Origin of the sequence: Modicisalibacter xianhensis (assembly GCF_900113605.1) — a bacterium.
In the GTDB taxonomy this organism is placed as follows: domain Bacteria; phylum Pseudomonadota; class Gammaproteobacteria; order Pseudomonadales; family Halomonadaceae; genus Modicisalibacter; species Modicisalibacter xianhensis.
This window is the reverse complement of record NZ_FOPY01000005.1, coordinates 228,693-283,134: the sequence shown is the minus strand read 5'-3', so window position 1 is coordinate 283,134 and position 54,442 is coordinate 228,693. Positions and strand designations below refer to the sequence as shown.

63 protein-coding genes, 6 tRNA genes and 1 pseudogene (2 of these 70 only partly in view) are annotated in these 54,442 nt (G+C 60.6%); 60 read left to right on the top strand and 10 right to left on the bottom strand.

The genetic code is table 11. The features are described 5' to 3' along the window. Positions 1-525, top strand: partial view of an SDR family NAD(P)-dependent oxidoreductase gene (locus tag BM194_RS07910; RefSeq protein WP_092845461.1) — the 3' portion only. 258 nt of this gene lie to the left of the window's left edge; 525 of the gene's 783 nt are visible here — the last part of the coding sequence; its start codon lies off the left edge, out of view; its stop codon occupies positions 523-525. 159 nt (positions 526-684) lie between these two features. Here BM194_RS07910 and BM194_RS21110 read toward each other — a convergent pair. Then, a pseudogene (locus tag BM194_RS21110) lies at positions 685-852 on the bottom strand (hypothetical protein); the annotation flags it as partial. A 392-nt stretch (positions 853-1,244) separates the two neighbouring features. Between BM194_RS21110 and BM194_RS07900 the strand changes: the two are divergent. The 4 genes from BM194_RS07900 to BM194_RS07885 all read left to right on the top strand — a co-directional run bounded on the left by BM194_RS07900 (position 1,245) and on the right by BM194_RS07885 (position 5,887). Continuing rightward, positions 1,245-1,706: a (2Fe-2S)-binding protein gene (locus BM194_RS07900; protein WP_092845457.1), complete on the top strand. Its 462-nt coding sequence runs from the start codon at positions 1,245-1,247 to the stop codon at positions 1,704-1,706. Positions 1,707-1,709: 3 nt separating this feature from the next. Beyond that, entirely contained in the window at positions 1,710-3,974 is a 2,265-nt protein-coding gene (locus BM194_RS07895; RefSeq protein ID WP_092845455.1) for a xanthine dehydrogenase family protein molybdopterin-binding subunit, read from the top strand. A gap of 11 nt (positions 3,975-3,985) precedes the next feature. Next, positions 3,986-4,621, top strand: a complete 636-nt coding sequence (locus BM194_RS07890; RefSeq protein WP_177223367.1) for an Isoquinoline 1-oxidoreductase subunit — start codon at positions 3,986-3,988, stop codon at positions 4,619-4,621. A 279-nt stretch (positions 4,622-4,900) separates the two neighbouring features. Next, complete coding sequence (locus BM194_RS07885; RefSeq protein WP_092845453.1) at positions 4,901-5,887, top strand: aldo/keto reductase; 987 nt, start codon at positions 4,901-4,903, stop codon at positions 5,885-5,887. Here the strand turns inward: BM194_RS07885 and BM194_RS20895 are convergent. Then, positions 5,851-6,213: an IS66 family transposase gene (locus BM194_RS20895; protein ID WP_244890913.1), complete on the bottom strand. Its 363-nt coding sequence runs from the start codon at positions 6,211-6,213 to the stop codon at positions 5,851-5,853. The two genes, BM194_RS07885 and BM194_RS20895, sit on opposite strands and share 37 nt — an antisense overlap. 264 nt (positions 6,214-6,477) lie before the next feature. Then, positions 6,478-6,825 carry a transposase gene (locus BM194_RS20890; RefSeq protein ID WP_244890906.1) on the bottom strand — a complete coding sequence of 116 codons (348 nt, stop codon included), beginning with the start codon at positions 6,823-6,825 and terminating at the stop codon, positions 6,478-6,480. A 782-nt stretch (positions 6,826-7,607) separates the two neighbouring features. Here BM194_RS20890 and BM194_RS07875 point away from each other — a divergent pair. After that, positions 7,608-8,411: an IS5 family transposase gene (locus BM194_RS07875; RefSeq protein ID WP_092845451.1), complete on the top strand. Its 804-nt coding sequence runs from the start codon at positions 7,608-7,610 to the stop codon at positions 8,409-8,411. A 32-nt stretch (positions 8,412-8,443) separates the two neighbouring features. Here BM194_RS07875 and BM194_RS07870 read toward each other — a convergent pair whose 3' ends face one another. After that, positions 8,444-8,713: a type II toxin-antitoxin system RelE family toxin gene (locus BM194_RS07870; protein WP_177223366.1), complete on the bottom strand. Its 270-nt coding sequence runs from the start codon at positions 8,711-8,713 to the stop codon at positions 8,444-8,446. Beyond that, positions 8,697-8,921: a type II toxin-antitoxin system RelB family antitoxin gene (gene relB, locus BM194_RS07865; protein ID WP_092845447.1), complete on the bottom strand. Its 225-nt coding sequence runs from the start codon at positions 8,919-8,921 to the stop codon at positions 8,697-8,699. Before relB ends, BM194_RS07870 begins: the two co-directional genes overlap by 17 nt. Before the next feature lie 266 nt (positions 8,922-9,187). On the opposite strand from relB, the gene mobH reads away from it, so the two are divergent. The 52 genes from mobH to BM194_RS07615 all read left to right on the top strand — a co-directional run bounded on the left by mobH (position 9,188) and on the right by BM194_RS07615 (position 46,600). Continuing rightward, positions 9,188-11,110, top strand: a complete 1,923-nt coding sequence (mobH, locus tag BM194_RS07860) for a MobH family relaxase (protein ID WP_092845445.1) — start codon at positions 9,188-9,190, stop codon at positions 11,108-11,110. Next, positions 11,103-12,056 carry a tyrosine-type recombinase/integrase gene (locus BM194_RS07855; protein ID WP_092845443.1) on the top strand — a complete coding sequence of 318 codons (954 nt, stop codon included), beginning with the start codon at positions 11,103-11,105 and terminating at the stop codon, positions 12,054-12,056. Before mobH ends, BM194_RS07855 begins: the two co-directional genes overlap by 8 nt. Before the next feature lie 171 nt (positions 12,057-12,227). Continuing rightward, a tRNA-Ser gene (locus tag BM194_RS20620) sits at positions 12,228-12,316 on the top strand. Between the two features lie 303 nt (positions 12,317-12,619). Continuing rightward, positions 12,620-13,600, top strand: coding sequence for a biotin--[acetyl-CoA-carboxylase] ligase (locus tag BM194_RS07850; RefSeq protein ID WP_092845441.1), 981 nt, complete (start codon positions 12,620-12,622; stop codon positions 13,598-13,600). Beyond that, positions 13,597-14,436, top strand: coding sequence for a type III pantothenate kinase (locus tag BM194_RS07845; protein ID WP_092845439.1), 840 nt, complete (start codon positions 13,597-13,599; stop codon positions 14,434-14,436). Before BM194_RS07850 ends, BM194_RS07845 begins: the two co-directional genes overlap by 4 nt. Positions 14,437-14,537: 101 nt before the next feature. Beyond that, a tRNA-Tyr gene (locus BM194_RS07840) sits at positions 14,538-14,621 on the top strand. A gap of 46 nt (positions 14,622-14,667) precedes the next feature. After that, positions 14,668-14,741: transfer RNA gene (locus tag BM194_RS07835), tRNA-Gly, on the top strand. An 8-nt stretch (positions 14,742-14,749) separates the two neighbouring features. After that, positions 14,750-14,824, top strand: a tRNA-Thr gene (locus BM194_RS07830). Positions 14,825-14,960: 136 nt separating this feature from the next. Further along, positions 14,961-15,036: transfer RNA gene (locus BM194_RS07825), tRNA-Trp, on the top strand. Between the two features lie 74 nt (positions 15,037-15,110). After that, positions 15,111-15,479, top strand: coding sequence for a preprotein translocase subunit SecE (gene secE, locus BM194_RS07820; RefSeq protein ID WP_092845437.1), 369 nt, complete (start codon positions 15,111-15,113; stop codon positions 15,477-15,479). Between the two features lie 8 nt (positions 15,480-15,487). After that, complete coding sequence (gene nusG / locus BM194_RS07815; RefSeq protein ID WP_092845435.1) at positions 15,488-16,021, top strand: transcription termination/antitermination protein NusG; 534 nt, start codon at positions 15,488-15,490, stop codon at positions 16,019-16,021. Positions 16,022-16,122: 101 nt separating this feature from the next. Next, positions 16,123-16,554: a 50S ribosomal protein L11 gene (gene rplK, locus BM194_RS07810; protein ID WP_092845433.1), complete on the top strand. Its 432-nt coding sequence runs from the start codon at positions 16,123-16,125 to the stop codon at positions 16,552-16,554. A gap of 2 nt (positions 16,555-16,556) precedes the next feature. After that, positions 16,557-17,249, top strand: a complete 693-nt coding sequence (rplA, locus tag BM194_RS07805; protein ID WP_092845431.1) for a 50S ribosomal protein L1 — start codon at positions 16,557-16,559, stop codon at positions 17,247-17,249. 254 nt (positions 17,250-17,503) lie between these two features. After that, entirely contained in the window at positions 17,504-18,007 is a 504-nt protein-coding gene (rplJ, locus tag BM194_RS07800; protein ID WP_092845429.1) for a 50S ribosomal protein L10, read from the top strand. A gap of 92 nt (positions 18,008-18,099) precedes the next feature. Continuing rightward, positions 18,100-18,474 (top strand): 50S ribosomal protein L7/L12, encoded by a 375-nt coding sequence (gene rplL / locus BM194_RS07795; RefSeq protein WP_092845427.1) that lies wholly within the window; start codon positions 18,100-18,102, stop codon positions 18,472-18,474. 243 nt (positions 18,475-18,717) lie between these two features. Then, entirely contained in the window at positions 18,718-22,794 is a 4,077-nt protein-coding gene (rpoB, locus tag BM194_RS07790; RefSeq protein ID WP_092845425.1) for a DNA-directed RNA polymerase subunit beta, read from the top strand. A gap of 82 nt (positions 22,795-22,876) precedes the next feature. Further along, the gene (gene rpoC / locus BM194_RS07785) at positions 22,877-27,094 is read left to right on the top strand and encodes a DNA-directed RNA polymerase subunit beta' (RefSeq protein ID WP_092845423.1); all 4,218 of its coding nucleotides are present in this window, start codon (positions 22,877-22,879) and stop codon (positions 27,092-27,094) included. Positions 27,095-27,254: 160 nt separating this feature from the next. After that, complete coding sequence (rpsL, locus tag BM194_RS07780; protein ID WP_092845421.1) at positions 27,255-27,629, top strand: 30S ribosomal protein S12; 375 nt, start codon at positions 27,255-27,257, stop codon at positions 27,627-27,629. A 119-nt stretch (positions 27,630-27,748) separates the two neighbouring features. Next, the gene (gene rpsG, locus BM194_RS07775) at positions 27,749-28,219 is read left to right on the top strand and encodes a 30S ribosomal protein S7 (protein ID WP_092845419.1); all 471 of its coding nucleotides are present in this window, start codon (positions 27,749-27,751) and stop codon (positions 28,217-28,219) included. An 18-nt stretch (positions 28,220-28,237) separates the two neighbouring features. Next, positions 28,238-30,358, top strand: a complete 2,121-nt coding sequence (gene fusA / locus BM194_RS07770; RefSeq protein ID WP_092845417.1) for an elongation factor G — start codon at positions 28,238-28,240, stop codon at positions 30,356-30,358. 29 nt (positions 30,359-30,387) lie between these two features. Further along, positions 30,388-31,581, top strand: coding sequence for an elongation factor Tu (gene tuf / locus BM194_RS07765; RefSeq protein ID WP_092845415.1), 1,194 nt, complete (start codon positions 30,388-30,390; stop codon positions 31,579-31,581). A 152-nt stretch (positions 31,582-31,733) separates the two neighbouring features. Continuing rightward, on the top strand, positions 31,734-32,045 hold the full coding sequence (gene rpsJ, locus BM194_RS07760; RefSeq protein ID WP_011505728.1) for a 30S ribosomal protein S10: 312 nt from the start codon (positions 31,734-31,736) through the stop codon (positions 32,043-32,045). A 140-nt stretch (positions 32,046-32,185) separates the two neighbouring features. Further along, positions 32,186-32,824, top strand: coding sequence for a 50S ribosomal protein L3 (rplC, locus tag BM194_RS07755; RefSeq protein ID WP_092845413.1), 639 nt, complete (start codon positions 32,186-32,188; stop codon positions 32,822-32,824). A 13-nt stretch (positions 32,825-32,837) separates the two neighbouring features. After that, positions 32,838-33,443 (top strand): 50S ribosomal protein L4, encoded by a 606-nt coding sequence (rplD, locus tag BM194_RS07750; protein ID WP_092845411.1) that lies wholly within the window; start codon positions 32,838-32,840, stop codon positions 33,441-33,443. Further along, positions 33,440-33,736: a 50S ribosomal protein L23 gene (gene rplW, locus BM194_RS07745; protein ID WP_019020541.1), complete on the top strand. Its 297-nt coding sequence runs from the start codon at positions 33,440-33,442 to the stop codon at positions 33,734-33,736. The genes rplD and rplW overlap by 4 nt, the downstream gene beginning before the upstream one ends. 17 nt (positions 33,737-33,753) lie before the next feature. After that, on the top strand, positions 33,754-34,581 hold the full coding sequence (gene rplB / locus BM194_RS07740) for a 50S ribosomal protein L2 (RefSeq protein WP_092845409.1): 828 nt from the start codon (positions 33,754-33,756) through the stop codon (positions 34,579-34,581). A gap of 22 nt (positions 34,582-34,603) precedes the next feature. Then, a complete protein-coding gene (rpsS, locus tag BM194_RS07735) occupies positions 34,604-34,879 on the top strand; it encodes a 30S ribosomal protein S19 (protein ID WP_072824351.1) in 276 nt (91 codons plus the stop codon). Positions 34,880-34,897: 18 nt separating this feature from the next. After that, positions 34,898-35,230, top strand: coding sequence for a 50S ribosomal protein L22 (rplV, locus tag BM194_RS07730; RefSeq protein WP_019020538.1), 333 nt, complete (start codon positions 34,898-34,900; stop codon positions 35,228-35,230). Between the two features lie 11 nt (positions 35,231-35,241). After that, the gene (rpsC, locus tag BM194_RS07725) at positions 35,242-35,943 is read left to right on the top strand and encodes a 30S ribosomal protein S3 (RefSeq protein ID WP_092845407.1); all 702 of its coding nucleotides are present in this window, start codon (positions 35,242-35,244) and stop codon (positions 35,941-35,943) included. 15 nt (positions 35,944-35,958) lie between these two features. Beyond that, positions 35,959-36,372: a 50S ribosomal protein L16 gene (gene rplP, locus BM194_RS07720; protein WP_092845405.1), complete on the top strand. Its 414-nt coding sequence runs from the start codon at positions 35,959-35,961 to the stop codon at positions 36,370-36,372. After that, a complete protein-coding gene (gene rpmC, locus BM194_RS07715; RefSeq protein ID WP_019020535.1) occupies positions 36,372-36,563 on the top strand; it encodes a 50S ribosomal protein L29 in 192 nt (63 codons plus the stop codon). The genes rplP and rpmC overlap by 1 nt, the downstream gene beginning before the upstream one ends. A gap of 1 nt (position 36,564) precedes the next feature. Then, on the top strand, positions 36,565-36,825 hold the full coding sequence (gene rpsQ / locus BM194_RS07710; RefSeq protein WP_092845403.1) for a 30S ribosomal protein S17: 261 nt from the start codon (positions 36,565-36,567) through the stop codon (positions 36,823-36,825). A 54-nt stretch (positions 36,826-36,879) separates the two neighbouring features. Next, positions 36,880-37,251, top strand: coding sequence for a 50S ribosomal protein L14 (gene rplN / locus BM194_RS07705; RefSeq protein ID WP_019020533.1), 372 nt, complete (start codon positions 36,880-36,882; stop codon positions 37,249-37,251). A 14-nt stretch (positions 37,252-37,265) separates the two neighbouring features. After that, on the top strand, positions 37,266-37,583 hold the full coding sequence (gene rplX, locus BM194_RS07700; protein ID WP_092845401.1) for a 50S ribosomal protein L24: 318 nt from the start codon (positions 37,266-37,268) through the stop codon (positions 37,581-37,583). Between the two features lie 18 nt (positions 37,584-37,601). Next, a complete protein-coding gene (gene rplE, locus BM194_RS07695) occupies positions 37,602-38,141 on the top strand; it encodes a 50S ribosomal protein L5 (RefSeq protein ID WP_092845399.1) in 540 nt (179 codons plus the stop codon). 10 nt (positions 38,142-38,151) lie between these two features. Continuing rightward, entirely contained in the window at positions 38,152-38,457 is a 306-nt protein-coding gene (gene rpsN / locus BM194_RS07690; protein WP_092845397.1) for a 30S ribosomal protein S14, read from the top strand. A 30-nt stretch (positions 38,458-38,487) separates the two neighbouring features. Next, complete coding sequence (gene rpsH, locus BM194_RS07685) at positions 38,488-38,880, top strand: 30S ribosomal protein S8 (protein WP_092845395.1); 393 nt, start codon at positions 38,488-38,490, stop codon at positions 38,878-38,880. A gap of 9 nt (positions 38,881-38,889) precedes the next feature. Continuing rightward, entirely contained in the window at positions 38,890-39,420 is a 531-nt protein-coding gene (gene rplF, locus BM194_RS07680; protein ID WP_092845393.1) for a 50S ribosomal protein L6, read from the top strand. Between the two features lie 9 nt (positions 39,421-39,429). Further along, positions 39,430-39,780 (top strand): 50S ribosomal protein L18, encoded by a 351-nt coding sequence (gene rplR, locus BM194_RS07675; RefSeq protein WP_092845391.1) that lies wholly within the window; start codon positions 39,430-39,432, stop codon positions 39,778-39,780. Between the two features lie 11 nt (positions 39,781-39,791). Then, the gene (rpsE, locus tag BM194_RS07670) at positions 39,792-40,292 is read left to right on the top strand and encodes a 30S ribosomal protein S5 (RefSeq protein WP_092845389.1); all 501 of its coding nucleotides are present in this window, start codon (positions 39,792-39,794) and stop codon (positions 40,290-40,292) included. A gap of 6 nt (positions 40,293-40,298) precedes the next feature. Then, positions 40,299-40,481 carry a 50S ribosomal protein L30 gene (gene rpmD / locus BM194_RS07665; protein ID WP_019020525.1) on the top strand — a complete coding sequence of 61 codons (183 nt, stop codon included), beginning with the start codon at positions 40,299-40,301 and terminating at the stop codon, positions 40,479-40,481. 3 nt (positions 40,482-40,484) lie between these two features. After that, on the top strand, positions 40,485-40,919 hold the full coding sequence (gene rplO, locus BM194_RS07660; RefSeq protein ID WP_092845387.1) for a 50S ribosomal protein L15: 435 nt from the start codon (positions 40,485-40,487) through the stop codon (positions 40,917-40,919). Next, positions 40,920-42,251 (top strand): preprotein translocase subunit SecY, encoded by a 1,332-nt coding sequence (gene secY, locus BM194_RS07655; RefSeq protein ID WP_092845385.1) that lies wholly within the window; start codon positions 40,920-40,922, stop codon positions 42,249-42,251. It abuts the gene before it with no gap. 30 nt (positions 42,252-42,281) lie between these two features. Then, positions 42,282-42,395, top strand: a complete 114-nt coding sequence (gene rpmJ / locus BM194_RS07650; RefSeq protein WP_009099023.1) for a 50S ribosomal protein L36 — start codon at positions 42,282-42,284, stop codon at positions 42,393-42,395. 119 nt (positions 42,396-42,514) lie between these two features. Then, entirely contained in the window at positions 42,515-42,871 is a 357-nt protein-coding gene (rpsM, locus tag BM194_RS07645) for a 30S ribosomal protein S13 (protein ID WP_092845383.1), read from the top strand. A gap of 39 nt (positions 42,872-42,910) precedes the next feature. Beyond that, a complete protein-coding gene (rpsK, locus tag BM194_RS07640) occupies positions 42,911-43,297 on the top strand; it encodes a 30S ribosomal protein S11 (protein ID WP_011505752.1) in 387 nt (128 codons plus the stop codon). Between the two features lie 12 nt (positions 43,298-43,309). Continuing rightward, entirely contained in the window at positions 43,310-43,930 is a 621-nt protein-coding gene (gene rpsD / locus BM194_RS07635) for a 30S ribosomal protein S4 (RefSeq protein ID WP_092845381.1), read from the top strand. 85 nt (positions 43,931-44,015) lie between these two features. Next, positions 44,016-45,014 carry a DNA-directed RNA polymerase subunit alpha gene (locus BM194_RS07630; protein WP_092845379.1) on the top strand — a complete coding sequence of 333 codons (999 nt, stop codon included), beginning with the start codon at positions 44,016-44,018 and terminating at the stop codon, positions 45,012-45,014. Positions 45,015-45,053: 39 nt separating this feature from the next. Beyond that, positions 45,054-45,440, top strand: a complete 387-nt coding sequence (rplQ, locus tag BM194_RS07625; protein ID WP_092845377.1) for a 50S ribosomal protein L17 — start codon at positions 45,054-45,056, stop codon at positions 45,438-45,440. A 256-nt stretch (positions 45,441-45,696) separates the two neighbouring features. Beyond that, positions 45,697-45,864, top strand: a complete 168-nt coding sequence (locus tag BM194_RS20615) for a hypothetical protein (RefSeq protein WP_177223365.1) — start codon at positions 45,697-45,699, stop codon at positions 45,862-45,864. Positions 45,865-45,931: 67 nt separating this feature from the next. Then, positions 45,932-46,007: transfer RNA gene (locus BM194_RS07620), tRNA-Thr, on the top strand. A 266-nt stretch (positions 46,008-46,273) separates the two neighbouring features. Further along, the gene (locus BM194_RS07615) at positions 46,274-46,600 is read left to right on the top strand and encodes a YnfA family protein (protein ID WP_092845509.1); all 327 of its coding nucleotides are present in this window, start codon (positions 46,274-46,276) and stop codon (positions 46,598-46,600) included. 90 nt (positions 46,601-46,690) lie between these two features. On the opposite strand, the gene arsB is transcribed toward BM194_RS07615, so the two are convergent. Together arsB and chrA are read right to left on the bottom strand one after the other, a co-directional pair. After that, positions 46,691-47,707 carry an ACR3 family arsenite efflux transporter gene (arsB, locus tag BM194_RS07610; protein WP_092845375.1) on the bottom strand — a complete coding sequence of 339 codons (1,017 nt, stop codon included), beginning with the start codon at positions 47,705-47,707 and terminating at the stop codon, positions 46,691-46,693. Positions 47,708-47,822: 115 nt separating this feature from the next. Beyond that, complete coding sequence (gene chrA / locus BM194_RS07605) at positions 47,823-48,986, bottom strand: chromate efflux transporter (protein WP_218155379.1); 1,164 nt, start codon at positions 48,984-48,986, stop codon at positions 47,823-47,825. A 275-nt stretch (positions 48,987-49,261) separates the two neighbouring features. Here chrA and thpD point away from each other — a divergent pair, with 275 nt between their 5' ends. Next, on the top strand, positions 49,262-50,200 hold the full coding sequence (gene thpD, locus BM194_RS07600; protein WP_092845373.1) for an ectoine hydroxylase: 939 nt from the start codon (positions 49,262-49,264) through the stop codon (positions 50,198-50,200). Positions 50,201-50,334: 134 nt separating this feature from the next. Beyond that, the gene (locus BM194_RS07595) at positions 50,335-51,015 is read left to right on the top strand and encodes a fumarylacetoacetate hydrolase family protein (protein WP_092845371.1); all 681 of its coding nucleotides are present in this window, start codon (positions 50,335-50,337) and stop codon (positions 51,013-51,015) included. 73 nt (positions 51,016-51,088) lie between these two features. Here BM194_RS07595 and speA read toward each other — a convergent pair whose 3' ends face one another. The 3 genes from speA to BM194_RS07580 all read right to left on the bottom strand — a co-directional run. Beyond that, the gene (gene speA, locus BM194_RS07590) at positions 51,089-52,993 is read right to left on the bottom strand and encodes a biosynthetic arginine decarboxylase (protein ID WP_092845369.1); all 1,905 of its coding nucleotides are present in this window, start codon (positions 52,991-52,993) and stop codon (positions 51,089-51,091) included. A 126-nt stretch (positions 52,994-53,119) separates the two neighbouring features. Next, positions 53,120-54,070 (bottom strand): homoserine kinase, encoded by a 951-nt coding sequence (locus BM194_RS07585; RefSeq protein ID WP_092845366.1) that lies wholly within the window; start codon positions 54,068-54,070, stop codon positions 53,120-53,122. Positions 54,071-54,172: 102 nt separating this feature from the next. Then, on the bottom strand, positions 54,173-54,442 hold the 3' portion of the coding sequence (locus BM194_RS07580) for a DUF2782 domain-containing protein (protein WP_092845364.1). It continues 21 nt past the right edge of the window; 270 of the gene's 291 nt are visible here — the last part of the coding sequence; its start codon lies beyond the right edge, outside the window; its stop codon occupies positions 54,173-54,175.

The window sequence follows — 54,442 nt, the reverse complement described above, 5'->3', positions numbered from 1 at the left end:
GATCTGCTGGTCAACAACGCCGGCATCGGCATGCGCACGGTCAACCCCGATTTCCTCACCGATCCACAGCCGTTCTACAAGGTTTCCGCCGCAGGCTTTCGTGACCTCATCGACACCAACCTGACCGGCTATTTTCTGGTCACCAAGGCGTTCATGGCGCTGTTCCTAGAACAGGGCAAGGGCAAGATCGTCAATATTACGATGAACCATGCCACCATGCGTCGCCAAGGCTTCGTGCCCTACGGCCCCTCCCGTGCCGGCGCCGAGTCGCTCTCGCTGATCATGGCCGAGGATCTCCGCGAGGCGAACGTCGACGTCAATATGCTGTTGCCGGGCGGCGCCACCGAGACCGGCATGATCCCCGAGGAGCACAAGGAGGCGATCAAGGCTCAATTCGGCCTGCTCAGCCCCGCAGTGATGGCCGATTCCATTGTGTTCCTGGCCTCGGATGCTAGCGACGGTCTCACCGGCGAGCGTATCGTCGCCAGTGAGTTCGACGAGTGGCTACGCCAGCGCGAGCTTTGAACTCTTGAGGCTTATTGTTGCACTGCAGGCGCGTGCCGCGCTTCCCGGCAAAGTGCGATGACCCTTTTTAGCGACTTGTAATCCAGCACTCCCAGCACTGCGTCGGCCCGCAGCGACCACTGATGATGCAGCACCGGATCACTTGCGACGAGTGATGAATTAAAGCGCTTTGACCAACGATGCCTTCTCCATTTGCTGCAGGTAGGCGTGAATCCGGTCGGTGTCATCCCCCTGCGTCAGACGCATTTGCTCAGTTTGGTCCGCCGGATACGCCAAGATCGCCGCCACGCAATGCTTGCAGAAATCGATGTCTTCGTAGGCCGGGCAGTCGCAGCCACCTTCCCCGCCAACACGCTAAGCTGGCGATCGGTCAAAAGTCCTATTGCTTCCTGTTGTGGCATTGCGTTCCACCTTTAATTGCCTTGTTATCGATACACCACCTGTGGGTGTCCAGCAAGGCTGGGCCGGACTGGTGGCGATCGGCTGGGGCATGTCGATCGCCATGGGCGGCAATGCCACTACTTCCGTGGCGAGTTAAGGCAGGCGCGCCACGCAGACCATCCTATAGCCAGAACATGCCACTTGGGGCGTCCCGGTACACGAGACCTTTGCATTTGCTTCACCCAAACTTAGCGGACTAGGGTAGAAAAGGAGCGAGTCGCAGCACGACGCTCATTCGCCACCGCACAGGCATACCAGGACGCAATGAGGCTAAGGGCATGACAATCACCTTCAAACTCAACGGCAAGAGCGTTTCCACCGGTGTAGAGCCGGATACCCCGTTGCTCTGGGTTATCCGCGACGATTTCAGACTCACCGGCACGAAATTCGGCTGTGGGATCGCCCAGTGCGGCGCTTGTACCGTGCATCTCAACGGCATGCCCCGCCGCTCCTGCGTCACGCCGATCTCCCAAGTGAATGGTGGCTCCGTGACCACGATCGAAGGGCTGGACGGCAAGGAGGCCCAAGCGGTGCAGGATGCCTGGATTGCCATTGACGTGCCCCAGTGCGGCTACTGCCAGTCCGGGCAGGTGATGTCGGCTGTCGCTCTGCTGAGAGAGGTTCCCAAGCCCACCGACACCGACATCGACCAGGCCATGGCCGGCAACATCTGCCGCTGCGCCACTTATGTGCGCATCCGCAAGGCGATCCACAACGCCGCCGATACCCTGGAGGATTGAGCGATGACCGACATCTTCAACGAACGAGTCCCGTCCCTCGAAGCGGTGGCCAAAACTGCTCTTGAGCCATCGCCGGAGCGGGCGGGCGACGGTGGCCTATCGCGCCGAGGCTTTCTGCAGGGCTCGGCGGCAGTCGCCGCCGGCCTGATTATCGGGGTTTACCTGCCACCGCGGGCGCGGGCCCAATCCGGGGCGGCCGCCGTCATCAACGACCCGACCCCGGGCGGTTTTGCCCCCAATGCCTTCATCCGTATCGCACCCGACGATACCGTCACCGTGATGGTCAAGCACATCGAGATGGGGCAGGGGCCCACCACCGGGCTCTCGACGCTGGTGGCCGAAGAGATGGACGCAGACTGGAGCCAGATGCGCGCCGAGATGGCGCCGGCGGAGACTGAAACCTATGTCAATACCATTTTCGGTCTGATGGGCACCGGTGGGTCCACCGCCATCGCCAACTCCTACCAGCAGATGCGCAAGGCCGGCGCCGCCGCGCGCGCGATGCTAGTCCAGGCCGCGGCCAACCGCTGGAAAGTCGATGCCAGCGAGATCACGGTGGCCAAGGGCACCGTCAGCCATGCCGCCAGCAATCGCAGCGCGAGCTTCGGAGAACTGGCTGCCGAGGCAGCCAAGTTAGAAGCACCGGCCGAGCCCAGGCTCAAGTCCCCCGATCAGTTCACCCTGATTGGTGCTCATGTCGCCAAACTCGACTCCCGCGACAAGAGCACGGGGCAACAGCGCTTCACTCTCGATCTGTATCCCGATGATCTGGTCACCGCCACCATCCTGCACCCTCCCCAGTTCGGCGCGACGGTCGCCTCGGTGAACGATAAGCCGGCGCGGGCCGTCAAGGGCGTCATTGACGTCAAGATGGTGCCTGCCGGCGTCGCCATCTACGCCGAGAACACCTACGCCGCCCTGAAGGGCCGCGAGGCTCTCGAGATGACATGGAATAGCGACAACGCCGAGAAACGTTCATCCGCCGAGATGGAAGCGGATTACCTCAAGGCGGTCCAGAGCCATGGCGTTTCGGCACGGAACGATGGGGACGTGGAAAAGAGCCTCGCCGCCGCCGAAAGCGTTTTCGAGCAGACTTTCTACTTTCCCTTCCTGGCACACGCTCCCATGGAAATGCTGGATGCGGTCGTCCAGTACAAGGACGGCCAGGTCACGGCCTGGCTCGGCTCGCAGCTGCAGACGCTGGATCTCGGCGCCCTGGCCCAGGTGTTCGGTGTCGGAGAGGACAAGATCACCCTTCACACCCTGTTCGCCGGCGGCAGTTTCGGGCGTCGTGCCCAGCCCGGGGGAGAATTTGCCGCCGAAGCCGCCGAGGTGGCCAAAGCCCTCGGCAGCGATCGTCCGGTCAAGCTGATGTGGACGCGGGAGAACGACATCCGAGGTGGGCGCTACCGTCCTTTGGCCGTCCACCGGTTGCGTGGCGCCCTGGACCAGGACGGCAATATCACCGCCTGGGACCACCAGATCGCGGTGCAGTCGTTCGTCAAGGGAACGGCGGGATTCGAAGGCATGATCCAGGACGGTATCGATTCCACGGCCATCGAGGGTTCCCGTGAGTTGCCCTATGCCATCCTCAACCAGCGGGTCGGACAGCACCTGATGGACAACGGGGTATCTACCCTCTGGTGGCGCTCGGTGGGTCACACCCATACCGGCTATGCCACCGAAGCGTTTATCGACGAGCTGTTGGAGAAAGCCGGCAAAGATCCTATTGAGGGGCGTCTGGCACTATTGGGCAATCAGTACCCACGCCACCGTGCCGTTCTGGAGAAAGTGGCGCAGATTGCCAACGCCTCCGGCCAGGCCCCGGCAGGGCGTCAGCGCGGCGTGGCCCTGCACAAAAGCTTTAACACCTATGTCGCCGAAATCGCCGAGGTCTCGGACAACGGCGACGGGACACCGCGGGTGCACAAGGTCTGGTGCGCGGTGGACTGCGGCGTCGCGGTCAACCCCGATATCATCCGTGCGCAGATGGAGGGAGGCATTGGGTTCGGGGCCGGGGCGATACTGTACGACGCCATCACGCTTACCGAGGATGGCTACGTCAAGCAGGCCAACTTCGATACCTATCCCTCCCTTCGTATCCACGAAATGCCGGAGGTGGAAGTGGCCGTGATGGCTTCCACCGAGGCGCCGACCGGCGTTGGCGAGCCCGGGGTTCCGCCGGTCGGGCCGGCGATCGCCAATGCCTGGCGTCGGCTCACCGGTCAGCGAGTCAATCGCCTGCCGCTCGTTCCATCCGAAGCCTGAGGGGGGCCATCATGAAACGCATTCTTTTTTATGCCGTCTGCGCCGCCCTGCTTGCCGTCGCGATGGCCTTTGCCCTGGGCCCAGCGATCGCCCAGAGCGCGTCGGCCGAGGCGAAGTCCCTGAAGTCCCCCGCGGACTTTGACTCCATCAACAACTTGAAGGAGCGCTCGGTTGCCCTGTTCAACGAAATGGGCAAGGTGCTCAAGCATCCCCGCTGTGTCAACTGCCATCCCCGTGGTGACAGTCCCCTGCAGGGCATGGAGCAGCAAGTGCACCAGCCGCTGGTGGTGCGGGGCATGGGCAATATCGGCGCTCCCGGCATGCGCTGCATGACCTGCCACGGTCCCGAGAATGTTCCCTACAGTACGCAGGAAGGCTCCATCCCCGGTCATCCGAAATGGCACCTGGCGCCACCCGAGCAAGCCTGGGAAGGCAAATCCCTTGCCGCGATCTGCCAGCAGCTGAAAGACCAAGACCGCAGCCACAAGACCCTGGCCGAGCTGCAGAAGCACAACGCAACCGACACGCTGGTCGGCTGGGGCTGGCACCCGGGCGAAGGCCGTCAGCCGGCGCCCGGTACCCAGAAGATCTTCGGCGATCTGACCCAGGCCTGGATAGATTCCGGAGCGCACTGTCCGCAGGGATGAGCGTTGTCCCAACTAGGCGTTGAGCGACCCGGCGAACCGAGTCGACGGCTCGGAACGGCACTAGATGTTTGGCCTCGTGAAGTAATGGTTTCGAAGTCATCCAGGTCCACGAAAGCATGGCCGGGGGCAGCGTGTCCACTGGGGCGGTGAACGAGGCCAGGGTATGGCGCTCCTACACCGGGCGGTTCGCGCATGGTTGCAAAACCCTGAACTGCGTCCATCCTTTTGTGGGATAACACCGCTTAACCTGAAGGCGACAACTGAAAGAGGAACCTGCAGATGCATACGCGCAAGCTTGGCCGAGAGGGCCTCGAGGTCTCCGCACTCGGCCTCGGCTGCATGGGAATGTCGGACTTTTACGCAGGCCGCGACGAAGCCGAGGCGGTGGCGACGATCCACCGCGCCATCGACCTTGGCGTGACGTTGCTGGACACCGCCGACATGTACGGCCCGTTCACCAACGAGGTTCTGGTCGGCAAGGCGATCGAGGGCCTCCGTGACCAGGTCGTGCTTGCCACCAAGTTCGGCAATGTCCGCAGTGAGAAGGGGGAGTTTCTCGGCATTCGCGGGGACGCCGAATACGTGTGGCAGGCCTGCGATGCGTCGCTCAAGCGCCTCGGCGTCGACCACATCGACCTCTATTACCAGCACCGCGTCGACCCGAACACGCCGATCGAGGAAACGGTGGGCGCCATGGCCGAGCTCGTGAAGGCCGGCAAGGTCCGCTATCTCGGCCTGTCCGAGGCTGGGCCGGAGACGATCCGCCGGGCCCATGCCGTGCATCCCATCGCTGCGCTGCAAACCGAATACTCCCTGTGGAGCCGTGAGCCGGAGGAGGAGATCCTGCCGACGGTGCGGCAACTGGGCATCGGCTATGTGGCCTACAGCCCGCTCGGACGCGGCTTTCTCACTGGCCAGATCCGCAGCGTCGATGATCTCGCCGAGGACGACTACCGCCGCAGCGCGCCGCGCTTCCAGGGCGAGAACTTCCAGAAGAACCTTGATCTGGTGCAGGAGGTCGAGACGATGGCGCGGGAAAAGGGCTGCACGTCGTCCCAACTCGCGCTGGCCTGGCTGCTGGCGCAGGGAGAGGACATCGTTCCCATCCCCGGGACCAAAAAACGCGCTCGACTGGACGAGAATGTGGGCGCGCTCGACGTGCGCATCACCGCCGAGGACCGCGCGCGGATCGACGCCATTCTGCCGCCGGGCGCTGCTGCCGGCAGCCGCTACGACGCGCCACAGATGCAGGCGCTGAACCGGTAAGTACCAGGCGGGGCGGCGGCAGACGCGCGTGATCGCGGACCGCCGCGCCCCTCGCTGAAGTCATAAACCACCGCCTTCAATTCAGCGTAGGGTGTGGTGGCATAGGCCCAGAGATAGGCTCGGTGGGCCTTCTTCTTGCCCGGGACGAGCATCGGCACCGGAGCTTCATCGACAGGCAGCGCCGGCTCGCTGAGTAGCAGGTCACGTAAGGCATCGATCAGCGGCTGGAGCCGCACCCCGCAGATGCTGATCCACTCGGCTAGAGTGGAACGCGGAAGCGCTACACCGGCTCGGGCAAAGGGCTGCTCCTGGCAATAGAGCGGCAGGGGGATCGGCGTATTTAGCGATCAGCACCTGAGCCAGCAGGCCAGCGGTAGGGATACCCTTTTCGATGATCTGCGCCGGCATCGGTTGCTGGGTCAGCGTCTCGCACTGGCACAGACCCACTTGCCGTTGATGTGGCGCTCGGCGTGGAACACGCAGACGTGTAATCGAGCTTCTCGGAGGTCTCCTCGCCAAGCCATCGCAGTTGGCAGCCACAGGCGCAGTGCTCACTCTCCGGGCCATGGCGGATCTCGATGAGCGGCAGCTCAGGGGGCAAGGGGCGCCGATTGGGTGTTCTTGATCCCCAGTGTATCAGGCGTGACTAGATCTTCCATCTCGGTCTCGATGGCGGCAATGTCGGCATCCACCACCTTGTCCAGCAGGCTGATCTGCAGCACGTTGAGCTGTTTGCTGCGCTTGCCGAAGGCATGGCGTTTGAGCAGCGCCAGTTCATCGGTCAGCTTCTGGTTGATTGTTCGCTGTGTCGCAGCGCCTGTTCCTTTTCCTCGACCTGCGATATCAGAGTTGCCGCCAGGTGGCGGAGTTGATCGGGAGATAGCCGGTCCTGATATTGAGTGAGGGTCATGCTCGTCAGCATGTCGGTTACGCTGCATCGCAAAATCTCCTGCTATCAGGGTCACGTAGCGGGAATCTCACACTGAGGCTGGACCGGTTTCCGGGGGAAAGGTTAGCGTCAACCAACGGAAGGAAGTAGGTGTATGAATAATCAGTAACTAAACGCGCACGGGACTGTTAGCCTTTGAGAATGTTTTGCTCGCAGGCTAATAAGCATTGTATTTGTTTGTGATTCATGCCAAACCACATCCAGACTCCCCAGCACTTGCTGGGATGACTAATGCTGTAGCTGAAGTCTGGGTGAACTGTGATGACTATGAGGCTGCTGAAGCGGCTGCAGTTCAGCGCGTTCAGCAGCGCCAATGGTACGTAGTAGCGATTGAGGAAGCTATTGATTATGGCGAGTCGCTACCACCGCGACTGAACAGGGCACAGGCTCGCCTATACAATGATGCACGAGTAGATGGTGTTTCGTCTTTTTTCATGCCTTATACAGGCGAGTCATGATTGAGTATAGCGCTACTAAATAAAACAAGGACATTCGCCATAATAGGCCAAGGCGTCACTGATCGTGCCCACCACATAACAGATGGCTGGCATCAGCGCTGGCAACCAAGGGCAAAGCGGTAGACGCAGCTCGACATTATTAAGGTAACTAGTTAGGCCCCCTACGTAACCCATCAGAACAACAACATATACGTATAGCCAAGGGAGAAGTTAATGAGCGCTATCGCCGTGTTGCTCCTAGGGTTAGCCGGAATGGCTTTACAGTGCCTTTCAAAACCTTGAAGGCAGCCTCAGCCATGCCTAGATTTTCGGTATGGCTAAGAAAATCGTATCCGATGAACTCTGGTCCATTATTGAGCCGCTGATGCCACCGCCGAAGCCCAAGCCGCGTGGTGGGCGGCCGCCCATCTCCAACCGCGATGCCCTGACAGGCATCCTGTTCGTCCTGCGCTCAGGCATCCCCTGGGAGATGCTGCCGCAGGAGATGGGCTGCGGTTCAGGCGTCACCTGTTGGCGCCGCCTGTGCGATTGGCAGGAGGCCGGTGTCTGGGAGCGCCTGCACCAGACGTTACTGGAACACCTTCACCATGCCGATCAGCTCGACTGGGAACGGGCCTGTATGGATAGCGCATCCGTACCGGCAAAAGGGGGCTCAGCCATCGGCTCCAACCCGACGGACCGGGGCAGACCGGGCACCAAGCGCCACCTGCTGACGGATCGCCAGGGCGTTCCCTTGGCCGTCCTGCTGTCGGGTGCCAATATGCATGACAGCGTGCCTTTGGCAGCCTTGCTCGATAGCGTGCAGCCAGTGTCATCGGGCCGACCAGGGCGGCCTCGTTGTCGCCCTCGAAAGCTTCATGCAGACAAGGCTTATGATCATCGGCGCTGCCGCCGGTCATGTCGGGCTCGTGGTATCCAGCCTCGTATCGCTCGTCGGGGCGTGGAAGACGGGCAACGACTCGGACGCCACCGCTGGGTGGTCGAACGAACTTTTGCCTGGTTGGGGCGGATGAGGCGATTAGCGATACGCTATGAGCGACGTACCGATATTCATTATGCCTTTACGCTGCTGGGGTGCTCACTGGTCTGTTTGAACAAGCTTCAAGGCAGGTTTTGAAAGGCACACTTAAGGCTTTTCCAATGAGTGCATCAACGACGATAGATGTCGCGGCGGTGACCAAGTCGAATGACCAGGATGCGCACTTCTTCATCCTCGATACTGGCGATGATCCGATAGTCACCTACGCGGTAGCGCCATAATTCACTGAACTGTCCGGTCAGGGGCTTGCCTAACTGCCGAGGATCTTCCAAGGGCTGTACCCGGGAGCGGAGATAATCACGGATACGCTTGGCGTCCGTATGTCCCATCTTCTTGAGCTGCTTTACAGCATCATCCGTGAGCTCAATCCGCCAGGCCAAGCTCACGCTCCAGGTCATCCAGGCTACGGGTAGTCATCTCGCCGCGGCGTACCTGCTCTAGGGCCTGCTCGGCCAGGTAGATATCCTCGAGGTCGTCCAGGTGCTCAAGGATTGCCTCGCGGGCATAAAAGGTTTTAGTGCGCCCGGTGGCTTTGGCCAAGGCCTCGAGGCGGGCCTCAATGTCGGTGGGGAGTCGTATGGCCAGCATGTTGGGCCCTCCGCTAGGATTGCTATACGTGTATAGCATACGCTTTTCCCTACTCTCTCGCCATACAGTAGAGCGCCTGTAGACATGCCTCAACTGTGCCTTCCTCGGCAAGCACTACAATCCGCATGCGCTACGTAACTCAGCTGAGCGGCCAGTCGTTGGTTTAGTATCGACTGGAATGCCTATCAGACCGGCTTAACGTTTTTCCTTCGCGTCGAGACGCAGCTCTGTCACAACAATAGGAACCCTGGTGACAGAGCCTACTTATGCTTGTACGTCTTTTTTCACGGTCCGGAGCTGCCTCACAGACTGGCAAAGGGTTCCATCACCCTCGGTCCGGTGCGGAGCTACTCGCGACGCCGCGTCGCCAGGCCATGCTCAAGCTGCTCTGGGATACCACGTCCCTGACGCGGCCCGTCTTCGACGAATACCTGCTGGCACCCATCCAGCGCTACGCGGAGCTCATTCAGCTGCTGCCGGCCTCCGAGTCGCATCACCACGCCTATCCCGGCGGCATGCTCGATCATGCGCTCGAGATGGCCTGCTATGGATTGCGTCTCCGGCAGCGCCATCTTTTGCCACCGGGCGCCAAACCCGAGGACCAGAGCTCGGCCGGCGAGCTATGGAGTGTGGCCATCATCTACGGCGCCCTCATGCACGACGTCGCCAAGGTCCTGGTCGACCTCGAGATCCATCTCGAGGACGGCCGCGAATGGCGCCTATGGCATGGAGCGATTCCGGGGCCCTACCGGGTACGCTACCGAGCCGGCCGGGATTACCACCTGCACAGCGCCGTCAATCCGCTGCTGGCTCAGCAGGTCCTGGGCCCCAGGGTCCTGGACTGGCTGATGAGCCAGCCCAGGCTCTTCGCGCTGCTGATGTACACGATCGCCGGCCACACCGAGCGCGGCGGGATCATTGTCGAGCTGGTTCACCAGGCGGATCGTGCCAGCGTCGCCAGGGCGCTGGGTGGCGATCCTGTCCAGGCCCTCGCGGCACCGACCGACTCCCTTCAGCGCAAACTGGCCGAGGGGCTGCGCTACCTTGTCCGCGAGCAGTTCAAGCTCAATCAGAAGGGCGGGGTGGGGTGGCTCACCGAGGATGCCCTCTGGTTGGTCTCGCCGCGGGCAGTCAACGAACTCAAGACCCACCTCTACGCGCAAGGCATTAAAAGCATCCCCGCCGACCTGAACCGACTCTATGGCGAGCTGCAGTCGCATGGGCTGATCGAGGAAGTCAGCGAGGGCAAGGCCGTCTGGCAATGCGAGATCGTCGATGGCGACTGGCAGCAGACCTTCAGCATGATCAAGGTCTCGCCGACGCTGATCTGGGGCGTGGCGGACAGGCCGCCGGCGTTCCGCGGCACCTTGACGGTTAAGGACGTCGGCGCGACGGAGGCTTCGGAAGCCGGCCGTTTGGATGATCCCGCCTCGTCCTCGGATAAGCTCCCTACACAGCACCCCACCGTCCACGAGTCATCCCGTTTCGAAGCCACCGATTCGTCACCAGATGAGGCTGCGCTGCCGCCTGCCCAGGCCGAGCCGCCCAGCGCTCCCAACCCTGAAACGTCAACCACCTCAGACGCACCACAGTCTGCCCCGGAGGAGACCCTGGATGAGGAGATCTTGAGCCTGTTCCCCCAAGTGGCGGAGCAAGGACAGGGGCCAGGCCGGATCGGCCCTGGCGGCGATCAGCCTACGGAGACAAAACTTTCAGAGATTGCCGACAGGAACTGTCTCTCGGTTTCTGCTAAAAAAGAAAACGCTCAAATAAAGGCGACACAACAATCCGACAACGCCCTGGACCTGGGCGAGCGGTTCTGGCAGTGGCTGACGACGGGGCTGGCGAATCATTCCCTGGTCATCAATGACACGAAGGCACCGGTGCACACGGTGAACGGCACCTGGTTCCTGGTCAGCCCCGGCATCTTCAAGCGCTTCAGCAGGGAAGCACTGAACGACGAGACGCAATGGAAAGCCGTCCAGCAGCGCTTCCAGAAGCTGGGCCGTCACGTCAGAACCCGGGGACGGAATATCCAAAAGGTCACCGTCCAGGGACCGAACAAGACCCGAACGCTGATGGGGTACCTGATCGAGGATCCGTACCAGGTGAGTCGCACGCTGCCACCCGACAACTGGGTGCTGACGCTTGCGACCGCCCCCGCAGAAGGGGAAGAGTCCCATGTATGACGTGTCGTTTCTGGAACTGGTGAGCCGCTACGCCGCCGACAAGCACCTGCGCCCCAAGAGCGTCAGCACCTATACCGCCGTCGTTCGCCTGTTTCGCCGCTACCTGGGCCACGAGGCCTACCCCAGCATGGTCACGCGGCCCATGGTCATCGAGTGGCGCACGGCGATCATCCGCACGCCGGCGCGACCGGACGGCATCACCGAGGCGAGCTGGAATAACTACGTCCGCCATCTCAAGGCGCTCTACAACTTCGGCATCAAGCATCAGCTGATTGCCTGCGCCCACAATCCGTTCCTGGAGGTCTCGGTCAAGCAGCCGAAAGCGCCCAAGAAATCCCTGCAGCCGCTGCAGATACGCTACGCGCGCGAGGTCCTGGAGGTGTGCCGGCGCTTCGAGACCGCCTACGACGAGTGCTCGAAGATCCATCCGGCCTGGTTCTGGCAGGTGCTGATGGAGACTTTCTTCTACACGGGAATCCGGCTCAATCAGCTTCTCCATATCCAGGCCGGGGACGTCAATCTCAAGAAGCGCATCTTCCGGGCCTCGGCCGCGGGCTCCAAGACGCATTCCGAAAGCATCCTGCCGATTCCGGATGGCCTGTACCCGCACCTCTATACTCTGATCGTCGCGGCCCATAACTCGGGCTTCAAGCGCCAGGATCAGCTCTTCAACGTGAACCGGTTCAGTCACCGGCATCGGCGCACGGACATGGATACCTGGCAGGTCGAGCACTTCTTCCAGGTGTTGTCGGAGATGACCGGCTGCAAGCTGTCGCCGCACCGGTTCCGGCACTTCCTGGGCACGAGCCTGATGGAGAGTCCCGAGCGCAATATCCATCTCACCCAGAACATCCTCAACCACACCGACATCCGCACCACGATGGAGTACGTCCATCCCGATGTCGAAGCCATGCGGCGGGCGCTCAATGCCCGGCCACCGGTGTGATGACAGGGCTCGGCGGGGGAGATGACCTCCCTCGTCATACCAATACATTAGTGGGTTGACAACTACCGGGAGGTTGGCCATGATTCAAAGCGCCAATGCAGTGCAGGGGGCAGTCAGGCGCCGTCAACCGGCCCCTCCCGCCGTCACTGTCTTTACTATGGTCCGTACTGAGCCGTCACAAGTCGGTTTTACTTTTCGTTACAAAGTGCAATTGACTTGTAATCAGTAGGTCCCGGGTTCGACTCCTGGTGTCGGCACCATAGAAATTGTAGAGCCATCAGGCACTTGCCTGAAAAAGAAACCGCCCTTGATGGCGGTTTTTTTGTGTCTGAAATGATGATCCTCTCCTCAGAAGCCAGTCCGCTCCATGCGAGAGCCAAGAACAAAGGCCGGTTTATTGTCAAACATCCCTTCGAGCGGCCCAGCCAAGCGGCTGGGGTGTGGCTGGGTCAGCAAGACCGCGTCAGGTCCAGGTCTCCTCGATTAACTCCACTTTGGTCGCTATCGTTCCCGCCGGGTAGGCGCTTCCGCTAGAATGGCGGTTTTTCGACGGGACGGAAGACATGACGATCGGCGAGTTGATCCGTCTGCTCAGTGATGGCGGTTACCATTCAGGCGAGCAGTTGGGGGAGCGTCTCGGCGTGACCCGCACGGCTGTCTGGAAGCAGCTCAAGAAACTCGAAGCCCTGGATATACCGCTAGAGGCGGTAAAGGGGCGAGGGTATCGGCTGACTTCGCCCATGGAGCTTATTGATGGGCCAGCGATTATTGCTGCCTTGTCACGGGAGTCGCGTCGTCATCTTGTCAGGTTGTTCGTCGAAGAAACCTTGCCATCATCCAACCTGTTTCTGCGTGACCGCTTCCTGCATGGGGCAGGGCATGCCGAGGTGTGCCTGGCGGAGAGCCAGACTGCTGGCAGAGGGCGGCGTGGTCGCCAATGGATGAGCCCGTGGGGGCGTAGCCTGCTGTTTTCCATGGGCTGGCGGTTTCAGGGTGGGGCATCGGTGCTCGAAGGGTTGAGCCTGGCGGTGGGGGTGGTTATCGCTGAGGTCCTTGAGAAGCATGGTCTCGATGTCGCACTGAAGTGGCCTAATGATGTATTGCTCGTGACCGGCCAGGGGCATGGCAAGCTGGCCGGAATCCTGCTGGAGCTCAGCGGTGATGCCGAGGGGCCTTGTGAGGTGGTGATCGGCATTGGTCTCAATGTCGTGCTGCCCGAGGCGCTGCGCACGGAGCTCGACCAGGCCGCCTCAGCCGTTGCAGATCAAGCACCTGGCGTATCGAGAAACCAGTTGGCTGCTGAATTGATCGAAGCATTGCTCGGCTTGCTAAATGGCTTCGAAGAGGCGGGCTTCGAGCCCTGGCGGGAGGCATGGAACCGGCGTAATGCTTATGCCGGGCGTGACGTCGATATCGTCCAGGGCGGGTTGAGCTATGTAGCCACGGTCGACCGGGTCGACGAGGCTGGCAATCTTCTTGTTACGTGCAATGGCGAAGTGCAGCGCCTGGTGGGTGGAGAAATCAGTGTGCGTGGGCGCCCATGATTCTGGATCTCGATATTGGCAATACGCTGTCCAAGTGGCGCCTCAAGGATGTCTCGAGCAGCGAGATTCGCTCGCGAGGCGCGGTATGGACGCGCGAGGAGTGGCGCCCGGGCGCTGATATTCCCGATCTGGATGTGGTGGGCGCCGTGCGTATTTCCAGCGTGGCGCGCCGTGCCGTGCTGGAAGATACGGTGGCGCTGCTGCAGCGTCGCGTGGGGGCTGTGCACGTGGCAGGCTCGGTTCGTGAAGCGTTGGGTGTGACCAACGGTTACGAGGAGCCTGGGCGCCTCGGCGTCGACCGTTGGATGGGTGCCCTGGCTGGGTACCAGTTGACCGGCGGGTGCTGCAGCGTCGACTGTGGCAGTGCCATCACGATCGATTTTGTCCTGCCTGGCGGGCGACACCTGGGGGGGTACATTATCCCTGGGTTGCGACTCATGAAAGAGAGTCTCAAGCTGGGCACACGCAACGTGGCGATCGATCCTGACAGCGAAGCCGATGAGTTGCTGGCTCCCGGCAGGAATACCGTCGAGGCCGTGAATCACGGCATCTACATGGCCGCAGTCAGTGCGGTCAACCGTATTTATGCCGAAGTCTGTGACCGGGAGGGAGTGGCTCTGCCGCTGCTCCTTACGGGAGGGGATGCTCGCGTCGTCTCGCGAGGGATCCGTATGCCCCATGCTATTTGGCCGGACATGGTCTATGCCGGACTCGAGGCGTGCTTCCCCCTGACAGCCGCGGAGCGGGCCGGCAGGATGGCAGGCGCGCCGCATGTGCCTGCTCCGGCTGCGCTGGAAAGAATTCGTGCAGGGCTTGCATTCTCGACGCTGCTTTGACACAATGCGCCGCGTCTTGGGGCCTTCGGCTGGCGCCGCAAGTGCAAAAGAAACAAGCACTTGACAGGCGGGTCGGAGATGGTAGTATTTGCCGCCACGTTGGAGGGGTTCCCGAGTGGCCAAAGGGAGCAGACTGTAAATCTGCCGCGAAAGCTTCGAAGGTTCGAATCCTTCCCCCTCCACCAAGTTTCAAGGTCGCCGCGCTACGCGTCGATAGCAAGAGTAGGGCAGGCGGGCATAGTTCAATGGTAGAACCTCAGCCTTCCAAGCTGATGATGCGGGTTCGATTCCCGCTGCCCGCTCCAGGTTTCAAGCTCATGTAGCTCAGGGGTAGAGCACACCCTTGGTAAGGGTGAGGTCGACGGTTCAAATCCGTCCATGAGCTCCAGTTTCGAGGCGAGCCGATGCTCGCCTTTTCTTTCTCTGATAGCAAGACGGTCAGGGGTTGTCAGGGCAAGGCGCTTTCGTTATCATCTTGCCCGCTGTTGCATGGCTGCCTGCAAGAGGTGGTTGCAAAGTGTTACAGGCCAGTAGCTCAATTGGCAGAGCAGCGGTCTCCAAAACCGCAGGTTGGGGGTTCGATTCCCTCCTGGCCTGCCAGTCTTCCCCAGGCTGGCCTTTTCTCATATAATTCCGTCTTTTTTCGATTGCCGCGCCTTGAGGAGTCCCACGTCATGAAACATAACGCCGAGGTGCAGGAGTCGCGCCACGACGGGATCAAGTGGGCGGTTGTCGTCGTTCTTGTTGCGTTGGCCGTGGTCGGTAACGGTTACTTTGCCGATCAGGCTTTGCTGTATCGCGTTCTGGGCGTGGTGGCCTTGTGTGCCGCAGCCGCAGCGGTAGCGCTGACGACTGCCAAGGGGCGGAGCCTCGTCGAACTGGCCCGTAGTGCACGCAAGGAGATTCAGCGCGTCGTCTGGCCGACCCGTCAGGAAACCATTCAGACGACCGCTATCGTTCTGGTGGCCGTACTGCTGGTCGGTTTGATGCTGTGGCTGATTGACACCGTTCTGGGCTGGGCGATGTCCGGCATCATTGGTTAGGAGTATCCATGTCCAAGCGTTGGTACGTCGTTCACGCCTATTCCGGCTTTGAAAAGCACGTCATGCGCTCACTGATCGAGCGGGTGAAGCTGTATGGCATGGAGGATCAGTTCGGTGAGATCCTGGTGCCTACCGAAGAAGTCGTCGAAATGCGTGATGGCAAGCGCCGGAAGAGTGAGCGCAAGTTCTACCCTGGCTACGTGCTGGTCGAGATGGAAATGAACGATCAGACCTGGCATCTGGTCAATGAGACGCCGCGCGTCATGGGATTTATCGGCGGTACGCCCGAAAAGCCCGCCCCGATCACCAAGAAGGAAGCCGATGCCATCCTTCGCCGAGTCGAGTCCGGGGCAGACAAGCCGCGTCCCAAGACGCTCTTCGAGCCGGGGGAAGTTGTGCGTGTCATCGATGGCCCGTTTGCCGACTTCAACGGTGTCGTCGAAGAGGTCAATTACGAGAAGAGTCGCTTGCAGGTCAGCGTGCTGATCTTCGGCCGTGCTACGCCTGTTGAGCTCGAGTTCTCTCAAGTCGAGAAGGATTGATTCGGTCGCCCGGTGAGGGGCTGCCGACACCGTTCATCGGCCTCTTGCAAGGCCGTTAACCCGGGGAGCCGAAAGGCGCTATTACCCAACTGGAGAGTATCATGGCTAAGAAAGTCCAGGCCTATATCAAGCTGCAGGTTGCAGCTGGCAAGGCCAATCCGAGTCCCCCCGTGGGCCCCGCGCTGGGTCAGCACGGTGTCAACATCATGGAGTTCTGCAAGGCGTTCAACGCCGAGACTCAGGACATCGAGCCGGGTCTGCCGACACCCGTGGTCATCACTGTCTACTCCGACCGCAGCTTTACCTTCATCACCAAGACGCCGCCTGCCGCCGTCCTGCTGAAGAAGGCTGCTGGCATCAAGTCCGGTTCTGGCGAGCCGAACAAGACCAAGGTCGGGACCGTGACTCGCGAACAGCTCGAAGAGATCGCCAAGACCAAGGAGCCGGACCTGACGGCTGCCGATCTCGACGCCGCTGTGCGTACCATTGCCGGTAGCGCCCGCAGCATGGGCCTCAACGTGGAGGGTCTCTGATCATGGCCAAACTGTCCAAGCGTGCACAGATGATCCGTGAGAAGGTTGATTCCTCCAAGGTTTATTCCCTTGAGGAAGCGATTTCCCTGCTCGGCGATCTGTCCAAGGTCAAGTTCAAGGAGTCTGTCGACGTCGCCATCAATCTTGGCGTCGATCCGCGTAAATCCGACCAGGTGGTGCGTGGTGCAACCGTCATGCCCAACGGCACCGGCAAGGACGTGCGTGTCGCTGTCTTTACCCAGGGCGCCAACGTCGATGCTGCCAAGGAAGCCGGTGCCGATGTGATCGGCATGGACGATCTGGCCGAGCAGGTAAAGAAAGGCAACCTGGACTTCGACGTGGTGATCGCCTCGCCGGACGCCATGCGTGTCGTCGGCCAGTTGGGCCAGATTCTCGGTCCGCGCGGCCTGATGCCTAACCCGAAAGTCGGCACCGTGACGCCCGACGTCGCCACCGCGGTCAAGAACGCCAAGGCGGGTCAGGTGCGTTTCCGTACCGACAAGAACGGCATCATCCACACGACTCTTGGCAAGGTGGACTTTTCCGCCGATGCACTTCGCGGCAACCTCGAGGCGCTGGTCAACGACCTCAAGCGTCTCAAGCCCAGCACCTCCAAGGGCGTGTATTTCAAGAAAATGACCCTGTCCACTACCATGGGCCCGGGTCTTACCGTCGATCACAGCGCGTTCGTGTGATTGTCGGGAAACAGGCAGTAACTTTGCGGTCCCCGTGCCAAGCGGGCGGGGCACCGTCAAAGACCGCAGGTGCCATCTGAAAGTGGCTTAATGGTCTGAGAGCGTGTTGTGTGCCTGGACCGCCTGCGCAGATGGTGTGCCCCGCCAGTTCGCTGGTGAGCACCATCAACCCAAGCCTCCCTTGCCGAATAGCCTGGGAGAGATGGTAACCACCGGAGCATCCCCGGATGCCCCGGCACGAAGGAGTGAACACTGTGCCACTAGGTCTCGAAGACAAGAAAGCGATTGTTGCAGAGGTCAGTGAAGCCGCTCAGGCAGCTCTCTCCGTCGTTGTTGCCGATTCCCGTGGTGTGTCTGTCAGCGCAATGACCGATTTGCGCAAGCAGGCCCGCGAGAATGGCGTGCAGATCCGTGTTGTCCGCAACACGCTGGCACGTCGCGCTCTGTCCGGAACTCCCTGGGAGATCCTGGACGAGACTTTTGCTGGTCCGACCCTGCTGGCCTTCTCCTACGAGCACCCGGGCGCTGCAGCTCGTCTGTTCAAGGAGTTTGCCAAGGGACAGAAGGACTTCGAAGTCAAGGCGCTGGCCTACGAAGGCGAGTTGATTCCGGCTTCCGATCTTGATCGTCTGGCAACCCTGCCGACGTACGACGAGGCGATCGCCAAGTTGATGTCCGTCATGAAGGAAGCTTCTGCCGGCAAGCTGGTCCGTACCCTCGCCGCGTTGCGCGACAAGAAGCAGGAAGAAGCTGCGTAAGCGACTCTTTTTGCCTCGTCGCCTGAAACGTCAACCCAGTTATCGAGCGCAAACACTCCAGGGCGCGCTCCGCAAAGTTTAGGAAAGCAATCATGGCACTGACCAAAGAAGATATCATCAACGCCGTCGCCGACATGTCCGTGATGGAAGTCGCTGAGCTGATCGAAGCGATGGAAGAGAAGTTCGGCGTTTCTGCCGCTGCTGCTGTCGTGGCTGGCCCGGGTGCCGGTGGCGATGCCGCTGCTGCCGAAGAGCAGACCGAGTTCGACCTGGTTCTGACCGCCGCTGGCGACAAGAAGGTCAACGTCATCAAGGTCGTTCGCGAGATCACCGGCCTCGGCCTGAAGGAAGCCAAGGGTGCCGTCGACGGCGCTCCGGCAACCCTGAAGGAAGGCATGTCCAAAGACGATGCCGAAGAAGCCAAGAAGAAACTGGAAGAAGCCGGCGCTTCCGTGGAGCTCAAGTAACCCTTGTGCCCCATGGCTTCACGCGCTGCGTAAGCTTCCACGGCTGGTGGCGGGATGCCCGCTGCCGGCCTTTTTCTGTTGTCACTAGCGTTCTATCGTGAAGTCATCGCTTGGATAAGACGCTAGACGAATTCCGACGGCGAGCCTCTACCGGGGCTTGCCGTCAGCGCCTGACGGGGTTGCCTCGTCGGGTGGCGCCGACCACGCATCGGTCACCCATGGTGAACAAGCTGGGGAATACAGATGGCTTACTCATACACTGAGAAAAAACGCATCCGCAAGGATTTCGGCAAACTGCCCCAAGTGATGGATGTGCCTTACCTGCTGGCCATCCAGCTTGACTCCTACTACGACTTCCTCCAGCAGGACCGGGCGCCGAATTCGCGTCTGGATGTCGGCCTGCACGCCGCCTTCAAGTCCGTATTCCCGATCGAGAGCTTCTCTGGAAACGCCGCGCTCGAGTATGTCAGCTATCGTTTCGGCACTCCGGCGTTCGACGTCAAGGAGTGCCAGCTGCGTGGCGTCACCTATTCGGCACCGTTGCGGGTCAAGGTCCGTCTGATCATCTACGACAAGGACTCCTCGAACAAGGCCATCAAGGACATCAAGGAGCAGGAAGTCTACATGGGGGAGATCCCCCTGATGACCGAAAACGGCACCTTCGTTGTCAATGGTACCGAGCGCGTCATCGTTTCCCAGCTGCACCGCAGCCCGGGTGTATTCTTCGATCATGACAAGGGCAAGAGCCACTCCTCGGGCAAGCTGCTGTATTCCGCGCGGGTCATTCCCTACCGTGGCTCCTGGCTGGACTTCGAGTTCGACCCGAAGGACAACGTTTTCGTGCGCATCGACCGCCGCCGCAAGCTGCCGGCCACGGTATTGCTGCGCGCGCTGGGCATGAGCGCCGAGGAAGTTCTCGACACGTTCTTCGACACCAGTACCTTCAACATCGAGAAGTCCGGCTTCTCGGTGGACCTGGTGCCGTCGCGCCTGCGCGGTGAAACTGCCACCTTCGACATCAAGGATGTCGATGGCAGCGTGATCGTCGAAGAAGGCCGGCGTATCACCCAGAAGCATATCCGACAGATGGAAAAGTCGGGCCTCGAACGCCTCGAGGTGCCGATGGAGTACCTGTTCGGCAAGACGCTGGCCAAGGATCAGGTCGATCCCAATACCGGCGAACTGATCTGCGAGTGCAACAGCGAAATCACTCCCGACCTGCTGGAGAAGCTGGGGCAGGCGGGTATCACGTCCCTGGAAACGCTGTACACCAACGATCTTGACTGCGGTTCGTTCATCTCCGACACCCTGAAGCTGGATACGACGCGTTCCCAGCTCGAGGCGCTGGTCGAGATCTACCGCATGATGCGTCCCGGCGAGCCGCCGACCAAGGAAGCGGCCGAGACGCTGTTCCATAACCTGTTCTTCACCGAGGACCGCTACGACCTGTCAGGCGTCGGTCGCATGAAGTTCAATCGTCGCCTGCGTCGCGATTCCGATACCGGGCCGGGCGTGCTCGACAATGCCGACATCCTCGACGTGCTCAAGGAGCTGATCGCGATCCGTAACGGCTTCGGTGACGTCGACGATATCGACCACCTGGGTAACCGTCGTATTCGCTGTGTCGGCGAAATGGCCGAAAACCAGTTCCGCGTCGGTCTGGTACGCGTCGAGCGTGCGGTCAAGGAACGCCTGTCCATGGCGGAAAGCGAAGGCCTGATGCCGCAGGACCTGATCAATGCCAAGCCGGTGGCGGCAGCGATCAAGGAGTTCTTCGGTTCCAGCCAGCTGTCCCAGTTCATGGACCAGAACAACCCGCTGTCCGAGGTGACGCACAAGCGTCGCGTCTCGGCGCTTGGTCCGGGTGGCCTGACCCGTGAGCGTGCCGGCTTCGAGGTGCGTGACGTTCACGCCACTCACTATGGCCGCCTGTGTCCGATCGAGACGCCGGAAGGGCCGAACATCGGTCTGATCAACTCACTGGCGACCTACAGCCACACCAACAGCTATGGCTTCCTCGAGACGCCGTATCGCAAGGTCGTGGATCGCCAGGTCACTGACGAGGTGGTCCACCTGTCGGCGATCGAGGAAGGCGACTTCATCATCGCCCAGGCATCGGCGACTGTCGACGAGTCGGGCAAGCTGATCGATGATCTGGTCCAGGTGCGTCACCGCGGCGAGACCACGTTCATGGCGCCCGACAAGGTGACCCTGATGGACGTGTCGCCGCGTCAGGTGGTGTCCGTAGCGGCAGCGCTGATTCCGTTCCTCGAACACGATGACGCCAACCGCGCTCTGATGGGCTCGAACATGCAGCGCCAGGCGGTGCCGACCCTGCGTGCCGACAAGCCGCTCGTCGGTACCGGCATGGAGCGTTTCGTGGCTCGCGACTCCGGTGTCTGCGCCGTGGCACGCCGTGGCGGGGTGATCGATTCGGTCGATGCCAAGCGCATCGTGGTACGAATCAACGAGGACGAGATCATCGGCGGCGAAGCCGGCGTCGATATCTACAACCTGACCAAGTACGTGCGTTCCAACCAGAACACGTGCATGAACCAGCGCCCCATCGTGCGTCCTGGGGACATCGTGGCGCGTGGTGATATCCTGGCTGACGGCCCGTCCGTTGACATGGGTGATCTGGCCCTGGGTCAGAACATGCGCATCGCGTTCATGCCCTGGAACGGCTACAACTTCGAGGACTCGATCCTGGTCTCGGAGCGTGTGGTGCAGGAAGATCGTTTCACCACCATCCACATCCAGGAACTGACCTGCGTGTCGCGCGACACCAAGTTGGGCGCCGAGGAAATCACCTCGGACATTCCCAATGTTGGTGAATCGGCGCTGTCCAAGCTCGACGAGGCCGGTGTGGTCTATATCGGTGCCGAGGTCGGGCCCGGTGATATCCTGGTCGGCAAGGTCACGCCCAAGGGCGAGACCCAGCTCACGCCGGAAGAGAAGCTGCTGCGAGCCATCTTCGGCGAGAAAGCGTCCGACGTGAAGGATACCTCGCTGCGTGCACCGACCGGCATGAAGGGCACCGTCATCGATGTCCAGGTCTTCACCCGTGACGGGGTCGAGAAGGACTCGCGCGCCTTGTCCATCGAGCAGATGCAGCTCGACGAGGTACGCAAGGACCTGCAGGAAACCTACCGTATCGCCGAAGACGCCACTTTCGAGCGTCTCAAGCGCCAGCTGTCCGGCCAGGCGGTCAATGGGGGGCCCAAGCTCAAGAAGGGCGACGTGCTTTCCGAGGAGTACCTCGACGAGCTGCCGCGTCAGCAGTGGTTCAAGCTGCGCCTGCAGGACGAGACGCTCAACGAACTGCTGGCCCAGGCTGACGAGCAGCTCGAGAGCCGTCGCAAGGAAATGGACGAGCGTTTCGAGGACAAGAAGCGCAAGCTTACCCAGGGCGACGACCTGGCACCGGGCGTGCTCAAGATCGTCAAGGTCTACCTGGCGGTCAAGCGTCGCATCCAGCCGGGTGACAAGATGGCCGGTCGTCACGGTAACAAGGGTGTCATCTCGGCCATCATGCCGATCGAGGACATGCCGTTCGACGATCAGGGCGAGCCGGTCGATGTGGTCCTGAACCCGCTGGGCGTACCTTCGCGCATGAACGTCGGTCAGATCCTCGAGACCCACCTGGGTATGGCGGCACGCGGCCTGGGCATGAAGATCGACACCATGCTGCGCGACGCTCGCGAACAGCAGGTTGCCGAGATTCGCGAATTCCTCAGCAAGGTGTACAACACCGCCGGTACCCGTCAGGAGGACATCGACTCGTTGAGCGACGAGGAGGTGATTGCCCTGGCCAGGAACCTGCGCGGTGGCGTGCCGATGGCTTCGCCGGTCTTCGATGGCGCCAAGGAGCACGAGATCAAGGGTCTGCTCAAGCTGGCCGATCTGCCCGATTCGGGGCAGATGGATCTCTATGATGGCCGTACCGGCGAGAAGTTCGACCGTCCGGTCACCGTGGGTTACATGTACATGCTCAAGCTCAACCACCTGGTGGATGACAAGATGCATGCGCGTTCCACTGGCTCCTACTCACTTGTTACCCAGCAGCCGCTGGGCGGCAAGGCGCAGTTCGGTGGACAGCGCTTCGGTGAGATGGAGGTGTGGGCACTCGAGGCGTACGGCGCTGCCTATACGCTGCAGGAAATGCTCACCGTCAAGTCTGACGACGTGGAAGGGCGTACCCGCATGTACAAGAACATCGTCGACGGCGACCACTCCATGCAGGCGGGCATGCCGGAGTCCTTCAACGTACTGGTGAAGGAAATCCGCTCGCTGGGTATTGATATCGAGCTGGAAGGCTAAACGCCGGACGCTGAAGAATGACGGTCCGCGGGACTCGGAAACCGGGTCCCGCTCATGACAACTCCGCAACGGAGCCGACCCCATGAAAGATTTGGTGAAAGTCCTCAAATCGCAGGCACAGTCCGAAGAGTTCGACGCGATCAAGATTACGCTCGCGTCGCCGGACATGATCCGCTCCTGGTCCTATGGTGAGGTCAAGAAGCCGGAAACCATCAATTACCGTACCTTCAAGCCCGAGCGTGATGGCCTGTTCTGCGCCAAGATCTTCGGTCCGGTGAAGGATTATGAGTGCTTGTGCGGCAAGTACAAGCGCATGAAGCACCGCGGCATCATCTGCGAAAAGTGTGGCGTCGAAGTCACCAAGGCTGCCGTTCGCCGCGAGCGCATGGGCCATATCGAACTGGCCTCGCCAGTGGCGCATATCTGGTTCCTGAAGTCGCTGCCGTCGCGCATCGGCATGTTCCTGGACATGACCCTGCGTGATATCGAGCGCGTGCTCTATTTCGAAAGCTTCGTGGTCATCGACCCGGGCATGACCACCCTCGAGCGCGGACAATTGCTCAACGACGAGCAATATTTCGAGGCGCTGGAAGAGTTTGGCGACGATTTCGACGCGCGTATGGGCGCCGAGGCGATCCAGGCGCTGCTCAAGGACATCGATCTTGGCGAGGAGATCGAGCGTCTGCGCGAAGAGATTCCGCAGACCAACTCCGAGACCAAGATCAAGAAGCTGTCCAAGCGTCTGAAGCTGCTGGAAGCCTTCTACAATTCCGGCAATGCGCCGGAGTGGATGGTCATGGAAGTGCTGCCGGTGCTGCCGCCTGACCTGCGTCCGCTGGTCCCGCTCGACGGTGGGCGCTTCGCGACGTCGGATCTCAACGACCTGTACCGCCGTGTGATCAACCGTAACAACCGCCTCAAGCGTCTGCTCGACCTCAATGCGCCCGACATTATCGTGCGCAACGAGAAGCGCATGCTGCAGGAGTCGGTCGATGCGCTGCTCGACAACGGTCGTCGCGGCCGGGCGATTACCGGGTCGAACAAGCGCCCGTTGAAGTCGCTGGCCGACATGATCAAGGGTAAGCAGGGGCGTTTCCGTCAGAACCTGCTGGGTAAGCGCGTCGACTATTCCGGTCGCTCGGTCATTACCGTGGGTCCGACCCTGCGCCTGCATCAGTGCGGTCTGCCCAAGAAGATGGCGCTGGAGCTGTTCAAGCCGTTCATCTATTCCAAGCTGCAGGCCAGCGGTCAGGCATCGACCATCAAGGCCGCCAAGAAAATGGTCGAGCGCGAGCTTCCCGAGGTGTGGGACATCCTGGCCGATGTCATCCGCGAGCACCCGGTGCTGCTCAACCGCGCACCGACGCTGCACCGCCTGGGTATCCAGGCCTTCGAGCCGATGCTCATCGAGGGCAAGGCGATCCAGCTGCACCCGCTGGTCTGTGCCGCCTACAACGCCGACTTCGACGGTGACCAGATGGCCGTCCACGTGCCGCTGACGCTGGAAGCCCAGCTCGAGGCGCGTGCACTGATGATGGCTACCAACAACGTGCTGTCACCGGCCAACGGCGAACCGATCATCGTACCGTCGCAGGACGTCGTCCTGGGCCTGTACTACATGACTCGTGAGCGCATCGGTGCCAAGGGCGAAGGCATGGTGTTCGCCAACCTCAATGAGGTCGAGCGTGCCTTCGGTACTCAGAGTGTGTCATTGCATGCTCGCGTCAAGGTTCGCCTGACCGAATACCTGGCCGAGGAAGAGGGTGGCGAGCTGGTCGAGAAGACCTCGCTGTACGACACCACGGTCGGTCGTGCCATGCTGTTCCGCATTCTGCCCAAGGGCGTGCCGTTCGAGCTGGTCGACCAGCCGATGAAGAAAAAGGCAATCTCGCGCCTGATCAACGAGGTCTACCGTCGCAGCGGTCTGAAGGATGCGGTGATCTTTGCCGACCAGCTGATGTACACCGGCTTCCGTCTGGCCACTTGGTCCGGTGCGTCCATCGGCGTCAACGACTTCGTCATTCCAGACGAGAAGAAAGACATCGTTGATGCGGCCGAAGATGAGGTCAAGGAAATCGAGGACCAGTTCTCTTCCGGTCTCGTGACTGCAGGCGAGAAGTACAACAAGGTCATCGATATCTGGTCCAAGGCCAACGACAAGGTGGCCAAGGCGATGATGGCAGGTATCTCCAAGGAGACCGTCGTCAATCGCCAGGGCGAGGAAGTCGAGCAGGACTCGTTCAACAGCGTGTTCATCATGGCCGACTCCGGGGCACGTGGTAGTGCAGCCCAGATTCGCCAGTTGGCGGGCATGCGTGGCCTGATGGCCAAGCCGGACGGCTCGATCATCGAGACGCCGATCGTGGCCAACTTCCGTGAAGGCCTGAACGTCCTGCAGTACTTCATCTCGACCCACGGGGCACGTAAGGGACTGGCGGATACGGCACTCAAGACCGCCAACTCCGGTTACCTCACTCGCCGCCTGGTCGATGTGGCGCAGGACCTGGTCATCACCGAGCCCGATTGTGGCACCGAGGAAGGCCTCACCTTGCACCCGGTCATCGAGGGTGGCGACATCATCGTGTCCCTGGCGCAGCGTGTGCTGGGTCGTGTCGTGGCGCAGGATGTCATCGACCCGGCGACCGAAGAGGTGCTCATTCCGCGCGGCACGCTGCTCGACGAAGCCTGGTGCGAACAGCTCGACACCATGGGTGTCGACGAAATCGTGGTGCGCAGCACGATTGCCTGTGAAACCCCGCACGGGGTGTGTTCGGCCTGTTATGGCCGCGACCTGGCGCGTGGCCACCAGGTCAACACAGGTGAAGCGGTCGGTGTTATCGCCGCGCAGTCTATCGGCGAGCCGGGCACCCAGTTGACCATGCGTACGTTCCACATCGGTGGGGCGGCTTCGCGAGCATCAGCGGTGGATAGCGTGCAGGTCAAGCATGGCGGCAAGGTGCGCCTGCACAACATCAAGCATGTCGAACGTGCCGATGGCAAGCTGGTCGTGGTTTCCCGCTCCAGTGCCCTGGCCGTCGCCGACGAGCACGGCCGTGAGCGCGAATACTACAAGCTGCCCTATGGGGCGGAACTGTCGGTCAAGGATGGCGATCACGTCGAAGGCGGTCAGGCCGTGGCCAAGTGGGATCCGCATACCCATCCGGTCGTCGCCGAGGTGCAGGGCAAGGCACAGTTCATCGATATGGATGAAGGCATCACCATCCACCGCAGTGTGGACGAGATGACCGGCCTGTCGTCCATCGAGGTGATCGAGGCGGCTTCGCGTCCCGCAGCGGGTCGCGACAAGCGTCCGATGATCATGCTGACTGACGAGGCGGGTGAATATGTCACCTTGCCAGGGTCCAATACGCCGGTTCAGTACCTGTTGCCCGGTCGCGCCATCGTCTCTGCCGAGAACGGCGCTCAGATCGGTGTCGGTGAGGTCATCGCGCGTATCCCGGTCGAAGCGTCGAGCAACAAGGACATCACTGGGGGTCTGCCGCGCGTTGCCGACTTGTTCGAGGCGCGCAAGCCGAAGGAGCCGGCAATTCTGGCGGAAATCAGCGGCGTGGTCAGCTTCGGCAAGGAGACCAAGGGCAAGCGTCGCCTGACGATTACCCCGGAATCCGGCGATCCGTTCGAGATGCTGATCCCCAAGTGGCGCCAGATCGCGGTGTTCGAGGGCGAGAGCGTCGAGAAGGGCGAGGTGATCTCCGATGGGCCGAGCAACCCGCACGACATCCTGCGCCTGCTGGGTGTCGCGGAACTGGCCAAGTACATCACCACTGAGATTCAGGAGGTCTACCGCCTCCAGGGTGTCGGCATCAACGACAAGCACATCGAAGTTATCGTGCGCCAGATGCTGCGCAAGGTGGAGATTACCGATTCCGGCGATTCCAGCTTCATTCCGGGTGACCAGGTCGAGCTGGTACGTGTGCTCGAGGAAAACGGCCGCCTGGCCGAGCAGGACAAGTTCCCGGCCAAGTACGAGCGTGTGCTGCTGGGTATCACCAAGGCCTCGCTGGCGACCGAGTCGTTCATTTCTGCGGCCTCCTTCCAGGAGACGACCCGCGTACTGACCGAAGCGGCCGTCACTGGCAAGCGCGATTACCTGCGTGGCTTGAAGGAAAACGTGGTGGTGGGACGTCTGATCCCGGCCGGTACCGGCCTGACCCACCATGCGGAGCGTCGCCGCAAGCGCGAAGAAGCCGAGCGCACGCTCCATCCGTCGGCCTACGACGTCGAGGCGGAACTGGGCGCCCAGCTTACCGCGCTCGATGCGGATGACGACGAACTCTAAGGCAGAGCGTCTCAATGTCCTGGCCGGCCCTCGTGGGTCGGCCTTGACGTCGATTGCGACCAGACATTAGAATGCCCAGCCTTTGATAGTGGGGGCGGTGCGCCCCTATGCGCTTCACGGCGCAGAAAAGCAAGGCAACCATTGGAGTCAGCTACAGACTATGGCAACGATCAACCAGCTCGTGCGCAAGCCGCGCAAGCGCCCCGTCGCCAAGAGCGACGTGCCGGCGCTGCAGGCCTGTCCGCAGCGTCGCGGGGTTTGCACCCGCGTTTACACCACTACCCCGAAGAAGCCGAACTCCGCACTGCGTAAGGTGTGTCGTGTTCGTCTGACCAACGGGTTCGAAGTCACTTCCTACATCGGCGGTGAAGGCCACAACCTGCAGGAGCACTCCGTGGTCCTGATTCGTGGCGGCCGTGTCAAGGACTTGCCGGGTGTGCGTTATCACACTGTTCGCGGCGCCCTGGACACCTCCGGTGTACAGAACCGTAAGCAGGGCCGTTCCAAGTACGGTACCAAGCGTCCCAAGGCCTGATGCCGGACGTTCTTTATTCCTACGTAACAATGGTCAGATAAGAGTAAGGTCGAGCGTCGTTCGCACAGCGAGCGGGAGTCTCGGGTTTACCTGAAGGACCCTTCAACCGAGGGCTTATCATGCCTAGAAGAAGAGTTGCTGCTAAGCGCGAGATTCTTCCGGATCCGAAGTTCGGAAGCGAGCGCCTGGCGAAGTTCATGAACCACCTGATGATCAGCGGCAAGAAGTCTGTAGCCGAGCGCATCGTTTACGGTGCACTCGACCGGGTTGCCGAACGTGGAAAAGACGAGCCGCTGGACATCTTTGACAAGGCGCTGGAAGCCATCCAGCCGATGGTCGAGGTCAAGTCTCGCCGTGTCGGCGGTGCGACCTACCAGGTGCCCGTGGAAGTACGTCCTTCGCGTCGCCAGGCGCTGGCCATGCGCTGGCTGGTCGACGCTGCCCGTAACCGTGGCGAGAAGACCATGGTGCAGCGTCTCGCCGGCGAAATGCTGGATGCCGCCGAAGGCAAGGGCGCTGCTGTGAAGAAGCGTGAAGACGTGCATCGCATGGCAGAAGCCAACAAGGCCTTCTCACACTACCGCTTCTAACCAACGGGGATTTCCATCGTGGCACGCAAGACTCCGCTTAAGCGTTACCGTAACATCGGTATCGTTGCTCACGTCGACGCCGGGAAGACCACCACTACCGAGCGTGTCCTGTTCTATACCGGCCTGTCTCACAAGGTCGGCGAAGTCCATGAGGGTGCAGCCACCATGGACTGGATGGAGCAGGAGCAGGAGCGTGGTATCACTATCACCTCCGCGGCGACCACCTGTTTCTGGCAGGGCATGAGCAAGCAGTTCGACGAGCACCGTATCAACATCATCGATACGCCTGGGCACGTCGACTTCACCATCGAAGTCGAGCGTTCGCTGCGTGTCCTCGACGGTGCTGTGGTCGTGCTGTGTGGCTCTTCCGGCGTTCAGCCCCAGACGGAAACCGTCTGGCGCCAGGCCAACAAGTACGAAGTACCGCGCATGGTATTCGTCAACAAGATGGACCGTGCCGGGGCCGACTTCTTCATGGTCGTCGACCAGCTCAAGCAGCGCCTTGGTGCCAATACCGTGCCGATCCAGATCAACTGGGGTGCGGAAGAGGACTTCAAGGGCGTCATCGACCTGATCGAGATGAAGGCCATCCTCTGGGACGAAGACAACTTCGGCATGAACTACCAGCTCGTCGATATTCCGGCCGATCTGCAGGAGACTGCCGAGAAGTATCGCGAAGAGATGGTCGAGGCCGCTGCCGAGGCGTCCGAGGAGCTCATGGAGAAGTACCTCGAAGAGGGCGAGCTCTCCAAAGAGGATATCAAGGCTGGTCTGCGTCGTCGTACCCTCGATAACGAGATCGTGCTCATCACCTGCGGTTCTGCGTTCAAGAACAAGGGCGTGCAGGCGGTGTTGGACGGCGTTATCGAGTACATGCCTTCACCTACCGAGGTCAAGGCCATCGAGGGTGAGCTGGACGACAAGGAAGGCACGATCGCCACGCGTGAAGCTGACGATAATGCCCCCTTCGCGGCGCTGGCTTTCAAGATCGCGACTGATCCGTTCGTCGGTACCCTGACGTTCATTCGCGTCTATTCCGGCGTGCTCAAGTCTGGTGACAGTGTCTATAACTCTGTCAAGCAGAAGAAAGAGCGCGTGGGTCGTATCGTCCAGATGCACGCCAACTCCCGAGAAGAAATCAAGGAAGTTCTGGCGGGCGACATCGCGGCCTGTATCGGTCTCAAGGATGTCACCACCGGCGATACCCTGTGCGATATCAACGAGAAGATCGTTCTGGAGCGCATGGAGTTCCCGGACCCGGTTATCTCCGTGGCGGTTGAGCCGAAGTCCAAGGCCGACCAGGAGAAGATGGGTGTTGCACTGGGCAAGCTGGCCCAGGAAGACCCGTCCTTCCGCGTCAAGACCGACGAGGAGACCGGGCAGACCATCATTTCCGGCATGGGCGAGTTGCACCTCGACATCATCGTTGACCGCATGCGTCGCGAGTTCAAGGTCGAGGCCAACATCGGTAAGCCGCAGGTGGCCTATCGCGAGACCATTCGCCAGTCGGTCGAGCAGGAAGGCAAGTTCGTTCGTCAGTCGGGCGGTCGCGGTCAGTACGGCCACGTACACCTGCGCATCGAGCCTCTGACGGCCGAAGACAAGGGCGAGGACGAGGAGATGCACTTCAAGTTCGCGTCCGAGATCGTCGGTGGCGTGGTTCCCAAGGAATACGTGCCGGCCGTCGAGAAAGGGGCCTATGAGCAGCTGCAGAACGGTGTCATCGCGGGTTACCCGATGATCGACGTCAAGGTTACGCTGTTCGACGGTTCCTACCACGACGTGGACTCTAACGAGACCGCGTTCAAGATCGCCTCTTCCATGGCGATCAAGGAAGGTGCTCGCAAGGCCAAGGCAGTCCTGCTTGAGCCGGTGATGAAGGTCGAGGTCGTGACGCCCGAGGAGTTCATGGGTGACGTCATGGGTGACCTGAACCGCCGTCGTGGCCTTGTGCAGGGTATGGATGACTCGTCTTCCGGCAAGATCATCCGTGCCACGGTTCCGTTGGCTGAGATGTTCGGTTATGCGACCGATCTGCGTTCTCAGACCCAGGGCCGCGCAAGCTACACCATGGAGTTTGCGAATTACGAAGAGGCGCCGTCCAGCGTCGTCGAAGCCGTCATCAACCAGAACGGTTAACCGTTAGCTAACGTAAAGAGGTTATAGCAGTGGCTAAGGAAAAATTTGAGCGTTCCAAACCGCACGTCAACGTCGGCACCATCGGTCACGTCGACCACGGCAAGACCACGCTGACTGCGGCCCTGACCCGCGTTTCCGCCGAAGTTTTCGGTGGTGACTGGCGCGCGTTCGATACCATCGATAACGCTCCAGAAGAGCGTGAGCGTGGTATCACCATCGCGACCGCTCACGTCGAGTACCAGTCCGAGACTCGTCACTACGCTCACGTCGACTGCCCGGGGCACGCCGACTACGTCAAGAACATGATCACCGGTGCTGCCCAGATGGACGGCGCAATCCTGGTCTGTTCTGCCGCTGACGGCCCCATGCCGCAGACTCGCGAGCACATCCTGCTGTCTCGCCAGGTTGGCGTTCCGTACATCGTCGTGTTCCTGAACAAGGCCGACATGGTCGATGACGAAGAGCTGCTCGAGCTGGTCGAAATGGAAGTTCGTGAGCTCCTCAACGAGTACGACTTCCCGGGTGACGACACGCCGATCATCATCGGTTCCGCGCTGATGGCGCTGGAAGGCAAGGACGACAACGGCATGGGTACTACCGCCGTTGCCAACCTGATCAAGGCGCTGGATGAATACATTCCCGAGCCGGAGCGTGCCATCGATCAGCCGTTCCTGATGCCGATCGAGGACGTGTTCTCCATCTCTGGTCGCGGTACCGTTGTTACTGGCCGTGTCGAGCGTGGCATTGTCAAGACTGGCGATGAAGTCGAGATCGTGGGTCTCAAGGACACCACCAAGACCATCGTTACCGGTGTCGAAATGTTCCGCAAGCTGCTCGACGAAGGTCGTGCAGGTGAGAACATCGGTGCCCTGCTGCGTGGCACCAAGCGTGACGACGTCGAGCGTGGTCAGGTTCTGGCCAAGCCGGGTTCCATTACGCCGCACACCGTGTTCGAGTCCGAAGTCTACATCCTGTCCAAGGAAGAAGGTGGTCGTCACACGCCGTTCTTCAAGGGCTATCGTCCGCAGTTCTACTTCCGTACTACTGACGTGACCGGTACCTGTGAATTGCCGGAAGGCGTGGAGATGGTCATGCCGGGCGACAACGTCCAGATGACCGTCACCCTGATCGCACCGATCGCCATGGAAGACGGCCTGCGCTTCGCTATCCGCGAAGGTGGTCGTACCGTTGGTGCCGGTGTTGTCGCCAAGATCATCCAGTAAGTCCTGGACTTCCAGATGATCGAAGGGGGCTCCGCAAGGAGCCCCCTTTCTGCGCATGTTTGACTCTCGAAGTCTGCATGCCTATAATGCGCATCCTTTAAATGCGTGGGTAGGCGGCGAAGGCCGTCGACATCCATTGGAGTTTAGGGCTAATGCAGAACCAGAAGATTCGCATTCGGTTGAAAGCCTTCGACCATCGCCTGATCGATCAGTCCGCCCAGGAAATCGTGGATACCGCGAAGCGGACGGGTGCTCAGGTGCGTGGGCCGATCCCGCTGCCGACCAATCGTGAGCGTTATACCGTGCTGATTTCTCCGCACGTCAACAAGGACGCGCGTGATCAGTACGAGATCCGCACTCACAAGCGCGTGCTCGATATCGTCGAGCCGACGGAAAAGACCGTCGATGCGCTGATGAAACTCGACCTCGCCGCTGGCGTGGACGTACAGATCAAGCTCGACTAACCCACACTAGACACTTGCGGCAGGCTGCCAAGGGCAGCATCGTCGCCACGCCGGGATGGCGTCACACAATGTGCTAGTGGAATGCTCTGGAAAGGGCAGCCATAGCGGGTGATAGCCCCGTACACTATAGGAGACTGAACATGACTATCGGTTTGGTCGGTAAGAAGAGCGGCATGACCCGTGTCTTCACCGAAGATGGCGCATCCGTGCCCGTAACCGTTATCGAGGTTGAGCCTAATCGCGTGACTCGCGTCAAGAGCGTCGAAACCGACGGTTATAGCGCGATTCAGGTAACAACCGGCTCCCGCAAGTCCAAGCACCTGACCAAGGCGGCTGCAGGCCAGTACGCCAAGGCGGGTGTCGAGGCTGGTCGTTCACTGATGGAGTTTCGCCTGACCGAAGGCGAGGAAGCTCCGGAAGTGGGTGGCGAACTCACCGTATCCCTCTTTGAAGCTGGTCAGTTGATCGACGTGACCGGTACGTCCAAGGGTAAAGGTTACCAGGGTGCCGTTAAGCGCTGGAACTTCCGTACCCAGGATATGACCCACGGCAACTCTCTGTCGCATCGTGCGCCTGGCTCCATCGGTCAGTGTCAGACCCCCGGTCGCGTATTCAAGGGCAAGAAGATGGCCGGTCAGCTCGGTAACGAGCGCGTGACCGTGCAGAGCCTGGAAATCGTGCGCGTCGATGCCGAACGCAATCTGCTGCTCGTCAAGGGCGCTATTCCCGGTGCGCCGGGCAGCGACGTGATCGTTCGCAGTGCCGTGAAAGCTCGCTGAGGGGTAATTACCGATGAATCTGAATCTTGCAGGTGCTGGCGGTACCGTCGAAGTCGCCGACGCAACCTTTGGCAAAGAATTCAATGAAGCGCTGGTTCACCAGGTGGTCACAGCCTATCTGGCTGGTGGGCGTCAGGGGACCCGTGCCCAGAAGACGCGCTCTGAAGTCAGCGGTGGTGGCAAGAAGCCCTGGCGTCAGAAGGGCACCGGCCGTGCGCGTGCCGGTACCATCCGTTCTCCGCTGTGGCGCAGCGGTGGTGTGACTTTCGCGGCACGTCCGCAGGATTACACCCAGAAGGTCAACCGCAAGATGTATCGTGCGGCGATGCGCTCGATTCTCTCCGAGCTGGTCCGTCAGGAGCGCCTGGTGGCCGTCGAGGAGTTCGCCGTCGACGCACCGAAGACCAAGCAGCTGGTTGCCAAGCTCAAAGAACTTGACCTGGAGAAAGTGCTTATCGTCACCGAGGAAGTCGACGAGAAGCTCTATCTGGCCGCTCGCAACATTCCCAACGTGGATGTCGTGGATGTCGCCGCTGCCGATCCGGTGAGGCTGGTTGCCTTTGACAAGGTGCTGGTCACCGTCTCCGCCCTGCGCAAATTCGAGGAGAAGTTGGCATGAACCAGGAACGCGTATTCAAGGTTCTGCTCGGCCCGCACATGACCGAGAAGGCCGCATTCGCCGCCGAAAACAACCAGTACGTGTTCAAGGTGGCCCAGGACGCAACCAAGCCCGAGATCAAGAAGGCCGTCGAGGCTCTCTTCGGCAAGAAGGTCGATCGGGTCCAGGTCCTGAACATGAAGGGCAAGACCAAGCGCACCGTGCATGGCACGGGTCTGCGCAAGGGCTACCGCAAGGCCTATGTCACGCTGGCCGCGGGTGAAACCCTCGAAGACTTCTCTGGCGCCGAATAAGGGCAGGAGTACGGATCATGGCAGTAGTTAAGACCAAACCCACATCCGCCGGTCGCCGCCACGTCGTCAAGATCGTCGGCGAGGAGCTGTATAAGGGCCGCGCCTATGCGCCGCTGCTCGAAAAGCAGTCCAAGTCCGGTGGCCGTAACAATAACGGTCGTATCACCACCCGCCATGTGGGCGGTGGTCACCGTCAGCACTACCGTCTGGTCGACTTCAAGCGCAACAAGGATGGCGTTCCCGCCATCGTCGAGCGCCTCGAGTACGACCCGAACCGCAGCGCGCACATCGCACTGCTGAAATACCTGGACGGCGAGCGTCGCTACATCATCGCGCCCAAGGGCGTGCGTGCAGGTGACCAGCTCGAGTCAGGCGTTAACGCAGCGATCAAGAAGGGCAACTGCCTGCCGCTGCGCAATATTCCGGTGGGCTCCACCGTTCACTGCATCGAGCTCAAGCCCGGAAAGGGTGCGCAGGTCGCTCGCAGTGCCGGTGCCAGCGCCCAGCTGGTCGCTCGCGAAGGCAACTACGCCACTGTGCGTCTGCGCTCTGGTGAGATGCGCAAGGTGCTGGCCGAGTGCCGTGCCACCCTTGGCGAAGTGAGCAACTCAGAGCACAGCCTCCGTCAACTCGGCAAGGCCGGTGCCAAACGCTGGCGCGGTGTGCGTCCGACTGTTCGCGGTGTTGCGATGAACCCGGTGGACCACCCGCATGGTGGTGGTGAAGGCCGCACCAGCGGTGGCCGTCACCCGGTCACGCCGTGGGGTGTCCCCACCAAGGGGCACAAGACCCGTAAGAACAAGCGCACCGATAAGCTGATCGTTCGTCGCCGCAAGGCCAAGTAACAGACTTTAAGAGGTAACGGCTGTGCCACGTTCACTGAAGAAAGGTCCTTTCATTGACCTTCATCTGCTGAAGAAGGTTGAGACTGCAGTGGAGAAGAACGACCGCAAACCGATCAAGACCTGGTCGCGTCGTTCCATGATCCTGCCCAACATGGTCGGGCTCACCATTGCCGTCCATAACGGTCGCCAACACGTCCCGGTGCATGTCTCCGAGGAAATGGTTGGCCACAAGCTGGGCGAATTCGCTGCTACCCGCACCTATCGCGGTCATGCGGCGGACAAGAAAGCCAAACGGTAAGCCAGAGAGGATTGAGAGATGGAAGTCACAGCTAAGCTGCGTGGCGCTCGTTTATCCGCCCAGAAGGCCCGTTTGGTGGCTGACCAGGTGCGCGGTAAACCGGTCGCCGAGGCGCTCGACCTGCTGGCCTTCTCACCGAAGAAGGCTGCCAAGCTGGTCAAGAAAGTGCTTCAGTCCGCCATTGCGAACGCGGAAGAAAATAACGGCATGGACATCGACGAGCTGCGTGTCTCGACCATCTGCGTCGATGAGGGCATGACGCTCAAGCGCATCCAGCCGCGCGCCAAGGGCCGTGCGGATCGCATTTTGAAGCGCACCTGCCACATCACCGTCAAGGTAGCCGAGAAGTAGGAGTCGACCAGATGGGTCAGAAAGTAAATCCGACAGGCATTCGGCTGGGTATCGTCAAGGACCACACTTCGGTCTGGTATGCCGAGCGCGGTGCTTATGCCGACAAGCTGAACAACGATCTCGAAGTGCGTCGCTTCCTGGAGCAGCGTCTTAAGAACGCTTCCGTGAGCCGCATCACCATCGAGCGTCCCGCTAACAACGCCCGCATCACCATCCACACGGCTCGTCCGGGGATCGTGATCGGCAAGAAGGGTGAAGACGTCGACCGTCTGCGTCGCGAAGTCACCGAGATGATGGGCGTGCCCGTTCACGTCAACATCGAGGAAGTCCGCAAGCCGGAGCTCGACGCAGCCCTCGTCGCCCAGAACATTGCCGGCCAGCTCGAGCGCCGCGTGATGTTCCGCCGCGCCATGAAGCGCTCTGTCCAGAACGCCATGCGTCTGGGCGCCGGTGGTATCAAGGTGCAGCTGTCCGGCCGTCTCGGTGGTGCGGAAATCGCACGTACCGAGTGGTATCGCGAAGGTCGTGTGCCGCTGCACACCCTGCGCGCGGATATCGACTACGCGACCTATGAAGCTCACACCACTTATGGCGTGATCGGCGTCAAGGTGTGGATCTTCAAGGGTGAAATCCTCGGGGGCATCGAAGAGGTGCGTGCCAAGCAGAAGCAGCCGCAAGGCCAGCCCGCGCCCAAGAAGAAAGGTTCCAAGTAAGGGGAGATGTAGTCGATGTTGCAACCCAAGCGTACTAAATTCCGCAAGGTGCAGAAGGGCCGCAACCGTGGCCTGGCGCATCGCGGAAGCAAGGTGAGCTTCGGCGAGTACGGTCTCAAGGCCACGGGTCGCGGTCGCATCACTGCCCGTCAGATCGAAGCCGGTCGTCGTGCCATCACGCGTCACGTCAAGCGTGGCGGCAAGATCTGGATCCGCGTCTTCCCGGACAAGCCGATTACCAACAAGCCCCTGGAAGTCCGTATGGGTAAGGGTAAGGGCTCCGTCGAGTACTGGGTCGCCCAGATTCAGCCGGGCAAGGTGCTCTACGAAATCGAAGGCGTATCCGAGGAGCTGGCGCGCGAAGCGTTCTCCCTGGCCGCTCAGAAGATGCCCGTATCCACCACCTTTGTGAAACGGACGGTGATGTGATGAAAGCCCAGGAAATTCGTGAAAAGTCGGTCGAAGCGCTGCAAGAGCAGCTCTTCGAACTCCTCCGCGAGCAGTTCAACCTGCGCATGCAGAAGGCCACTGGCCAGCTGAGCCAGACTCATCTGCTCAAGCAGGTACGCCGGGATATCGCCCGCGTAAAGACTGTGCTCAACGAGAAGGCAGGTGACTGAGATGGCCGAAGAGAAAAAAGCCCGTACGCTCACCGGCAAGGTGGTGAGCGACAAGATGGACAAGTCCATCGTCGTTATGATCGAGCGCCGCGAGCGTCATCCGATCTATGGCAAATACGTGAAGCGCTCCACCAAGCTGCACGCCCATGACGAGGCGAACCAGGCAAAGCAGGGCGACATGGTGTCCATCGCGGAATGCCGCCCGCTCTCGAAGAAGAAGGCCTGGACGCTGGTCGAGGTGGTCGAACAGGCCAAGGGCTGAGTTCGTTACCAGCCTCGAGAGCCAGTGCAGCCAGATTAGGTTTGGAGAAAACCGATGATTCAGACACAGACAATGCTGGATGTCGCCGACAACAGCGGCGCGCGCCGGGTGCAGTGCATCAAGGTGTTGGGCGGTTCACATCGCCGTTACGCCCGCGTGGGTGACATCATCAAGGTAACAGTGAAGGAAGCCATTCCGCGTGGCAAGGTCAAGAAAGGCCAGGTCATGAAAGCGGTCGTGGTGCGCACGCGCAGCGGTATCCGTCGTCCCGACGGCTCGCTGATTCGCTTCGATGGAAATGCGGCGGTTTTGTTGAACAATACCAACGAACAGCCGGTCGGCACCCGTATCTTCGGGCCGGTAACTCGTGAGCTTCGTACCGAGAAGTTCATGAAGATCATTTCCTTGGCGCCTGAAGTGCTGTAAGGAGCGAGGCGGATATGCAAAAGATCAAACGTGACGATGAAGTGATCGTCATCGCCGGCAAGGACAAGGGTAAGCGTGGCACGATCAAGCGCGTCCTCAAGGACGGTCGCTATGTCGTGTCGGGTGTGAACATGATCAAGCGTCACACCAAGCCCAACCCCATGCTGGGCAACCAGGGGGGTATCGTCGAGCGCGAGGCTCCGATTCACGCGTCCAACGTGGCCATCTTCAATGCGGAGACCGGCAAAGCGGATCGCGTCGGCTTCCAGATTTCGGAAGACGGTACCAAGGTACGTATCTACAAGTCGACGCAGAAGCAGATCGACGCCTAACGCGAGTCGGATAGCAAAATGGCGAACTTGAAAGAACGTTATCAGAACGAGGTGGTGGCTCAACTCCAAGAGCAGTTCAGCTACGCCAACGTGATGCAGGTGCCCCGGATCACCAAGGTGACCCTGAACATGGGTATCGGCGACGCGACCAGCGACAAGAAGCTGATCGATAATGCCATCGGTGACCTGGAGAAGCTTTCCGGTCAGAAGCCGATGGTGACCAAGGCGCGCAAATCCATCGCTGGCTTCAAGGTCCGCGAAGGATGGCCGATCGGCATCAAGGTGACCCTGCGCCGCGAGCGTATGTGGGACTTCCTGGATCGCCTGGTCAACATCGCGATTCCCCGTGTACGCGACTTCCGTGGTTTGAACCCGAAGTCGTTTGATGGGCGTGGCAACTATTCCATGGGTGTGCGTGAGCAGATCATCTTCCCCGAGCTCGAGTATGATAAAATCGATCGGATTCGTGGGTTGGATGTCACTATCACCACCACTGCCAACAGCGATGAAGAAGGCCGTGCGCTGCTGAGCGCGCTGAACTTCCCGTTCAAGAAATAAGGGTGGGATCATGGCAAAGAAAAGCATGATAGAGCGTGAGCTCAAGCGCGCGAAGCTGGCCGACAAGTATGCCGCCAAGCGTGCCGAGCTCAAGGCCATTATCAACAGCGTTGACTCTTCTGATGAAGAGCGCTTCGACGCACAGCTCAAGCTGCAGTCGTTGCCGCGCGACTCCAGCCCGGTTCGTCGGCGCAACCGCTGCCGCGTAACCGGCCGTCCGCACGGCTTCTACAACAAGTTCGGGCTGGCCCGTAACAAGCTGCGTGAAGCCGCCATGCGTGGCGACGTTCCCGGACTCAAGAAGTCCAGCTGGTAACGCCACGTCGAGAATCAGGAGCGCAACGTAATGAGCATGCAAGATACTCTAGCGGATATGTTCACCCGTATCCGCAATGCGCAGATGGCCACCAAGGAGGCGGTTTCCATGCCGTCTTCCAAGCTCAAGGTCGAGGTGGCCCGCGTACTTAAGGAAGAGGGCTACATCAGCGACTTCGCTGTCGCCGAAGGTGCCAAGCCCGAACTGTCCGTCACCCTCAAGTATTTCGAGGGCAAGCCGGTCATCGAGCACATCCAGCGTGTGTCCAAGCCTTCCCTGCGCCAGTACAAGGGCAAGGATGCGCTGCCGAAAGTCGCCGATGGCCTGGGTGTCGCGATCGTTTCCACCTCCAAGGGCGTGATGACCGATCGTGCGGCACGTCATGCTGGTGTCGGTGGTGAAGTCCTCTGCACCGTATTCTAGGAGTTTGGAATGTCCCGCGTAGCCAAATATCCGGTTAAATTGCCGAACGGCGTCGAGGTCAAGCTCGACGGCGATCAGCTCTCCGTCAAGGGTGGTCAGGGCACGCTGAGCATGACCGTCCATCACGACGTGGTGGTCGGTCAGGAAGAAGGTCAGCTGACCTTCGCGCCGAGCGAGACCGCCAAGAGCTGGGCGATGGCCGGCACTACCCGTGCACTGGTCCAGAACATGGTCACCGGTGTCTCCGAGGGCTTCAGCAAGTCCCTCGAGATCAATGGCGTCGGCTATCGTGCCCAGGCAAGTGGCAAGACGCTCAACCTGACACTCGGCTTCTCGCACCCGGTCGAATATACGCTGCCTGAAGGTGTCACGGCGGAAACGCCCAAGAACACCATTATCGTGCTGAAGAGCGCGGACAAGCAGCAGCTCGGCCAGGTCGCGGCGGAAATTCGTGCCTTCCGTCCGCCCGAACCCTACAAGGGCAAGGGTATCCGGTATGGTGACGAGCAGGTCCGTCGCAAAGAAGCCAAGAAGAAGTAAGGCAGGGTTATGAACGCGAAGAAAGAATCTCGTCTCCGTCGTGCCCGCCGTGCTCGCGCCAAGATTCGCGAGCTGGGCGTGTATCGCCTGTGCGTCAACCGTACCCCGCGTCACATCTACGCGCAGATCATCTCGCCGGATGGTGGCAAGGTGCTCGCCAGCGCTTCCACGCTGGACAAGAGCCTGCGCGAAGGTGGTACCGGTAACTCCGACGCCGCCGCCAAGGTGGGTGCGCTGATTGCAGAGCGCGCCAAGGAAGCAGGCATCACTCAGGTAGCCTTCGATCGCGCCGGTTTCAAGTACCACGGTCGCGTCAAGGCCCTGGCCGACGCCGCTCGTGAAGGCGGCCTGGAATTCTAAAGGGTTTTACGATGGCGAAGAACGAACAGAACGGCGGAGATCTGCAAGAGAAGTTGGTGCAGGTCAACCGCGTCGCCAAGGTGGTCAAGGGGGGCCGTATCTTCGGCTTTACCGCTCTGACCGTCGTTGGTGACGGCAACGGTCGTGTTGGCTTCGGTCGTGGCAAGGCGCGTGAAGTGCCGGTCGCGATCCAGAAGGCTATGGACCAGGCGCGTCGCAACATGATCAAGGTCAGCCTCAAGGGCAGCACGCTGCAGTACCCGGTCAAGGCCCGTCACGGTGCCTCCAAGGTCTACATGCAGCCGGCTTCCGAAGGTACCGGGATCATCGCTGGCGGCGCCATGCGCTCCGTACTCGAACTGGCGGGCGTCCATGACGTCCTGGCCAAGTGCTACGGTTCCACCAACCCGGTGAACGTGGTGCGTGCGACCATCAATGGTCTCTCCTCCATGCAGTCTCCGGATGACATCGCCGCCAAGCGCGGCCTGTCCGTCGAAGAGATCGCGGGGTAAGGCACCATGGCAGCAAAGATCAAGGTAACTCAGACCCGTAGCACCATCGGCGTTTTGGAAAAGCACAAGGCCACCATGAAGGGTCTTGGACTGCGTCGCATCGGTCATACGGTCGAACTGGAAGACACCCCTGCCGTACGCGGTATGGTGAACAAGGTCAACTACCTTGTACGTGTTGAGGGAGAGTAACCCATGAAACTCAATAGCCTGAGCCCGGCACCGGGCTCCAAGCACGCCGAGAAGCGTGTCGGTCGCGGCATTGGTTCTGGCCTGGGCAAGACCGGTGGTCGTGGCCACAAGGGTCAGACCTCGCGTTCCGGCGGCAGCATCAAGCCTGGCTTCGAAGGCGGTCAGATGCCGTTGCAGCGTCGTCTGCCGAAGTTCGGCTTTACTTCCATGAAGTCCCTGGAGTCCGAGGAAGTTCGCCTGGCCGAGCTGGCTAAGGTCGAGGGCGACGTGGTCGACCTGGAGACGCTGAAGAAAGCCAACGTGCTCAAGGATGCCACTCGCTATGCAAAGGTCATCCTCTCCGGCGAACTGAACAAGGCGGTTACCGTTCGTGGGCTCAAGGTCACCAAGGGTGCCCGTGCCGCGATCGAAGCTGCTGGCGGCAAGGTAGAGGACTAAATGGCTAAGTCAGGAAACATGCCGGCCATGGGAAGCGGGCTGAGTGAACTTTGGGCGCGCCTGCGCTTCGTGTTCCTGGCCATCGTCGTGTACCGCATCGGTGCACACATTCCCGTGCCTGGCATCAATCCTGACCAGCTCGCTGCCTTATTCAGGGAAAATCAGGGCACCATCCTGAGCCTGTTCAACATGTTCTCGGGTGGTGCACTGGAGCGCATGAGTATCCTCGCGCTGGGCATCATGCCCTATATCTCCGCGTCGATCATCATGCAGCTCCTGACTGCGACCTCGCCTCAGCTCGAGCAGCTGAAGAAGGAAGGTGAGGCCGGCCGTCGCAAGATCAGTCAGTACACGCGCTATGGCACGGTGGTACTGGCTCTGATTCAAGCGACAGGCATGGCAGTTGGTCTGGTCGGGCAAGGCGTGACCTATACCAGCGATTTCAGCTTCTACTTCACGGCGATCGTATCTTTCGTCGCCGGTGCAGTGTTCCTGATGTGGCTGGGTGAGCAGATCACCGAGAAGGGGATCGGCAACGGGATTTCCCTGATCATTTTTGCGGGCATCGTTGCAGGGTTGCCCAGTGCGATCGGTCAGTCCTTCGAACTGGCCCGTAATGATGGTGCATGGAACGTATTGCCGCTGCTGGCACTGACAGTGCTGGCGATCGCCACCGTAGCGTTCGTGGTATTCATCGAGCGCGGTCAACGCCGCATCACGGTGAATTATCCTCGTCGCCAAGTGGGTAACAAGATGTATGCCGGGCAGAGCAGCTATCTCCCGCTCAAGGTCAACATGGCTGGTGTCATTCCGGCGATCTTTGCCTCGAGTATCCTGCTGTTCCCTGCGTCTATCGGCCAGTGGGTCGGTTCGGCGGAAGGCTTCCAGTGGTTGCAGGCGGCTTCTCAGTCGCTGGCTCCAGGGCAGCCGCTGTACATCTTGCTTTTCGCAGCGGCGGTGGTATTCTTCTGCTTCTTTTACACAGCGCTGGTCTTCAATCCCAAGGATGTGGCCGACAACCTCAAGAAGTCGGGCGCCTTCCTTCCGGGTATCCGTCCCGGCGAGCAGACTGCTCGCTATGTCGACAAGGTCATGACCCGTCTGACACTGTTCGGTGCCCTTTACATCACCGCGGTTTCCCTGATGCCCCAGTTCCTCGTTGTGGCCTGGCAGGTACCCTTCTACTTCGGCGGTACTTCCCTGCTCATCGTGGTCGTGGTCATCATGGATTTCATGGCTCAGGTGCAGTCGCATCTCATGTCGCACCAGTACGAGTCGGTGATGAAGAAGTCCAACCTGAAAGGCTACGGTAGCGGCGGCATCATGCGCTAAGGCGCAGCCGGCCGCGTAATGGAGAGAACGATGAAAGTTCGAGCTTCCGTCAAGAAAATGTGCCGTAACTGCAAGATCATTCGACGTAATGGCGCGGTTCGCGTCATCTGCATCGAACCGCGGCACAAGCAGCGCCAGGGTTAAACCCTGGGCTGAAGCGGGCGCCGGCATACCCCCTTGTCCTCATTGGGACAAAGGGGTATGCTATTGCGCCTTTTGTAGATGACCAATCGAGCAAGCCGCTCAAATTTCGGAGTAAGCTGATGGCCCGTATTGCAGGCGTCAATATCCCGGACAACAAGCATGCGGCGATCTCGCTGACCTATATCTTCGGGATTGGCCGTACTCGCGCGCAGGAAATCTGTGCAGCAGCCGGCATTGCGCCGACCACCAAGATTCAGGAGCTTTCCAGCGACGAACTGGATACGCTGCGTGCTGAAGTCGGCAAATATACCGTTGAAGGCGACCTTCGTCGTGATGTGACCTTGAACATCAAGCGTCTCATGGACTTGGGTTGCTACCGTGGTCTGCGCCATCGTCGTGGTCTTCCGCTGCGTGGTCAGCGTACCAAGACCAACGCGCGCACCCGTAAGGGACCGCGTAAGCCGATTCGTAAATAACACGCACGTTCTGGCGTTTAGACAGGAAGAAACATCAACATGGCTAACCCGCGTAGTAACCGTAAAAAGGTTAAAAAGCAGGTCGTGGATGCGGTTGCCCACATCCACGCCTCTTTTAACAACACGATCGTGACGATCACAGACCGCCAGGGCAATGCGCTCTCTTGGGCGACTGCCGGTGGTTCGGGTTTTCGTGGTTCTCGCAAGAGCACCCCGTTCGCTGCCCAAGTGGCAAGCGAGCGTGCAGCGACTGCTGCAGCCGAGTATGGTGTGAAAAACGTAGACGTGCTGGTCAAGGGCCCCGGTCCTGGCCGTGAGTCCGCCGTGCGCGCACTGAATGCCGCCGGCTTCCGCGTGCAAAGCATCACCGACGCGACGCCCGTTCCCCATAACGGCTGCCGTCCGCCGAAGAAACGCCGCGTTTAAGGAGACAGACTCATGGCTCGTTATATTGGACCGAAGTGCAAACTGTCTCGTCGCGAGGGTACCGACCTCTTTCTGAAGAGCGGTGTCACTCCCTTCGAGAAGAAGTGCAAATCCGAACAGATTCCGGGTGTGCACGGCCAGCGTCGTCAGCGTCTTTCCGACTACGGCTTGCAGCTTCGCGAGAAGCAGAAAGTACGTCGCATCTACGGCGTACTCGAGAAGCAGTTCCGCAACTACTACAAGGAAGCGGCCCGCATGAAGGGCGCGACCGGCGAGCTGTTGCTGCAGCTTCTCGAATCCCGACTGGACAATGTCGTCTATCGCATGGGCTTTGGCGCCACGCGTGCGGAAGCACGTCAGCTGGTCAGCCACAAGGCGATCACCGTCAACGGCCGCACCGTTAACGTGGCGTCCTACCAGGTCAAGCCTGGTGACGTCGTTGCCGTGCGCGAGAAGGCCAAGAACCAGGCACGTATCCAGCATGCCCTGCAATTGGCCGGTCAGCGTGGCGATATCGCCTGGATCGATGTCGATTCCAAGAAGATGGAAGGCACTTTCAAGGCTGTCCCGGAACGCGGCGATTTGTCTGCCGACATCAACGAAAACCTGATTGTCGAGCTGTACTCGAAGTAATCGCGCCGCCGCGTGATGCCGGGCCTGAACTGCAGGCCCGGCCGAGAGTACCGAGTATCCGTTTGGCAGCCTGAAAGGTGTACATATGCAGCGTTCAGTGACAGAGTTTCTCCGTCCTCGCGACATCAAGGTCGAAGAGATCAACGCGCACCACGCGAAGATCGTGCTCGAGCCGTTCGAGCGCGGCTTCGGTCACACCCTGGGGAATGCTCTGCGTCGCATCCTGCTGTCTTCCATGCCCGGCTGTGCGGTCGTGGAAGCCGAGATCGCCGGTGTCGATCACGAATACAGCGCGATCGAGGGCGTACAGGAAGATGTTATCGAGATCCTCCTGAATCTCAAGGACGTGGCTATCAAGATGCATAGCCGCGACGAGGCCGTGCTGACGCTGAACAAGCAGGGCCCCAGTGTCGTGACCGCTGGCGATATCGCTACCGACCACGACGTGGAGATCGTCAATCCCGAGCACGTGATCGCCCACGTCAACGAAGGCGCCGAGCTGAAGATGCAGCTCAAGATCGCCCGTGGACGCGGTTACGAGCCTGCGGATACCCGTGCTGACGCGGAAGACGAGACCCGGGCCATCGGCCGTCTGCAGCTTGATGCGACCTTCAGCCCCGTGCGTCGTGTTTCCTATGCCGTCGAAGCGGCGCGTGTCGAACAGCGCACCGACCTCGACAAGCTGGTCATCGACCTGGAAACCGACGGTACCCTGGATCCCGAAGAGGCCATCCGTCGCAGTGCCACCATCCTGCAAGAGCAGTTGGCAGCATTCGTCGACCTGGAAGCCGACAAGGAACAGGAGATCGAGGAGGAGGAGGATCACATCGATCCCATCCTGCTGCGCCCCGTAGACGATCTCGAGTTGACCGTCCGCAGTGCCAATTGCCTCAAGGCCGAGAATATCTATTACATCGGTGATCTGATTCAGCGTACCGAAGTCGAGCTGTTGAAGACCCCGAATCTCGGCAAGAAGTCCCTGAACGAGATCAAGGATGTATTGGCAGCACGTGGTCTTTCCTTGGGCATGCGGCTTGAAAACTGGCCGCCCTCAAGCCTGAAGGACGATAAGGCCTCTGCGTGAGCGTCGACTCGAGTCCCAGTTTGGTAAGGAACTACAACCATGCGTCATCGTAAGAGTGGTCGTCACCTGAATCGTACCAGCTCGCACCGCCAGGCCATGTTCAAGAACATGTGCGTGTCGCTGGTCGAGCATGAAGTAATCAAGACTACCCTGCCCAAGGCCAAGGAACTGCGTCGTCATATCGAGCCGCTGATCACCTTGGCCAAGCAGGACAGTGTCGCCAACCGTCGTCTGGCTTTCAGCCGTACCCGCTCCAAGGAAGCGGTCGGCAAGCTTTTCGACCAGTTGGGTCCGCGCTACGCCAACCGTCCTGGTGGTTACGTGCGTGTCCTGAAGTGCGGTTACCGCACTGGCGACAATGCCCCCATGGCTTACGTCGAACTGGTTGACCGCCCGGTCACTGGTGAGGTAGCCAGCGAGGAGTGATCCTCACGTGCCTGGATAATCCCAGTCACGATGAAAAGCCGGCCATGGGCCGGCTTTTTTTGTGCTTGCGTTCCGTCCTGAGCAGCGCTGGCGCCCTACGCTTGTCCGCGTTGGCATTACAAAGCCTTGCATTAAGTTACCTTGATGCCAAATATTTATCGCCTGCCGCCAAGCCTCGTGGTGGCAACGTTTGATAAGCTATTGCCTGCCTTACGGGACAAGAGCGACCAGTAGCAAGCATGGAGATCAGGGAATCATGACGGAGCTTGAGCAGGAGGAAGCGCGGCTAGCGGGGACTGATGCCGAAGCCTACCTTCGGCTGGCCAACGCGATGAGCGAAGCCGGCATTTCCTCGGTAACACCAGCCTATCTGCGCAAGCTGGCCGAAAAGCTGCGTCAGGAAAGTGAGGATCAGGCCGATTGAGCCGGCCAGTTCACGCCCGGTTCAGGGCTTGTTGAATGGCTCGTTCGACCGTTATCATCGCTTGCGCGCCGGCGTAGCTCAGCTGGTAGAGCAACGCACTCGTAATGCGTAGGTCGGTGGTTCGAGTCCACTCGCCGGCACCAGGACCCAGTAAAGCCGCTGCTGCAGATCTGTTCTGCTCAGCGGTTTTCTTTTTAACGACGAACTATGCTCGTGCTGTTCCTGTCGCTGTGGCGACTCCGCACTGCCTTGGGAGGTCTCAAGTCCAAGGCCTGGTGGCGTATCTGCGGGTCTCGGCAGCACTGGTACTGCTGAGCGCATTGATGGCCCTGAAGCTGCCGCGAGACCGTACTGAAAGTACCGAGGCCACCTGATAGGCTGGCGGGAAAGCCTGCCCTCGGAACCGATGATGCCGACACCCTTGATCTATCTTGCTGCCGCGATTGCCGAGATTGCCGGCTGCTTCGCTTTCTGGTCCTGGTGGCGCCTGGACAGGTCAATGGGGTGGCTGGTCCCTGGCATGGCGAGCCTGGTCCTGTTCGCCTGGCTGCTGAGCCTGGTGGACAGCGACTATGCAGGACGCGCCTATGCTGCGTATGGCGGTATTTACATTATCACGTCATTGTTCTGGCTGTGGCTGGTCGAGCAGCGTCAGCCGGACCGTTGGGACCTGCTCGGTGCCAGCCTATGCCTGGTTGGGGCGGCGGTGATCCTGCTCGGGCCGAGAAGTGGCTGACCTCACGGCCAGGCATTTCCCGTGAGGTATCGCGTAGTTCGTGTCAGGCACGCGGTTAATACCTACTCTTTGCCGCTCTTCCGCCGTAGATCAGGCGAACCAGTGACGCGTACGGTTGGCGAACCATACCAGAGAAAGCATGACAGGCACTTCGACAAGTACGCCGACCACGGTGGCCAAGGCGGCACCAGAGTGCAGGCCGAACAAGGAAATAGCGACTGCCACGGCTAGCTCGAAGAAATTGGACGTCCCGATCATGCAGGCCGGTGCGGCAATGCTATGGGGCAGTTGAAGCCACCTGGCCCCCGCATAGGCAAGGGCAAAGATGCCATAGGTCTGAATTAATAGCGGAATGGCGATCAGACCGATCACAGCGGGGTGGGTCAGTATCGTTTCCGCCTGGAAACCGAACAGCATTACGACCGTGCCTACCAGGCCAAGCATGACCCACGGCTTGAGACGAGCAGTAAATGCACCGACACGGCTAGCGCCTCCCTGGCGGGTCAGGGTGCGGCGAGTCATTACGCCAGCTGCCAGGGGCAGTACGATATATAACACTACCGATAACAGCAGTGTCTGCCATGGCACGGTAATGTCTGTGGCTCCCAGCAGGAAGGCAGCGATGGGCGCAAAGGCGAAGATCATGATCAGGTCATTTACCGAGACCTGCACCAAGGTGTAGTTGGCATCGCCCTTGGTGAGCTGACTCCAGATGAACACCATGGCCGTGCATGGCGCAACCCCCAGCAAGATCATGCCGGCAATGTATTCATTGGCCGAGTCGGGATCGACGAAGGGGGCAAACAGGTGATGGAAGAACAGTACGCCCAGACCGGCCATGGTGAAAGGCTTGATCAGCCAGTTTACTGTCAGGGTCAGGAAGAGTCCCTTGGGGCGTTTGCCGACGTCACGGATCGAGGCAAAATCGACCTGAACCATCATCGGGTAAATCATTATCCAGATGAGTACGGCCACCACCAGGTTGACGTGGGCAACCTCGATAGCGGCCAGTGCCTGGAAGAGCCCCGGGAAGATATTACCCAGCAATACCCCGGCAACAATACCCAGGCCTACCCAGACGGAGAGAAAACGTTCGAAGATTCCCATGGAGCCAATCTCGTGGTGGTCTCATGAATGAAGGTAATACTTGAAAGGAGTGTTGGGCGACAAGGCATGTGTTATGCCATAGGTAACAATTGCGGCTCTACCATTGGCTACAGCGCTATGCCACGCCGAACTCGGACAGGACCAGCCCGGTCAGTGGAGCGATGAGTACCACGGCCCACAGCGGAAGGCGCGCGAGGTGCAACAGCGCCCAGAGGAACACGACAACCGCCATGGTGGCCGGGCCAGTCACCGCCGAGACGAACACCGGTGCGTATAGGGCGGCAAGAAGCAGGCCCACGGTGGCTGCGACGACCCATGCCAGCGCTCCCGCCAGGCGAGGAGTCTGCCGCAAGCGTTCCCAGACCGGCAGAATGGCCATCAGCAGCAGCCACCCGGGCAGGAAGATGGCGATCAGCGCCACCAGGCCTGAAAGCAGCGAGCCTTCTAGCGCGCTGCCGAGATACGCGGCGAACGAGAACATCGGCCCGGGCACAGCTTGTGCCAGGCTGTAACCAGCCAGGAATGTATCCTCGCTCATGCCATCGCGAATGAGTGGCTGGGCATCGAGCAGCGGCAGCACGACATGACCGCCGCCGAACACCAGTGCGCCGGCGCGATAGAAGGCATCGAAGACCGCCAGCTCGCCATCGGCATTCAACCAGGGCAAAAGCAGCAGCAGCCCGGCAAAGAGCAGCAAGTACAGGGCGCCGAGGCGGGACAAGGGTTGGGAGGCGCCTTGTCGTGGCAATGGCGTGATGGGTCTTGAGGCGCCGATGACGGCGGCCAGGGCGATAGCTGCCAATTGCGTCGCCATGCCTGGCCATAGCCATATCGCAACTGCCGTGAGCAGGGCCATGCCCTGTCGGGAGCGGTCCGGACAGCCACTGGCATACAGCTTGCTGACAGCATCCGCGACCACAGCCACGGCAAGCAACTTGAGGCCGTGCAGGGCGGCATCGAGTGCACCATTCAATTCCGCCTGGGCAAGCCACAGCCCGGCGACCAGCATCAACACGGCGGAGGGAAGGGTGAAGCCGAGAAAGGCGACAAGGCTGCCTGCCACACCTGCCCGCCGGTAGCCGATCGCCATGCCCATCTGGCTGCTGGCCGGGCCGGGAAGAAACTGGCACAGCGCCATCAGCTCCGCATAGTCACGGGCTTCGATCCAGCGTGTCTCGTCGACGAAGCGGCGATGAAAATAGCCCATATGAGCCGCTGGCCCGCCAAAGCTCATGCAGCCAAGCTTGAAGAATTCCGAGAAGATGAGGGCGATGGACATAAGGCTCGCCTGGTTGGCCTGGGGTTGAAAATACCTTATCAGGATCGCATGAGAATATTGCAATCAGATGAGCCGCCTCTGGTTGCAAATTACTATTTGTCATTTAGGATAAATGGCGCTCAAGCCACAGGATCCTCTATCGAAACAAGACACGGCAGTTCATGGCACCCTATGAACACTGCTGGTAACGCAAAACTCGCCAGCGCGCTTTTCCTAGCGTGCCAAATGCCGGACTGGACCTGAACCTGATCACAAACTTTTCTGGAGGTGATTGGATGTCAGTACAGACCGCATCCCCATCCCGGGTCGCTACAGCACCCGATCGACGTGATAACTATCCCACCCGTCTTGCCCGTCCCATGGATCTACCCTGGCTTCAGCGCCAGGAAGCGGTGGTCAAGGGCAAGGCCGAGGATGGCCCGCTCAGTCAGGAAAAACTCGACGATTTCGCGCGCAACGGTTTTCTATTCGAGCCCAATTTTCTGTCTACTGATGAAGTCGCCATACTGCGCGACGAACTCAAGGTACTGCTCGATAACGACGCCTATCGCGGCAAGGACTTCAGCATCACCGAGCCCGACAGTCAGGAAATTCGTTCGCTGTTTGCCGTGCATTTCCTGTCGCAGCGATTCGCGAGCCTGGCCAATGACGAGCGCCTGACCGGTCGTGTCCGTCAGATTCTCGGTGGCGAAACGTACGTTCACCAATCACGCATCAACTACAAGCCGGGCTTCCAGGGCAAGGGCTTCAACTGGCACTCGGACTTCGAGACCTGGCACGCCGAGGATGGCATGCCGGCCATGCACGCGGTGAGTGCGTCCATCGTGCTGACCGACAACCACCATTTCAACGGCCCGCTGATGCTGATTCCCGGGTCGCACAAGGTCTTCGTGCCTTGCCTGGGCGAAACCCCGGATGATCACCACAAGCAGTCGCTGAAGACCCAGGAGTTCGGTGTCCCTGGCCCTGAGGCACTGGAGCGCCTGATCGAGGCCAACGGCATCGAGGCGCCGACGGGGTCCGCCGGCGGCCTGCTACTGTTCGACTGCAACACGCTGCATGGCTCCAATGCCAATATGTCGCCCGACCCGCGCAGCAACGTGTTCTTCGTCTACAATCGCGTGGACAACGTTTGTCGCGAGCCTTTCGGGGCGCGTCGGCGTCGCCCCTCCTTCCTGGCCCACGCGCCGGACGAAAAATGGAAGCCGGCATAACGCAAGACGGTGCGTAGCAAGCGTCATTGCGGCCCCTGTAGGGGCCGCATGTGTTTTGGGTCACGCTATCCTGCATGTCAGGCCAGGTATGCGGTAGACTCTTCCGACCGCCTACCGTGTCATAGGAGTCCCGAATGCCGTTCGTGCCGCGTTTTACCGATGGCCAACTGATGGGCCAGCCGCTGGGCAAGATCGTCTGCGTTGGTCGCAACTATGCCGAGCACGCCAAGGAGCTCAACAATCCGGTTCCCAGTGCCCCGATTCTCTTCATCAAGCCGGCAACCAGCGCCACGGTACTGGAAGAGACCGTCGAGGCTCCCTTCGAGCGGGGCGATGTGCATTTCGAAACCGAGCTGGCACTGCTGATCGGCGAAACGCTCAAGGAGGCCACGCCGGAGTCCGCGGAACGTGCCGTGGTCGGGGTCGGGCTGGCGCTCGACCTGACACTGCGCGACGTGCAGTCGCGTCTCAAGGAGAAAGGGCACCCGTGGGAAATCGCCAAGGGCTTCGATGGCGCGTGCCCGCTGTCGTCGTTCGCCGTGTTACGCGATGTGCCTGACTGGCGCGCCTTGCGCTTCAGCCTGGATATCGACGGCGAACGCCGCCAGACCGGGGATAGCGGCGACATGCTGTTTGCCGTGCCCGAGCTGCTTGCCGAGATGAGTCGTCACTTTACGCTATCGCCGGGTGACGTGGTGCTGACCGGTACGCCGGCCGGTGTCGGGCCGCTGCCGCGCAATGCCGAGCTGCACTTGGTCCTGCAGGGAAGCGATAGCCAGGCGGGACTGGATTTCGTGACCCGAACTGGCGCCTGACGTCCAGGCCACATCGCCAAACGCCAGCGCCGCCCGGATGGGCGGCGCTGGTCAGGTCGTCGTCGGCTAGCCATCACTCCAGGTAGGTGTAGCCCTCCAGGCCGGCAGCCAGATCGTCGAGAAACTCGGCATGCTCGTCGCGACTCAGGTCGCTGGCGTCGAGTTGAGCCTTGAGACGCTCACGTAGTACGCCGGCATCGAAGTTCACGTAACGCAGCACGTCACCGACACTGTCGCCATGCTGCAGATTGCTCAAGCGCCACTGCCCATCCCCGTCGAGTGCAGCATCCACCGAGTCGGTATCGCCGAACAGGTTGTGCAGGTCGCCGAGGATTTCCTGGTAGGCACCGACCAGGAACATGCCCAGCAGCTTGTCGTCGTCATCGTCCCACTCCGGCAACGGCAGGGTCGTCTCCAGCCCCTGTCCGTCGACATAGTTGTCGATGCGGCCGTCCGAGTCGCAGGTGATGTCCTGGATTACGCCACGTCGGGTCGGGTCGCGGTCCAGCCCGCTCAATGGCAGCACCGGGAAGACCTGCTTGATGCCCCATACGTCGGGGACCGACTGGAACAGCGAGAAATTGACGAACAGCTTGTCGGCCAGCTTCTCGGCCAGTTCGTCGGCAATGTCGCGGTGGGCGCGGTTACGGCTGTCGAGCCGCGAGCGCAGGCGCTGGCAGGCGGCGAAGTAGACCGACTCGCCTTCGGCGCGGGCGTCGAAGTCGGCCATGCCCATCACGAAGCGCTCCTGCAACTCGCCGATCGCCTGGACCAGGTCGTGATACGCCTCAACCTGACCGCGCGGCTCGCGCATGGTCTCGAGACGGTCATAGACGCGCCATAACTCGTCGACCTGAGGATCGTCCTCGGCGCGGCGACGCGCCGGTGCCGTTTCACCGATGCGCTCCTCGTCGATGACGTTGGTGATCAGCACCGCGTGATGGGCTGTCAACGCCCGGCCCGACTCGGAGATCAGGTGCGGATGGGGAATGCCTTCGGCCTCGCAGGCCTGGCTGAACGCCCACACTACGTTGCTGGCATACTCGCGCATCGAGTAGTTGATCGAGCAGAAGCTGCGTGAGCGAGTGCCTTCGTAATCCACACCGAGGCCCCCACCGACATCGACGGTATCGATCGGCGCGCCCATCTCGCGCAGGCTCTGGTAGAAGCGCGCGCACTCGCGCAGGCCGCGCTGGATATCGCGAATGTTGGCAATCTGCGAGCCGAGGTGGAAGTGGACCAATTGCAGGCTGTCCAGGGCATCGGCATCGCGTAGCCGCTCGACTACGGCGAGGACCTGCGAGGCGGTCAGGCCGAACTTGGACTTCTCGCCCCCGGAGTCCTGCCATTTGCCCTTGCCGACCGAGGCCAGGCGGGCGCGCAGGCCAATGCGCGGCGTGACGCCGAGACGCTGGGCTTCCTCGAGGATCAGGTTGAGTTCCGAGAACTTCTCCACCACCAGATAGACCCGATGGCCGAGCTTTTCGCCCATCAGCGCCAGGCGAACGTACTCGCGGTCCTTGTAGCCATTGCAGACGATCAGCGACGAGCCGTCGGCGGACAGGGCGAGTACGGCCAGCAATTCAGGCTTGCTGCCGGCTTCCAGGCCGACACGACCGTGGCCGCGTTCCTGGGTGGCGAGAATCTCCTCGACCACGCGACGCTGCTGGTTGACCTTGATGGGGTAGACCGCGGTGTAGCCCCCCTTGTAGGCCTCTTCCTGCATGGCGATGTCGAAGGCGGCACACAGTTGCTCGACACGGTCGTGCAGGATGTCGGTGAAGCGAACCAGCACCGGCAGGCGCAGGCCAGCTGCGCGAACCTGGTCGACCAGTGCATCGAGAGGAAGCGCCGGGCCTTCTGTCTCGCTACCCAGGGGGCGGACCACGGTATGTCCCTGATCGTCGACGTCGAAGTAGCCACTGCCCCATTGGTCGATGTTGTACGTGCGACGTGCCTTGGCGGCGGGTGAATTCATGGCGCTCTCTCCTGCGCGGTTTTTCCGGGTCGAAAAACGGGGCCGCATTATGCGGCCCGTGTCATTCCATGACTAGCGGAATACTGTCCTAGAGCCTAATGCATCGAGACCCGGGGTAAAAATCGTCTAGCCCGGCAGTGGCAGGGCACCCTCGGCGATACGGCGTACGAGAATGGTGCGGAACTGCTCGGGATCGTGCGGCGTCAGCTCATGGGCCGGTGGATCGACGTACACCACCAGCAGGCGTGACAGCCAGTAGCGCAGCGCGGTCATGCGCAGCATCAGCGGCCAGCACTGGCGTTCGCTCGCGGTCAACGGACGCCGTGCCAGATAGGCACGCAGCAGGGCGTCGTGGCGCTCGCGGTTGAGACTGCCGTCTGTGTCGCTGGCCCAGTCGTTGATCACGATCGCCAGGTCGAACAGCAGATCTCCGGTGCAGCCATTGTAGAAATCGATGATCCCCCCCAGGCGGTCGCCGTCGAACAGCGTATTGTCACGGAACAGATCGCCGTGGATCGCGCCCTGCGGCAGGGAATCGGCATTTTCGAAGGCGCCCTGGTAGGTATCGATCTCGTCGCCCATCAGGGCCTGATCCTCCGGCGAGAGATAGCCCAGCACCTGATGGTGAGTTGCCAATAGCCAGTGCAGGTCGCGAGGGTTGGGGCGATGGCCCTCGAAGCGCTGTGCAATGAAGTGCATGCGTCCCAGCGCGTCGCCCAGCGCTTCGCACTGGGCCAGGTTGGGCTGCTTGGGGGACTTGCCCGGCAGGCGCGGGAACAGCAGTGCCGGCTTGCCGGCCAGGCTCTGCAAGGCAATGCCTTGGCGGTCATGGACCGGCCCGGGTACCGGCAGGCGATGCTCGGCCAGGTAATCGAGCAAGTCGACGAAGAACGGCAATTCGTCGTGCTCCCCCTGTTCGAACAGCGTCAACACCAGCGATTGGCGGTCGGTGGTGACGAAGTAGGTGGTGTTCTCGGTGCCGCTGGCAACCCCTTCGAAAGTGTCCAGGCTGCCCACATCGAAGCGCTCGAGGAAGCCGGACACCTGAGCGTCGTTCAGCGGAGTGAATACGGCCATGTTGTTCTCGCCCTGAGGTTCAAGCGCGCTATTGTAGCGGCTTGCCGCCCGACCTTGCAGGGGCGTCGTCGATGCCGGCCCGGAAAAAGCCGGCTTGCTGGCCTACCAGGAGATCAGCACCCAGCTGGGAATGGCAATGCGTTCGTTGTTGCTGCGTCGGAAGTCCCCGTCGCCATCTTCATCGACCAGGAAATAGGACGGGCCGACCTTGGGCTTGATCTCGATGGCGTAGAGCTGGCCGTTGACACGATACTCACGCACGGTGCGGTCCTCTTCCTGGCGGACGGTGATATCGGGCTGGACGGAATTGTCCTGTTGCGCCAGGACCAGCAGCGGGGAACCCAGCAGAATGAGGCCGAGCAACACGGCCTG

What these genes read in the sequence shown, in the direction of transcription:
- BM194_RS07900 (WP_092845457.1), top strand. Translation starts at nt 1,245, where the DNA reads ATGACAATCACCTTCAAACTCAACGGCAAGAGCGTTTCCACCGGTGTA.
- rpoC (WP_092845423.1), top strand. Translation starts at nt 22,877, where the DNA reads ATGAAAGATTTGGTGAAAGTCCTCAAATCGCAGGCACAGTCCGAAGAG.
- rpsC (WP_092845407.1), top strand. Translation starts at nt 35,242, where the DNA reads ATGGGTCAGAAAGTAAATCCGACAGGCATTCGGCTGGGTATCGTCAAG.
- speA (WP_092845369.1), bottom strand. Translation starts at nt 52,993, where the DNA reads ATGAATTCACCCGCCGCCAAGGCACGTCGCACGTACAACATCGACCAA.
- BM194_RS20615 (WP_177223365.1), top strand. Translation starts at nt 45,697, where the DNA reads ATGACGGAGCTTGAGCAGGAGGAAGCGCGGCTAGCGGGGACTGATGCC.
- rpsL (WP_092845421.1), top strand. Translation starts at nt 27,255, where the DNA reads ATGGCAACGATCAACCAGCTCGTGCGCAAGCCGCGCAAGCGCCCCGTC.
- rplP (WP_092845405.1), top strand. Translation starts at nt 35,959, where the DNA reads ATGTTGCAACCCAAGCGTACTAAATTCCGCAAGGTGCAGAAGGGCCGC.
- BM194_RS07895 (WP_092845455.1), top strand. Translation starts at nt 1,710, where the DNA reads ATGACCGACATCTTCAACGAACGAGTCCCGTCCCTCGAAGCGGTGGCC.
- BM194_RS07615 (WP_092845509.1), top strand. Translation starts at nt 46,274, where the DNA reads ATGCCGACACCCTTGATCTATCTTGCTGCCGCGATTGCCGAGATTGCC.
- BM194_RS07845 (WP_092845439.1), top strand. Translation starts at nt 13,597, where the DNA reads ATGATTCTGGATCTCGATATTGGCAATACGCTGTCCAAGTGGCGCCTC.
- rpmJ (WP_009099023.1), top strand. Translation starts at nt 42,282, where the DNA reads ATGAAAGTTCGAGCTTCCGTCAAGAAAATGTGCCGTAACTGCAAGATC.
- rpsH (WP_092845395.1), top strand. Translation starts at nt 38,488, where the DNA reads ATGAGCATGCAAGATACTCTAGCGGATATGTTCACCCGTATCCGCAAT.
- rplK (WP_092845433.1), top strand. Translation starts at nt 16,123, where the DNA reads ATGGCTAAGAAAGTCCAGGCCTATATCAAGCTGCAGGTTGCAGCTGGC.
- rplC (WP_092845413.1), top strand. Translation starts at nt 32,186, where the DNA reads ATGACTATCGGTTTGGTCGGTAAGAAGAGCGGCATGACCCGTGTCTTC.
- BM194_RS07875 (WP_092845451.1), top strand. Translation starts at nt 7,608, where the DNA reads ATGGCTAAGAAAATCGTATCCGATGAACTCTGGTCCATTATTGAGCCG.
- rpsD (WP_092845381.1), top strand. Translation starts at nt 43,310, where the DNA reads ATGGCTCGTTATATTGGACCGAAGTGCAAACTGTCTCGTCGCGAGGGT.
- rplW (WP_019020541.1), top strand. Translation starts at nt 33,440, where the DNA reads ATGAACCAGGAACGCGTATTCAAGGTTCTGCTCGGCCCGCACATGACC.
- rplX (WP_092845401.1), top strand. Translation starts at nt 37,266, where the DNA reads ATGCAAAAGATCAAACGTGACGATGAAGTGATCGTCATCGCCGGCAAG.
- rpsN (WP_092845397.1), top strand. Translation starts at nt 38,152, where the DNA reads ATGGCAAAGAAAAGCATGATAGAGCGTGAGCTCAAGCGCGCGAAGCTG.
- rplL (WP_092845427.1), top strand. Translation starts at nt 18,100, where the DNA reads ATGGCACTGACCAAAGAAGATATCATCAACGCCGTCGCCGACATGTCC.
- rplB (WP_092845409.1), top strand. Translation starts at nt 33,754, where the DNA reads ATGGCAGTAGTTAAGACCAAACCCACATCCGCCGGTCGCCGCCACGTC.
- rpsG (WP_092845419.1), top strand. Translation starts at nt 27,749, where the DNA reads ATGCCTAGAAGAAGAGTTGCTGCTAAGCGCGAGATTCTTCCGGATCCG.
- BM194_RS20890 (WP_244890906.1), bottom strand. Translation starts at nt 6,825, where the DNA reads ATGCAGCGTAACCGACATGCTGACGAGCATGACCCTCACTCAATATCA.
- BM194_RS07630 (WP_092845379.1), top strand. Translation starts at nt 44,016, where the DNA reads ATGCAGCGTTCAGTGACAGAGTTTCTCCGTCCTCGCGACATCAAGGTC.
- BM194_RS07890 (WP_177223367.1), top strand. Translation starts at nt 3,986, where the DNA reads ATGAAACGCATTCTTTTTTATGCCGTCTGCGCCGCCCTGCTTGCCGTC.
- rpsM (WP_092845383.1), top strand. Translation starts at nt 42,515, where the DNA reads ATGGCCCGTATTGCAGGCGTCAATATCCCGGACAACAAGCATGCGGCG.
- rplA (WP_092845431.1), top strand. Translation starts at nt 16,557, where the DNA reads ATGGCCAAACTGTCCAAGCGTGCACAGATGATCCGTGAGAAGGTTGAT.
- rpmD (WP_019020525.1), top strand. Translation starts at nt 40,299, where the DNA reads ATGGCAGCAAAGATCAAGGTAACTCAGACCCGTAGCACCATCGGCGTT.
- rplO (WP_092845387.1), top strand. Translation starts at nt 40,485, where the DNA reads ATGAAACTCAATAGCCTGAGCCCGGCACCGGGCTCCAAGCACGCCGAG.
- nusG (WP_092845435.1), top strand. Translation starts at nt 15,488, where the DNA reads ATGTCCAAGCGTTGGTACGTCGTTCACGCCTATTCCGGCTTTGAAAAG.
- rplQ (WP_092845377.1), top strand. Translation starts at nt 45,054, where the DNA reads ATGCGTCATCGTAAGAGTGGTCGTCACCTGAATCGTACCAGCTCGCAC.
- rplF (WP_092845393.1), top strand. Translation starts at nt 38,890, where the DNA reads ATGTCCCGCGTAGCCAAATATCCGGTTAAATTGCCGAACGGCGTCGAG.
- rplD (WP_092845411.1), top strand. Translation starts at nt 32,838, where the DNA reads ATGAATCTGAATCTTGCAGGTGCTGGCGGTACCGTCGAAGTCGCCGAC.
- rpmC (WP_019020535.1), top strand. Translation starts at nt 36,372, where the DNA reads ATGAAAGCCCAGGAAATTCGTGAAAAGTCGGTCGAAGCGCTGCAAGAG.
- mobH (WP_092845445.1), top strand. Translation starts at nt 9,188, where the DNA reads ATGCTTGTACGTCTTTTTTCACGGTCCGGAGCTGCCTCACAGACTGGC.
- rplE (WP_092845399.1), top strand. Translation starts at nt 37,602, where the DNA reads ATGGCGAACTTGAAAGAACGTTATCAGAACGAGGTGGTGGCTCAACTC.
- thpD (WP_092845373.1), top strand. Translation starts at nt 49,262, where the DNA reads ATGTCAGTACAGACCGCATCCCCATCCCGGGTCGCTACAGCACCCGAT.
- BM194_RS07885 (WP_092845453.1), top strand. Translation starts at nt 4,901, where the DNA reads ATGCATACGCGCAAGCTTGGCCGAGAGGGCCTCGAGGTCTCCGCACTC.
- rpoB (WP_092845425.1), top strand. Translation starts at nt 18,718, where the DNA reads ATGGCTTACTCATACACTGAGAAAAAACGCATCCGCAAGGATTTCGGC.
- BM194_RS07595 (WP_092845371.1), top strand. Translation starts at nt 50,335, where the DNA reads ATGCCGTTCGTGCCGCGTTTTACCGATGGCCAACTGATGGGCCAGCCG.
- rplR (WP_092845391.1), top strand. Translation starts at nt 39,430, where the DNA reads ATGAACGCGAAGAAAGAATCTCGTCTCCGTCGTGCCCGCCGTGCTCGC.
- rpsK (WP_011505752.1), top strand. Translation starts at nt 42,911, where the DNA reads ATGGCTAACCCGCGTAGTAACCGTAAAAAGGTTAAAAAGCAGGTCGTG.
- secE (WP_092845437.1), top strand. Translation starts at nt 15,111, where the DNA reads ATGAAACATAACGCCGAGGTGCAGGAGTCGCGCCACGACGGGATCAAG.
- rpsE (WP_092845389.1), top strand. Translation starts at nt 39,792, where the DNA reads ATGGCGAAGAACGAACAGAACGGCGGAGATCTGCAAGAGAAGTTGGTG.
- BM194_RS07850 (WP_092845441.1), top strand. Translation starts at nt 12,620, where the DNA reads ATGACGATCGGCGAGTTGATCCGTCTGCTCAGTGATGGCGGTTACCAT.
- rpsQ (WP_092845403.1), top strand. Translation starts at nt 36,565, where the DNA reads ATGGCCGAAGAGAAAAAAGCCCGTACGCTCACCGGCAAGGTGGTGAGC.
- rpsJ (WP_011505728.1), top strand. Translation starts at nt 31,734, where the DNA reads ATGCAGAACCAGAAGATTCGCATTCGGTTGAAAGCCTTCGACCATCGC.
- secY (WP_092845385.1), top strand. Translation starts at nt 40,920, where the DNA reads ATGGCTAAGTCAGGAAACATGCCGGCCATGGGAAGCGGGCTGAGTGAA.
- rplN (WP_019020533.1), top strand. Translation starts at nt 36,880, where the DNA reads ATGATTCAGACACAGACAATGCTGGATGTCGCCGACAACAGCGGCGCG.
- rplV (WP_019020538.1), top strand. Translation starts at nt 34,898, where the DNA reads ATGGAAGTCACAGCTAAGCTGCGTGGCGCTCGTTTATCCGCCCAGAAG.
- relB (WP_092845447.1), bottom strand. Translation starts at nt 8,921, where the DNA reads ATGCTGGCCATACGACTCCCCACCGACATTGAGGCCCGCCTCGAGGCC.
- chrA (WP_218155379.1), bottom strand. Translation starts at nt 48,986, where the DNA reads ATGTCCATCGCCCTCATCTTCTCGGAATTCTTCAAGCTTGGCTGCATG.
- arsB (WP_092845375.1), bottom strand. Translation starts at nt 47,707, where the DNA reads ATGGGAATCTTCGAACGTTTTCTCTCCGTCTGGGTAGGCCTGGGTATT.
- BM194_RS07585 (WP_092845366.1), bottom strand. Translation starts at nt 54,070, where the DNA reads ATGGCCGTATTCACTCCGCTGAACGACGCTCAGGTGTCCGGCTTCCTC.
- BM194_RS07855 (WP_092845443.1), top strand. Translation starts at nt 11,103, where the DNA reads ATGTATGACGTGTCGTTTCTGGAACTGGTGAGCCGCTACGCCGCCGAC.